General features: G+C 72.8%; 52 protein-coding genes (1 of these 52 cut by a window edge). 24 read left to right on the plus strand and 28 right to left on the minus strand.

Translation table 11 applies throughout. The features are described 5' to 3' along the window. Together ABZ621_RS20995 and ABZ621_RS21000 are read left to right on the plus strand one after the other, a co-directional pair. Window positions 1-1,224: tachylectin-related carbohydrate-binding protein (locus tag ABZ621_RS20995; RefSeq protein ID WP_360606628.1), on the plus strand; the 1,224-nt coding region annotated here is incomplete at its 5' end. Window positions 1,225-1,288: 64 nt separating this feature from the next. Then, entirely contained in the window at window positions 1,289-1,618 is a 330-nt protein-coding gene (locus ABZ621_RS21000; protein ID WP_360606630.1) for a hypothetical protein, read from the plus strand. A gap of 978 nt (window positions 1,619-2,596) precedes the next feature. Here the strand turns inward: ABZ621_RS21000 and ABZ621_RS21005 are convergent. The 4 genes from ABZ621_RS21005 to ABZ621_RS21020 form a co-directional block, all read right to left on the minus strand. Next, window positions 2,597-2,773, minus strand: coding sequence for a hypothetical protein (locus tag ABZ621_RS21005; protein WP_360606632.1), 177 nt, complete (start codon window positions 2,771-2,773; stop codon window positions 2,597-2,599). Between the two features lie 328 nt (window positions 2,774-3,101). Then, window positions 3,102-4,007, minus strand: a complete 906-nt coding sequence (locus ABZ621_RS21010) for a ribosome-inactivating family protein (protein WP_360606634.1) — start codon at window positions 4,005-4,007, stop codon at window positions 3,102-3,104. Window positions 4,008-4,015: 8 nt separating this feature from the next. After that, the gene (locus ABZ621_RS21015; protein WP_360606636.1) at window positions 4,016-5,086 is read right to left on the minus strand and encodes an RICIN domain-containing protein; all 1,071 of its coding nucleotides are present in this window, start codon (window positions 5,084-5,086) and stop codon (window positions 4,016-4,018) included. A gap of 387 nt (window positions 5,087-5,473) precedes the next feature. Then, window positions 5,474-5,896 carry a secondary thiamine-phosphate synthase enzyme YjbQ gene (locus ABZ621_RS21020; protein ID WP_360606638.1) on the minus strand — a complete coding sequence of 141 codons (423 nt, stop codon included), beginning with the start codon at window positions 5,894-5,896 and terminating at the stop codon, window positions 5,474-5,476. Window positions 5,897-5,995: 99 nt separating this feature from the next. Between ABZ621_RS21020 and ABZ621_RS21025 the strand changes: the two genes are divergently transcribed. Then, window positions 5,996-7,087 carry an NAD(P)-binding domain-containing protein gene (locus tag ABZ621_RS21025; protein WP_360606640.1) on the plus strand — a complete coding sequence of 364 codons (1,092 nt, stop codon included), beginning with the start codon at window positions 5,996-5,998 and terminating at the stop codon, window positions 7,085-7,087. Here the strand turns inward: ABZ621_RS21025 and ABZ621_RS21030 are convergent. The 3 genes from ABZ621_RS21030 to ABZ621_RS21040 all read right to left on the minus strand — a co-directional run bounded on the left by ABZ621_RS21030 (window position 7,077) and on the right by ABZ621_RS21040 (window position 10,465). Then, window positions 7,077-7,355, minus strand: a complete 279-nt coding sequence (locus ABZ621_RS21030) for a hypothetical protein (RefSeq protein WP_360606642.1) — start codon at window positions 7,353-7,355, stop codon at window positions 7,077-7,079. The genes ABZ621_RS21025 and ABZ621_RS21030 overlap by 11 nt on opposite strands. A 73-nt stretch (window positions 7,356-7,428) precedes the next feature. Continuing rightward, window positions 7,429-8,340: an endolytic transglycosylase MltG gene (gene mltG, locus ABZ621_RS21035; protein ID WP_360606644.1), complete on the minus strand. Its 912-nt coding sequence runs from the start codon at window positions 8,338-8,340 to the stop codon at window positions 7,429-7,431. 289 nt (window positions 8,341-8,629) lie between these two features. Then, the gene (locus ABZ621_RS21040) at window positions 8,630-10,465 is read right to left on the minus strand and encodes an ABC transporter ATP-binding protein (RefSeq protein ID WP_360606646.1); all 1,836 of its coding nucleotides are present in this window, start codon (window positions 10,463-10,465) and stop codon (window positions 8,630-8,632) included. Between the two features lie 126 nt (window positions 10,466-10,591). On the opposite strand from ABZ621_RS21040, the gene ABZ621_RS21045 reads away from it, so the two are divergent. The 5 genes from ABZ621_RS21045 to ABZ621_RS21065 all read left to right on the plus strand — a co-directional run bounded on the left by ABZ621_RS21045 (window position 10,592) and on the right by ABZ621_RS21065 (window position 19,450). Next, window positions 10,592-11,053 carry a MarR family transcriptional regulator gene (locus ABZ621_RS21045; RefSeq protein WP_360606648.1) on the plus strand — a complete coding sequence of 154 codons (462 nt, stop codon included), beginning with the start codon at window positions 10,592-10,594 and terminating at the stop codon, window positions 11,051-11,053. A gap of 34 nt (window positions 11,054-11,087) precedes the next feature. Next, the gene (locus tag ABZ621_RS21050; RefSeq protein ID WP_360606650.1) at window positions 11,088-14,012 is read left to right on the plus strand and encodes an FAD-binding and (Fe-S)-binding domain-containing protein; all 2,925 of its coding nucleotides are present in this window, start codon (window positions 11,088-11,090) and stop codon (window positions 14,010-14,012) included. Window positions 14,013-14,244: 232 nt separating this feature from the next. Continuing rightward, window positions 14,245-15,672, plus strand: coding sequence for a Gfo/Idh/MocA family oxidoreductase (locus ABZ621_RS21055; protein ID WP_360606652.1), 1,428 nt, complete (start codon window positions 14,245-14,247; stop codon window positions 15,670-15,672). A 140-nt stretch (window positions 15,673-15,812) separates the two neighbouring features. Further along, window positions 15,813-17,672 (plus strand): ABC transporter ATP-binding protein, encoded by a 1,860-nt coding sequence (locus ABZ621_RS21060; RefSeq protein WP_360606654.1) that lies wholly within the window; start codon window positions 15,813-15,815, stop codon window positions 17,670-17,672. Beyond that, window positions 17,669-19,450: an ABC transporter ATP-binding protein gene (locus ABZ621_RS21065; RefSeq protein ID WP_360606656.1), complete on the plus strand. Its 1,782-nt coding sequence runs from the start codon at window positions 17,669-17,671 to the stop codon at window positions 19,448-19,450. Before ABZ621_RS21060 ends, ABZ621_RS21065 begins: the two co-directional genes overlap by 4 nt. Window positions 19,451-19,467: 17 nt before the next feature. Here ABZ621_RS21065 and ABZ621_RS21070 read toward each other — a convergent pair whose 3' ends face one another. Then, window positions 19,468-20,397: a zinc-binding dehydrogenase gene (locus ABZ621_RS21070; protein WP_360606658.1), complete on the minus strand. Its 930-nt coding sequence runs from the start codon at window positions 20,395-20,397 to the stop codon at window positions 19,468-19,470. 89 nt (window positions 20,398-20,486) lie between these two features. On the opposite strand from ABZ621_RS21070, the gene ABZ621_RS21075 reads away from it, so the two are divergent. After that, the gene (locus ABZ621_RS21075) at window positions 20,487-21,140 is read left to right on the plus strand and encodes a TetR family transcriptional regulator (RefSeq protein ID WP_360606660.1); all 654 of its coding nucleotides are present in this window, start codon (window positions 20,487-20,489) and stop codon (window positions 21,138-21,140) included. A gap of 67 nt (window positions 21,141-21,207) precedes the next feature. Here ABZ621_RS21075 and ABZ621_RS21080 read toward each other — a convergent pair whose 3' ends face one another. Beyond that, on the minus strand, window positions 21,208-21,999 hold the full coding sequence (locus tag ABZ621_RS21080) for a metal-dependent hydrolase (protein ID WP_360606662.1): 792 nt from the start codon (window positions 21,997-21,999) through the stop codon (window positions 21,208-21,210). A gap of 132 nt (window positions 22,000-22,131) precedes the next feature. Here ABZ621_RS21080 and ABZ621_RS21085 point away from each other — a divergent pair, with 132 nt between their 5' ends. Together ABZ621_RS21085 and ABZ621_RS21090 are read left to right on the plus strand one after the other, a co-directional pair. Further along, entirely contained in the window at window positions 22,132-24,645 is a 2,514-nt protein-coding gene (locus tag ABZ621_RS21085; RefSeq protein ID WP_360606664.1) for a DUF3516 domain-containing protein, read from the plus strand. 12 nt (window positions 24,646-24,657) lie between these two features. Then, window positions 24,658-25,524, plus strand: coding sequence for an acyl-CoA thioesterase II (locus ABZ621_RS21090; RefSeq protein WP_360606666.1), 867 nt, complete (start codon window positions 24,658-24,660; stop codon window positions 25,522-25,524). 12 nt (window positions 25,525-25,536) lie between these two features. Here ABZ621_RS21090 and ABZ621_RS21095 read toward each other — a convergent pair whose 3' ends face one another. Beyond that, entirely contained in the window at window positions 25,537-26,607 is a 1,071-nt protein-coding gene (locus ABZ621_RS21095) for an RNA ligase (ATP) (protein WP_360606668.1), read from the minus strand. 154 nt (window positions 26,608-26,761) lie between these two features. Here ABZ621_RS21095 and ABZ621_RS21100 point away from each other — a divergent pair, with 154 nt between their 5' ends. Then, a complete protein-coding gene (locus ABZ621_RS21100) occupies window positions 26,762-27,490 on the plus strand; it encodes a hypothetical protein (RefSeq protein ID WP_360606670.1) in 729 nt (242 codons plus the stop codon). On the opposite strand, the gene ABZ621_RS21105 is transcribed toward ABZ621_RS21100, so the two are convergent. Continuing rightward, window positions 27,487-27,705, minus strand: a complete 219-nt coding sequence (locus ABZ621_RS21105; RefSeq protein ID WP_360606672.1) for a DUF6011 domain-containing protein — start codon at window positions 27,703-27,705, stop codon at window positions 27,487-27,489. The genes ABZ621_RS21100 and ABZ621_RS21105 overlap by 4 nt on opposite strands. 38 nt (window positions 27,706-27,743) lie before the next feature. Here ABZ621_RS21105 and ABZ621_RS21110 point away from each other — a divergent pair, with 38 nt between their 5' ends. Further along, a complete protein-coding gene (locus tag ABZ621_RS21110; RefSeq protein ID WP_360606674.1) occupies window positions 27,744-28,226 on the plus strand; it encodes a glutathione peroxidase in 483 nt (160 codons plus the stop codon). Between the two features lie 197 nt (window positions 28,227-28,423). Next, complete coding sequence (locus ABZ621_RS21115; protein ID WP_360606676.1) at window positions 28,424-29,215, plus strand: putative protein N(5)-glutamine methyltransferase; 792 nt, start codon at window positions 28,424-28,426, stop codon at window positions 29,213-29,215. A 5-nt stretch (window positions 29,216-29,220) separates the two neighbouring features. Here ABZ621_RS21115 and ABZ621_RS21120 read toward each other — a convergent pair whose 3' ends face one another. The 13 genes from ABZ621_RS21120 to ABZ621_RS21180 are packed head-to-tail and all read right to left on the minus strand — an operon-like array spanning window position 29,221 to window position 41,067. Further along, a complete protein-coding gene (locus tag ABZ621_RS21120) occupies window positions 29,221-29,946 on the minus strand; it encodes a hypothetical protein (RefSeq protein WP_360606678.1) in 726 nt (241 codons plus the stop codon). A 39-nt stretch (window positions 29,947-29,985) separates the two neighbouring features. Further along, entirely contained in the window at window positions 29,986-30,528 is a 543-nt protein-coding gene (locus ABZ621_RS21125) for a hypothetical protein (protein WP_360606680.1), read from the minus strand. 26 nt (window positions 30,529-30,554) lie between these two features. Then, window positions 30,555-31,124 (minus strand): hypothetical protein, encoded by a 570-nt coding sequence (locus ABZ621_RS21130; RefSeq protein ID WP_360606682.1) that lies wholly within the window; start codon window positions 31,122-31,124, stop codon window positions 30,555-30,557. Further along, on the minus strand, window positions 31,121-31,633 hold the full coding sequence (locus tag ABZ621_RS21135) for a hypothetical protein (protein ID WP_360606684.1): 513 nt from the start codon (window positions 31,631-31,633) through the stop codon (window positions 31,121-31,123). The genes ABZ621_RS21130 and ABZ621_RS21135 overlap by 4 nt, the downstream gene beginning before the upstream one ends. Then, entirely contained in the window at window positions 31,630-32,904 is a 1,275-nt protein-coding gene (locus tag ABZ621_RS21140) for an MlaD family protein (RefSeq protein ID WP_360606688.1), read from the minus strand. The genes ABZ621_RS21135 and ABZ621_RS21140 overlap by 4 nt, the downstream gene beginning before the upstream one ends. Next, window positions 32,901-34,097, minus strand: coding sequence for an MCE family protein (locus tag ABZ621_RS21145; protein ID WP_360606690.1), 1,197 nt, complete (start codon window positions 34,095-34,097; stop codon window positions 32,901-32,903). The genes ABZ621_RS21140 and ABZ621_RS21145 overlap by 4 nt, the downstream gene beginning before the upstream one ends. Next, window positions 34,094-35,134, minus strand: coding sequence for an MCE family protein (locus ABZ621_RS21150; protein ID WP_360606692.1), 1,041 nt, complete (start codon window positions 35,132-35,134; stop codon window positions 34,094-34,096). Before ABZ621_RS21150 ends, ABZ621_RS21145 begins: the two co-directional genes overlap by 4 nt. Continuing rightward, window positions 35,131-36,180, minus strand: coding sequence for an MCE family protein (locus tag ABZ621_RS21155; RefSeq protein ID WP_360606694.1), 1,050 nt, complete (start codon window positions 36,178-36,180; stop codon window positions 35,131-35,133). The genes ABZ621_RS21150 and ABZ621_RS21155 overlap by 4 nt, the downstream gene beginning before the upstream one ends. Continuing rightward, entirely contained in the window at window positions 36,177-37,235 is a 1,059-nt protein-coding gene (locus tag ABZ621_RS21160) for an MlaD family protein (RefSeq protein ID WP_360606695.1), read from the minus strand. The genes ABZ621_RS21155 and ABZ621_RS21160 overlap by 4 nt, the downstream gene beginning before the upstream one ends. Then, window positions 37,232-38,485, minus strand: a complete 1,254-nt coding sequence (locus ABZ621_RS21165; protein WP_360606697.1) for an MCE family protein — start codon at window positions 38,483-38,485, stop codon at window positions 37,232-37,234. Before ABZ621_RS21165 ends, ABZ621_RS21160 begins: the two co-directional genes overlap by 4 nt. Before the next feature lies 1 nt (window position 38,486). Then, window positions 38,487-39,293, minus strand: coding sequence for an ABC transporter permease (locus ABZ621_RS21170; RefSeq protein ID WP_360606699.1), 807 nt, complete (start codon window positions 39,291-39,293; stop codon window positions 38,487-38,489). Window positions 39,294-39,295: 2 nt separating this feature from the next. Next, window positions 39,296-40,060, minus strand: coding sequence for an ABC transporter permease (locus ABZ621_RS21175; protein WP_360606701.1), 765 nt, complete (start codon window positions 40,058-40,060; stop codon window positions 39,296-39,298). After that, window positions 40,057-41,067: an ATP-binding cassette domain-containing protein gene (locus tag ABZ621_RS21180; protein WP_360606703.1), complete on the minus strand. Its 1,011-nt coding sequence runs from the start codon at window positions 41,065-41,067 to the stop codon at window positions 40,057-40,059. Before ABZ621_RS21180 ends, ABZ621_RS21175 begins: the two co-directional genes overlap by 4 nt. Before the next feature lie 615 nt (window positions 41,068-41,682). On the opposite strand from ABZ621_RS21180, the gene ABZ621_RS21185 reads away from it, so the two are divergent. The 5 genes from ABZ621_RS21185 to ABZ621_RS21205 all read left to right on the plus strand — a co-directional run bounded on the left by ABZ621_RS21185 (window position 41,683) and on the right by ABZ621_RS21205 (window position 47,089). Next, entirely contained in the window at window positions 41,683-42,312 is a 630-nt protein-coding gene (locus ABZ621_RS21185) for a hypothetical protein (protein ID WP_360606705.1), read from the plus strand. A gap of 86 nt (window positions 42,313-42,398) precedes the next feature. Beyond that, entirely contained in the window at window positions 42,399-43,019 is a 621-nt protein-coding gene (locus ABZ621_RS21190) for a hypothetical protein (RefSeq protein WP_360606707.1), read from the plus strand. A gap of 65 nt (window positions 43,020-43,084) precedes the next feature. Beyond that, on the plus strand, window positions 43,085-44,680 hold the full coding sequence (locus tag ABZ621_RS21195; RefSeq protein ID WP_360606710.1) for a DUF6801 domain-containing protein: 1,596 nt from the start codon (window positions 43,085-43,087) through the stop codon (window positions 44,678-44,680). 35 nt (window positions 44,681-44,715) lie between these two features. Then, complete coding sequence (locus ABZ621_RS21200; protein ID WP_360606712.1) at window positions 44,716-45,660, plus strand: hypothetical protein; 945 nt, start codon at window positions 44,716-44,718, stop codon at window positions 45,658-45,660. A gap of 217 nt (window positions 45,661-45,877) precedes the next feature. Next, the gene (locus tag ABZ621_RS21205; protein ID WP_360606714.1) at window positions 45,878-47,089 is read left to right on the plus strand and encodes a helix-turn-helix domain-containing protein; all 1,212 of its coding nucleotides are present in this window, start codon (window positions 45,878-45,880) and stop codon (window positions 47,087-47,089) included. Window positions 47,090-47,095: 6 nt separating this feature from the next. Here ABZ621_RS21205 and ABZ621_RS21210 read toward each other — a convergent pair whose 3' ends face one another. Further along, window positions 47,096-48,469, minus strand: coding sequence for a cytochrome P450 (locus ABZ621_RS21210; protein WP_360606716.1), 1,374 nt, complete (start codon window positions 48,467-48,469; stop codon window positions 47,096-47,098). 98 nt (window positions 48,470-48,567) lie between these two features. On the opposite strand from ABZ621_RS21210, the gene ABZ621_RS21215 reads away from it, so the two are divergent. Beyond that, window positions 48,568-49,065, plus strand: coding sequence for a VOC family protein (locus ABZ621_RS21215; protein WP_360606718.1), 498 nt, complete (start codon window positions 48,568-48,570; stop codon window positions 49,063-49,065). An 8-nt stretch (window positions 49,066-49,073) separates the two neighbouring features. Here the strand turns inward: ABZ621_RS21215 and ABZ621_RS21220 are convergent, their stop codons facing one another. Beyond that, window positions 49,074-50,393: a phytase gene (locus tag ABZ621_RS21220; RefSeq protein WP_360606720.1), complete on the minus strand. Its 1,320-nt coding sequence runs from the start codon at window positions 50,391-50,393 to the stop codon at window positions 49,074-49,076. Between the two features lie 118 nt (window positions 50,394-50,511). Between ABZ621_RS21220 and ABZ621_RS21225 the strand changes: the two genes are divergently transcribed. Continuing rightward, window positions 50,512-51,108 (plus strand): hypothetical protein, encoded by a 597-nt coding sequence (locus ABZ621_RS21225; RefSeq protein ID WP_360606722.1) that lies wholly within the window; start codon window positions 50,512-50,514, stop codon window positions 51,106-51,108. A gap of 11 nt (window positions 51,109-51,119) precedes the next feature. Here the strand turns inward: ABZ621_RS21225 and ABZ621_RS21230 are convergent, their stop codons facing one another. After that, entirely contained in the window at window positions 51,120-52,337 is a 1,218-nt protein-coding gene (locus ABZ621_RS21230) for an acyl-CoA dehydrogenase family protein (protein ID WP_360606724.1), read from the minus strand. A 175-nt stretch (window positions 52,338-52,512) separates the two neighbouring features. On the opposite strand from ABZ621_RS21230, the gene ABZ621_RS21235 reads away from it, so the two are divergent. Continuing rightward, window positions 52,513-53,160 carry a TetR family transcriptional regulator gene (locus ABZ621_RS21235; RefSeq protein ID WP_360606726.1) on the plus strand — a complete coding sequence of 216 codons (648 nt, stop codon included), beginning with the start codon at window positions 52,513-52,515 and terminating at the stop codon, window positions 53,158-53,160. A 122-nt stretch (window positions 53,161-53,282) separates the two neighbouring features. Here the strand turns inward: ABZ621_RS21235 and def are convergent, their stop codons facing one another. Further along, a complete protein-coding gene (gene def / locus ABZ621_RS21240; RefSeq protein WP_360606728.1) occupies window positions 53,283-53,843 on the minus strand; it encodes a peptide deformylase in 561 nt (186 codons plus the stop codon). A gap of 125 nt (window positions 53,844-53,968) precedes the next feature. Here def and ABZ621_RS21245 point away from each other — a divergent pair, with 125 nt between their 5' ends. Both ABZ621_RS21245 and ABZ621_RS21250 read left to right on the plus strand, forming a co-directional pair. Continuing rightward, entirely contained in the window at window positions 53,969-55,216 is a 1,248-nt protein-coding gene (locus ABZ621_RS21245; RefSeq protein WP_169093798.1) for a MurT ligase domain-containing protein, read from the plus strand. Window positions 55,217-55,247: 31 nt separating this feature from the next. After that, window positions 55,248-55,508, plus strand: the beginning of a protein-coding gene (locus ABZ621_RS21250; RefSeq protein WP_360606730.1) for a glutamine amidotransferase. The gene runs 468 nt beyond the window's last position; only the first 261 of its 729 coding nucleotides appear in the window; the start codon lies at window positions 55,248-55,250; its stop codon lies off the right edge, out of view.

The following is a 55,508-nucleotide window of genomic DNA, read 5'->3' on the forward strand; positions in this document are numbered from 1 at the left end:
TGGAGAGACGGCACCAACCGATGGACCGCCGGAGCCGGCGGAAACAACATCGGCGGCGGCTGGAACATCTACAACACCGTATTCAGCGGCGACGACGGCGTGATCTACGGCATCACACCCGACGGCCTGCTGCAGTGGTACCGCCACGACGGATGGAGAGACGGCACCAACCGATGGACCGCCGGAGCCGGCGGAAACAACATCGGCGGCGGCTGGAACATCTACAACACCGTATTCAGCGGCGACGATGCAGGTCGGCTGGTGCTGCCGGTCAATGCGATAAGACGGATCGACAGAATCGGCTCCCCGGGTCGGACAGTGCTGATCGACGCCATGATCAGGAAACTCGGCCGCATACGTCTGCCGCAGAAGTCGGGCGGAGTGATTCATTATCGACGCGTCGTCTGCGACGCGGCGGGAGTCCTGAGAGCCTACGAAGGGGAGGTACCGGTCAGAGCCAATGAGCCGCTGCCAGTCGGTCCCCTGGATTTTATCGGAGAGAGCTTCTCCTATAAACACAGCTTCGTCGACGAGTCCGGATCCCTGAGAGTAACCGCGGGCGAAGTAACGGCTACGGCTCAAGGACGTGTGCAAGTCGGAACGGTAAAACTCGGAGGCTCGATCGACGGAAAAACTCTCACCGCTCAGGGCGCTGCAGAATTCGTCACGGCCAGGATAGAGGGGTCGGCCTCAGTTGACGTTCCGGGTGCCGCGGCGGGGGGCGGTGGACACCTGGAGGGGCCTGCCGCCCGTGGCTCTGTCGGGATTGGCCTGGACGGAGGGGGTGCCGTAGTCGGAGTATCAGCGGGCTCGATCGGTGGGCATGTAGGTGTCACGATCGGAGGCAAGTCCTTCGGCGTCGGAGGCGAGATCGGACTCAAGGCAGAGCTGGGTCTGCAGTGGGGGCCCACAAGCACTATCAAGCTGCCGCTCATAACGATCAGTGGCCCAAACCCGTTGGCTGGTGTGACCTCGTTCGCCGCAGGCGCCGTAAGCGACCTCGTTCGAGACCCGTTCAGGACCACGGAAAAGGCAGTCACCGACATCCTCGGTGTGGGCGAGGACGCCGTCGAGGCCGCCGGCCAGATAGTCGAAGGCGTCTTCGACGCGGTAGATGATCTCTTCGGGGACGACGAACCCAACAACATCTTCACCACCGACCAGCAACAAGGCCCGCGCCCGGACCTGCGGAATGCGCCACCCGGCACAGTCATCATTGACTGACCCGCTCGGCGCGGTCTGGACACGCCACAAGGCACACCAAGAGAGGAGAAGGACCTTGTCTGAAATGTTCGAGCTGGCACCGGGAGGCATCGGCGTGATGCCCGACCCCCAGGATAATCCCGACAACCACACGGTTCCCCACCACGACTCTGGAACGCAAATCAGCTTCGAACTCGCCAATGTGGGAGACGCCGGCGGGATCGCGCGGGTCGGAGTCGAACTCGATGGGAATTTTGTCGTCGAATGGAGCTCGGAGTCCCTCAATCCGGGAGAAACAGCCGTGGGTTACGTCAGCCTCGGCCGACTCGACCAGGGTTCACACAAAGTGCTCATCTATATCAATCCGGGATCAGGCACGGCAGATCACCAGGAGAATACATTCGAGGTGAATTGAGCCTCGCCGCCAGTAGGCCGCCCCGAGCGGCCAGCTGTGACCGTGTCACCTCCCCTGCTGCGCCGACGTGAAGACCGGAGTAGGAGGTACCGCAGATGTCAGACACTGAACCCAACGATGGTGGGCTGCTGCCAGGCGGTGTTCCGGAGCAGCAAACCTGCGGCCTCGGGCCATGCCCGGCGTGCAGTGAGGATCGGCAGATGTCGTCCCCCTGCGTTTACGCGTCGGGGCACAGCGGCGACCACCAATGTGCCCACGGCGACGTCTGGGAACAAGCGGGCCCTGACGTGACGCCGCAACGCAAGTACTGCGGCTCCGCTTGCCCCACGTCAGGCTGCGGCAAGACGTGCACAAGGCAGTTCATCCATGAGCATCCGCACATGTGCCCTCTCGGCCATACCTGGTAGTGCATGGGTGTCGACGTACGCCGGCAGTCCGGCGCCTGTGGTCAGGGTGGTTCGTCGCGGGCGTCCTCGAAGACCGCCTCGAAGCCGGCCAGGTGGTCCGCTACGTCCTCGCCCGGCCCGGACGGCCGAGGTGACCGCCGCGATCACCCCGGCCTTCCGCCCCCGAGCGGCCAGGAGCCGGAGGGCGGCGGCGGCCTTCGGGTAGGTACACCGGCGCTCCGTCCGTCGAGACGCGGATCACCGCGGCCTGCGCGGCGAGCTCGCGCAGCATCTCGGCCACGTGGTCGCGGCAAGCTCGACTGCGAGGCCGCGGCCCGGGAAGATCTCGGCGAGCCGACCCACCTGCCCGGCGTCGATCCGTGCTCGTCGCAGGATCACGGAGGCGGCGGCTTCGCCGTCCTCGACGTCCAGACGGCGGTACAACTCTTCGATCGGGCCGTACCGGTGGGGCGTGCTGCGCGTCGAACCTCCTTCCGCCGGACGGATCTCGTGCCGCGCCCGGGCGCGGCACGGCCGCGCAGAGGGGCGTGGGAGCTCAGCACGGCCGGCCTTCGGGATGTGACCAGAGCGGTCAGCGCCTGCACGACCGAGCAGTCACCACCGGCGGCAGTACGGCGGCCACACCCCAGACCTCCAGTAGCTCCACACCCGTCACCGGGATTCTCTCCCGAAGGAGGGCCTCCTTCAGCGGGTTGTGCGTGGCGCGGTTCCACAGCCAGAGCCGGCCGGCCGCCGGCTTGCGGTACATGACCGCAAGGTGGTCTGGATGCGGCTCGGCACGCTCGACCCGGCCGTCGGGCACGGTGCGCCGGCACGGGAAGCCGTAGGAGGGCTTGCTCTGGGGACGGCCGGCGGCGCGCATCTTCTCCCGTTTCGCCGGAGCGTGAGGAACCCCCTCCCCCAGCGGGGCTCAAGTGCTCGGATCGCCGCGCCGAACACCCAGGCCCTCCTCGACCCGGCCCCAGTCGGTACCCGGAGCCTGTCGCCGGCGGCGTCGGTCGGGTGGGCGGGCCGTGCGGGGTGGCGAGCCCGGCTCTCGGCGAGTCCGGACCCGGGTCCGGACTCGCCGGGAGCCGCTATCGCTTGATCAGGGAGACGAACCCGAGGAGGAACGTGGCGCTGTAGCCCCGGAACTGCCCTCCGTGCTGGCCGTCGAGGAGGTAGCTGCCGCGCGTGGTGCCCCAGTCGCCGTCGGTCAGAGCACCCCGGATGTCGCCGCCCATGTGGTCCCAGCTGGTGATGGCGTTGGCGTGGGCCTGGACCTGCCAGGAGCCGCCCCGGCGCAGCGCGTTGTAGACCTCCTGGCCCACGCGCCGGTTGCGGGCCGTCTCGGCGAACGTGACCGCCATGAGCTCGATCGCGCTCTGCAGCGGACTGCCCGTGTTGATGTCCGTGTTGTACATCAGGTTGTTGACAGCCCCGGTGATGTTCTCCTGGCTGACGGTGATGTCGGGCAGGTTGGTGTAGTTCTCCGGGAAGTTGAGCTGGATCCGGAACGCACCGGGCATGAACGAGTCGGGAATCCCGCTGCCCCTGAAGTGGTACAGCCTGTTACTCGACCGCCGGTAGAACCCCCGGACGTACAGGTCGGCCGGGTCGATGACGAGCTCGACCTCCCCGGGGTCCTCGTAGGCGAGATGACCGACCCGGACCGTGGCCCCGTTCTCCGCTCCGGAGCTGCCCCGGCCGAGGAGCCGGTGGGTGAACCCGCGCGGGCCGACCGGCATCGGCTCGGCGAAGTCGTGCCGCATCCGGTAGACCAGCCGCTGGACCGCGAGAGCGAAGTCATCCGGCTGAGAGATGTCGGACGCCGTGACGCCCGCCGCCCGCGGCGCCGTCGACACAGGGGGCGTGGGCGACGCGGTCACCGGAGCGGACAGATCAGGAGCCGCCGAGACGGGGTTGGCGCAGAGCAGGGTGGACGCAAGGGCCACGGTGGTGACGCCGGCCAAGCCGCGCGTCAGAAGACGAAGGCTTCTCATCACGGTCCTCACGAGACGAATTCGGCGGTGGCGCGGAGCGTGCCGTAGCTGACCACGCCGCCGTTGGACCAGTACTTGATCGTGTACACCTTGGTGCTCGGCAGATCACCGGTGTTGATGAAGGTCGCCCCGTCGGCACCGTCGCAGTGGTTGGACTTCTTGGGGCACACCCAGTCCCAGGTCACCCGGGAGCCGCCGCTGTCAAGGACCTCGATCCAGTCCCATTCCTGGTACGGGTTGCGGTGGTCGGGGCCGATCCAGTGCACGCTCACGCCGGTCCGGCCGGTCGCCTGGGCCTTTGCCACGTCGACGATCAGGTAGTCGGTGTTCACCGGCGGGCTGTCGAGGGCGCGGGCCGGGGCGGCAGGCCTGCCGGTCTCGATGGCCCGGGCGGTCTCGCCGCGGATCCCCTTCTCGGTGGTGGGACCGCTCTTGGGCTCGGCGGACTCCAGGCACCACAGCTGGGCGAAGTCGTTGCCGCAGTTGTTGACGGTGACCTGGTCGCCCGCCTTGGCGCCGGCGGTCAGGCAGCCCTTCTCGCCGTTGTGGATCCGGAACCAGCCGCTGCCGGCCGCCTCGAAGCGCCAGTGCTGGTTGGGGCCTCCGTTGGTCCCGTGCATCTGCCACAGGTTGGCGAGGCCGTTGGTGATGTCGCCGTCGAGGACTTTCCCCTCGCCGCCGGGCACGGTGGTCTCGGCGAGGTAGCTGCCTTCTCCAGCGTCCCAGAAGCGCCAGATCTGGGCACTCGTCTCGTTCTTCTCCCAGGTCTGGACCTTGGCGCCGTCCTCGGTCTCGAGGTTGTCGAGGTCCAAGACCTCGTACCGCTGGGAGACGATCCGATATAAGCCGCCTTGCGAGACATCGGCCTCGGAGAGGACGGCGTTCTCGACGGCGGGCCTCGGAAGCCCGGCCGCCGCCGCCTCCTTCCCCGAGCCCTTTCCGGAGCCCTGCTCCGCGCTCTGCGCAGAGCCGTCTCCCGTGCTCTGCGCCGCCGAGGCCCCGAGGCCGACGGCGACGGTCGCCGCGACCGCCGTGACGACGGCCGCGCCGGTGGCTATGCGCCGGATGGTCGTTCTCATCGTGGAGTTCCCCATCATCCGTGAGTCCCGCTCGAAGGCAGGGGTGCGAGTCGCGAGCGCGCCCGAGGAGGAACGGCCTGGTCATGACCGCCTTCGCCGTGCGAACGGCGCACATCTGACCACTGGATCAGGTGAGTTCAGCGTTCCGCATCGGCAGTTGCAGACCTCAAGCCTTGCGGCTTCCCGGCGCGTCGCGGCGGGATCTCGCCGTCCCGTTGCGCGAGACACAACTCCTGTGATTGCCCAGGGCGTTACTGACCGCCTCCCGGCCCGCCCGCCGGGGCGCTCGACAACAGGCCACACACGGCTGAGGCAGCGTCGAACGGTTCGGCGTCGGGATGAGGACGACCTGGTCGACTCAGCCGTACTGTCCTGAACACGGGAGGCCTACCCCAGGAACGACAGCCGCACCTGCCGCTGCGGGTTGTCCTTGTTCGTGTCGACCAGGCAGACCGACTGCCAGGTGCCGAGGCTGAGGCGGCCCGCGATCACGGGGAGGGTGGCGTGGGGCGGGAGGAAGGCGGGGAGGACGTGGTCGCGGCCGTGGCCGGGGCTGCCGTGGCGGTGCTGCCAGCGGTCGTCGGCGGGGAGCAGGTGGTGGAGGGTGGACAGGAGGTCGCTGTCGCTGCCGGCGCCGGTCTCCAGGACGGCGAGGCCTGCGGTGGCGTGGGGGACGAAGAGGTTGAGGAGGCCGTCGCGGCCCGTGGCCGTCTCCGTCAGGAAGTCCTCGCAGGCGCGCGTCAGGTCGGTGACCGTCTCCCGGGTGCCGGTGCTGAGGCTGAGGACGCGGGTGGTGAAGGAGTGGGACATGGGGCCATCCTGCCGCCCGGGGGGCGGGGGCGCGCGGGCGGCGGACGGGGGCGCGTGGCGGTGGGGAAGATCCTGGGGGCGGCTTCAGTTAGTAGAAACGTGAACGAATCTTTGGTGGACGTGGTGGTGGTCGGGGCCGGTCAGGCGGGGCTGTCCGCCGCGTTCCATCTGCGGAGGGCGGGGCTGGAGCCGGAGCGGGACTTCGTGGTGCTCGACCACGCGCCGCGCGCGGGCGGGGCGTGGCAGTTCCGGTGGCCGTCGCTGACCTACGGGAAGGTGCACGGGATGCACGCGCTGCCGGGGATGGAGCTGGTCGGCGCCGATGCCTCCCGCCCCTCGTCCGAGGTGATCGCGGGGTACTTCGACGCGTACGAGCGGCGCTTCGGGCTGCGGGTGCACCGGCCGGTGCAGGTGACCGCCGTCCGGGAGGGCGAGGGCGGACTGCTGCGGGTGGAGACTTCGGAGGGGACGTACGCGACCCGGACCCTGATCAACGCCACCGGGACGTGGGACCGGCCCTTCTGGCCCCGGTATCCCGGGCAGGAGACTTTTCTCGGCCGTCAGCTGCACACGGCGCGGTATCCGGGCCCCGAGGCGTTCGCCGGGCTGCGGGTGATCGTGGTGGGGGGCGGCGCTTCGGCGACGCAGCATCTGCTGGAGATCGCGGAGTACGCCGCCGCGACGACCTGGGTGACGCGGCGCGAGCCGGTCTTCCGGGAGGGGTCGTTCGGCGAGGCCGAGGGGCGGGCCGCCGTGGCCCTCGTCGAGGAGCGGGTGCGGCAGGGGCTGCCGCCGCGGAGCGTGGTGTCGGTGACCGGGCTGCCGCTCAACGACGCCGTCCGGGCCGGCCTGGCGAGCGGCGTGCTCGACCGGCAGCCCATGTTCGAGCGGATCACGCCGACCGGGGCCGTCTGGGCGGACGGCCGTACGGTCGACGCGGACGTGATCCTGTGGGCGACCGGCTTCCGGCCGGCGATCGACCATCTGGCACCGCTGCGGCTGCGGGGTCCGGGCGGGGGCATCCGGCTGGAGGGGACCCGCGCCGTCCTCGACGAGCGCGTCCACCTCGTCGGTTACGGCCCCTCGGCCTCGACGATCGGCGCCAACCGGGCCGGCCGTGCCGCGGTGGCCGAGATCCGCCGCCTGCTGGCGCGCGGGCCGGAGCCCGCGCGGGAACCCGTCACGGTCTGAGCGAGCCGTCGCGCGGGAGCCGCCACTCCCGCTCCGGCGCGTACCCGGGGCCCTCCTCCAGGAAGACGGCGCTCCGGCTGAGGAGGACCTGGGTGAGGACGTCGTGGGCGAGGGCGAAATGACGCTCGTCCGGATGGGTGGTCAGCCGGATCTCCACCCAGGCGTCGTCGAAGTCCACCCCGCTGACCCGGGCCACCCGCCTCGCCTGCCAGGAGGTGATGGGAGACCAGATCCAGCGACGCCGCCTGAGTCGTCTGAGCTGCTTCATGCGCTGCCCAACGAGCCGGCCGCCCTCTCGATGCGATGGAAATCGGACGATATCGGGGCGATTCAACCCCTGGTCAGGTGCCGCCCTCCTGCCGTCGCCGCTCGTTGAACTCGGCGACGTTCGCCTGGTGGGCGGCGTAGTCGGCGGTGAACCGGGTGTCGCCGGGGGCGACGGTGACGAAGTAGAGCCAGTCGCCGGCCGGCGGGCGGAGCGCGGCGGCCATGGCCTGCTCGCCGGGATTGCCGATGGGGGCGGGCGGGAGGCCCTGGTGGGCGTAGGTGTTGTAGGGGCTGGTGTGGCGGGTGTCCTCGACGGTGGTGTCGACCGTGCTGCGGCCCAGGGCGTAGTTGAGGGTCGAGTCCATCTGGAGGGGCATGCCGCGGGCGAGGCGGTTGTGGACGACGCGGGCGACCTTGGCCATGTCGTCGGGGGTGTCCGCCTCGGCCTGGGCGATGCTCGCGACGATCAGCGCCTGGTGGGCGGTGAGGCCCTGGGCGCGGGCGGCCTCGGCGGTCGCCCGGGTGCCGAAGCGGCGCCCCGCGGTGGCCACCATGTAGCGGAGCAGGCCCTCGGCGGTGGTGCCTTCGGGGAGCGGGTACGTGGCGGGGAAGAGGTAGCCCTCGGGGTTTCCGGCCGCCTCGGGCGGGAGTCCGAGGGCCGCCGCGGGGGCGGTGGCGACCTTGCGGGCGGTGCCGTCGGGGAGGGCGAGGGCGCGGTCGACGGCCTCGTACACCTGGGTCGAGCGCCAGCCCTCGGGGACGAGCAGGGTGGGCGGCGCGGGCGGCACGCGCGGGGTGGCGGGCTCGTCGCGCGGGAGGAGCAGCAGGAGGGGGACGGCGGTCGCGACGGCGAGCGCGAGGAGCGCCCCCGCGAGGACGGCCAGCCGGCCGCGCCGGGTGAGCCGGGGGCGGACGGCGAGCCGGGAACGGCGGGTGAGCCGGGGGCGGCGGCGGGGTGCGTACGGGGAGGACGGCCGGTACGGCATGGGCGCACCGTAACCCGGCGGCCCGGGGATTCCGGGGAGCCCGCGCACACACGGCGGCGCCGCCGGTCCCCTGGGACGGGGGACCGACGGCGCCGGGAACTGCGTGCGTCAGACGAGCCAGCCCAGGAAGTGGAAGACGCCGGCGAGCAGATCGGTGATGACGTTCATGGTGGTGCTTCTCCTCGTACAGGTGTTTCGTGGGACAGCGCAGTCGCGGTCTGCAGCCCGTCGCTTGCGCACCGTAATCATCCGACGGCGCCCGGGAGTTGGGCAACGAATCCCGGAACGATCACACGTTCGCGGGAACAACCGATCGCACGTTCGCCTGTTCGTCGCGGCGGACCAGGGCGGCGTATCTGCCGTCCTTCGCCATCAGCTCCTCATGGGTGCCGCTCTCCGCGATCCGGCCGGCCTCCAGGACGACGATCCGGTCCGCGTCGCGCACGGTGGAGAGGCGGTGGGCGATGGTGATCGTGGTGCGGCCCGCGGAGAGGGAGTCGATGGCCTGCTGGACCGCGTGCTCGGTACGGGTGTCGAGGGCGCTGGTCGCCTCGTCGAGGATGAGCACCGGCGGGTCGCGCAGAATCGTGCGGGCGATCGCCAGGCGCTGCTTCTCGCCGCCGGAGAAGCGGTAGCCGCGCTCGCCGACCAGGGTGTCGTACCCGTCGGGCAGCGAGGCGATGTGGTCGTGGATCTGGGCGGCGCGGGCGGCGGCCTCGATCTCCTCGTCGGTGGCGTCGGGCTTGGCGAAGCGCAGGTTGTCGGCGACGGAGGCGTGGAAGAGGTACGTCTCCTGGGAGACGACGCCGATCGCGCCGGCGAGGGTGTCGAAGCCGAGGTCGCGGACGTCGACGCCGTCCAGGGTGACCCGGCCCTCGGTGACGTCGTAGAGCCGGGGCACGAGGTAGCTGAGGGTGGACTTGCCGGAGCCGGTGGGGCCGACGACGGCGAGACTGCCGCCGGCCGGCACGGTGAGGTCGATGCCGTCCAGGGTGGGACGGCCCTCGCCCTCGGGGTCGTAGTGGAAGCGGACCCCCTCGAAGCCGATCTCGCCCCGGACGGTGTCGGGACGGACGGGCTCCTCGGGCTCGGTGATGTCCACCGGGAGGTCGAGGTACTCGAAGATGCGCTGGAAGAGCGCGAGCGAGGTCTGGATCTGGACGCCGGTGGAGAGCAGGCTCACGGTGGGCCGGAAGAGGCCCTGCTGGAGCGAGACGAAGGCGACCAGGGTGCCGAGCGATATCGCGGCGCCGCCCGCCTGCACGGCGAAGCCCGCCGCCCAGTAGAGCAGGGCGGGCATGGCGGCCATGACGATGCCGATGACGGACATCCGCCAGCGCCCGGCCATGGAGGAGCGCACTTCGAGGTCGACGAGGCGCTCGGACTCCCGGGAGAAGGACTCGGTCAGCGAGTCGGCACGGCCCATGGTGCGGCCCAGCAGGATGCCGCTGACGGAGAGCGACTCGGTGACGGTCGCGGCCATGGCGGCCATCTGCTTCTGGCGCTGGGTGGTGATCCGCTTCCGCTCGTCGCCGACCCGTCGGCTGATCCAGACGAAGACGGGGAGCAGGAGCAGGGAGAAGAGGGTGAGCCGCCAGTCGAGCGCGAGCATGGCGACGACCGTGGCGACCACGGCGGTGAGGTTGGAGACCAGGGAGGTGGCCGTGGAGGTCACGGTGGCCTGCATGCCGCCGATGTCGTTGGCGATCCGGGACTGGACCTCGCCGGTCCTGGTCCGGGTGAAGAAGGCCAGCGGCATCCGCTGGAGCCGGCCGTAGACGGCGGTGCGCAGGTCGTGCATGACGCGCTGGCCCACCGTGGTGGAGATCAGGGTCTGGAGCACGCCGAAGACGCCGGTGAGCACGGCGGTGACGATCATGCCGAGGACGAGCAGGCTGAGCAGCCCGGTGCGCCCCTGGGGGATCGCGGTGTCGAGGATCTCCTTGAGGAGGAACGGTGAGGCGACCGAGACCAGCGAGGCGGCGGCGACCAGGAGGCCGACGAGCGCGAGGCGGGCACGGTAGGGACGGAAGAGGCCGAGGATGCGCCGCAGCTGGGCGGGCTCCTTCGGCTGCGCGGGATCGCGCGGCGGTGGCGTCCAGGTGGACTCGTCGTGGGGGCGCATGGGCTCCTTCGTGGGTTCGAGACACGAGCTTCGAGACCTCAGGGTTCAAGACATGAGGGTACGGTTCGGACTATAGCTCACTCTTACCTATACTCACAATGAACCAGGTCCTGATAGTGTTCCCCCATGAACACCCCCGTCCCGAGCGCCCCCGACCCCGACGGGCTCCTCGCCGAGCAGCTGCTCCGGCTCACCCGCAGGCTGCACCGCATCCAGAAGCGCCATCTGGAGCCGGTCGGCATCACCCCGGCGCAGTCCCGGCTGCTGCGCACGGTCGCGCACTACGGGGACGCCCCGCCGCGGATGGCCGACCTCGCCGCCCGCCTCGAAGTGGTCCCCCGCGCCGTGACCAGCCTCGTCGACGGTCTGGAGGCGGCCGGGCGGGTGCGCCGGGTGCCCGATCCGAGCAACCGCCGGGTGATCCGGATCGAGCTCACCGACGAGGGGCGCGCCACGCTGCGGGAGCTGCGCAGCGCGCGCCGGGCGGCCGCAGAGGACATCCTGGCTCCATTGACCGTCGAACAGCGCGAGGTGCTCGGAGGTCTGCTGACCGCCCTGGCCGGGCCCGTCCCGGAGAGCGGCTGCTGACGCCGCAGGCGCCCGCGCCGAGGGGAGCCGTGCCATGCCGCTGCTGGAACCGAACCCGCAGGCCCTCAGCCCGGGCCGGAAGCGGACCCCGGCTCCCGACCGGGTCCCGGACCTCCAGGCGCGGGGCACACCGCGGCGGCTGCGGGAGGAGCTGGCGGCGCTCCTCGGCCCCGAGAAGGTCCTGTCCGGCGTCTCCGACCTGGTGCGGTACGCCTCCGACGCCAGCCCGTACCGGTTCCTGCCGCAGGTGGTCGTGGTCGCCGAGGACGTCGACGACGTCTCGGCCGTGCTGTCCTACGCGCACGGCAAGGGCCGCGAGGTGGTCTTCCGGGCCGCCGGGACCAGTCTCAACGGGCAGGCGCAGGGCGAGGACATCCTCGTCGACGTCCGCCGCCACTGGGTCGGCGTGGAGGTCCTGGACGGCGGCGCCCGCGCCCGGATCCGCCCCGGCACCACCGTCGTCCGCGCCAACGCGGCCCTCGCGCCGTACGGCAGGGTCCTCGGCCCCGACCCGGCGAGCGCGGTCGCCTGCACGATCGGCGGGGTCGTCGCCAACAACGCCTCCGGGATGACCGCCGGCACCACCCGGAACTCCTACCGGACGGTCGCCTCGCTCACCTTCGTGCTGCCGGGCGGCACGATCGTCGACACGGCCGACCCGGCCGCCGACGAGGCGCTGGCCCGGGCCGAGCCCCGGCTGTGCGCGGGACTGCTCGCCCTGAAGGCCGAGATCGAGGCCGACGCGGAGCTGACGGACCGGATCCGCGCCAAGTACCAGATCAAGAACACCAACGGCTACCGCCTCGACGCCTTCCTGGACGGCACCACGCCGGTGGAGATCCTGCGCGGCCTGATGGTCGGTTCGGAGGGCACCTTCGGTTTCCTCTCCGAGGTCGTCTTCGACACCCTGCCGCTCGACCGGCTGGTCTCCACCGCCCTGCTCTTCTTCCCCTCCCTGCCCGCCGCCGCGGCGGCCGTGCCGCGCTTCAACGAGGCCGGGGCGCTCGCCGTCGAGCTGATGGACGGCAACACCCTGCGGGCCTCGGTGAGCGTGCCCGGCGTCCCCGCCGACTGGGCGGAGCTACCGAAGGACACCACGGCGCTGCTCGTCGAGTTCCGGGCGCCGGACGAGGCGGCGCTCGGCGCGTACGAGGAGGCGGCGGGCGAGGTCCTGGCCGGGCTCGACCTGGTCGCCCCGGTGGCCTCCGCCGTCAACGCCTTCACCCGGGACGCGGGCACGATCGGCCGCTACTGGAAGGCCCGGAAGGCCTTCGTGACGGCCGTCGGCGGCTCCCGTCCCTCCGGTACGACCCTGATCACCGAGGACTTCGCGGTGCCCCCGGCCCGGCTCGCCGAGGCCTGCGCCGAGCTGCTCGACCTTCAGGCCCGGCACGGCTTCGACGCCGCCGTCGCCGGTCACGCCGCCCACGGCAACCTCCACTTCCTGCTCGCCTTCGACGCCGCGGACCCCGCGGACGTCGAGCGGTACGCCTCCTTCATGGACGACTTCTGCAAGCTCACCGTCGAGCGGTTCGACGGCTCGCTGAAGGCCGAGCACGCCACCGGCCGGAACATCGCCCCCTTCCTGGAGCTGGAGTGGGGCCCGAAGGCGACCGAGCTGATGTGGCGGACCAAGGAACTCATCGACCCCGACGGCGTCCTCGCCCCCCGGATCGTCCTCGACCGCGACCCGCAGGCCCATCTGCGCGGCCTGAAGACCATCCCGTCCGTGGAGCGGATCGCCGACCCGTGCATCGAGTGCGGCTTCTGCGAACCGACGTGCCCCAGCCACGACCTGACGACCACGCCGCGCCAGCGGATCGTGCTGCGCCGGGAGATGCTGCGGCAGGCCGACGGCTCCCCCGTCGAGCAACGGCTCCTGGAGGCGTACGGCTACGACGCCGTCGACACCTGCGCCGGCGACTCCACCTGCAAGCTGGCCTGCCCGGTCGGCATCGACACCGGCGCGCTGATGAAGGAGTTCCGCCGCGAGCGGCACTCCCCGCGCGAGGAGCGGATCGCCGCCCTCGCCGCCCGGCGCTTCCGGGCCGTGGAGGCCTCCGCGCGGCTCGCGGTGGGCGCCGCCGACCGGATCGGCGACGGCCTCCTGGAGCGGGTGACCGGCCTCGCCCGCAAGGCCGTCCGGCCCGACCTCGTACCGGAGTGGCTGCCGGAGATCCCCGGCGCGGCGCCCCGCCGGCTGCCCCGCACCCACCGCCCGGCCGCCGTCGCCGTCTACTACCCGGCCTGCGTCAACCGCATCTTCGGCAATCCGGACGGCGTCCCCGGCCCCTCCCTCCCCGAGGCCGTCGTCGCCGTCTCGGCCCGGGCCGGGAAGCCCGTGTGGATCCCCGACGACGTGGCCGGCACCTGCTGCGCCACGATCTGGCACTCCAAGGGGTACGAGCGGGGCAACGAGGTGATGGCCAACCGGATCGTCGAAGCCGCCTGGGGCTGGACCGCCGGCGGCCGGCTCCCGCTGGTCGTGGACGCCTCCTCCTGCACCCTCGGCATCGCCCACGAGGTCGTCCCGTACCTCACCGAGGACAACCGCGCCCTGCACGCCGAACTGACCGTGGTGGACTCCCTGGTGTGGGCCGCCGAGGAGCTCCTCCCCCGCCTGGAGGCCCGCCGGACCGTGGGCTCCGCGGTCGTCCACCCCACCTGCTCCATGGCACACCTCGGGGACGCCGACCGGCTCACCGCCCTCGCGGAGTTCTGCGCCGAGGAGGTCGTCGTGCCGGTCGACGCGGGCTGCTGCGCCTTCGCCGGCGACCGGGGCATGCTCCATCCGGAGCTGACGGCCTCGGCGACGGCCCGGGAGGCCGCGGAGGTCACCGCTCGCCCCTTCGACGCCCACCTCTCGGCCAACCGCATGTGCGAGATCGGCATGGACCGGGCCACCGGGCGCCGATACCGCTCGGCGCTGCTCGCCCTGGAGGAGGCTACCCGCCCCTGAGACCGCGCGGTCACCGACGAGAACAGGACCCCTCGCCCCTGCCGGCGAGGGGTCCTTCCCATGCCGGACCACCGGCATCCGACGCGGCGCACCACCGGCGGATCCGGAACAGCAAAGTCCAACTGCCCGCCACAGGAGTCCAAACAGGCCTCCTTGCGCGTCAGGGGTCACAGGGGCCAGGGTCCTGAGCGGGATTCATGAACCAACCGCCCGGACGACCTCTGGAGGTTCCATGAACGAGCAGTCACCCCACGACCCGAGCCGCCGATCCGTCCTCAGGACCACCGCGGGAGCCGCCGGCGCGAGCCTCGGCCTCGGTGCCTTCGCCGCCGGCACCGCCCACGCCGCCTCACCGTCGGACACCGCCCCCGACACGGCCGCCGCGCCCGAGACCGCCGCCGCGCCGGCCCGCCAGGGCGCCACCATGGCCGGAGTCCCCTTCGAGGGCCGCTCCACCGTCCGGGTCGGCATCATCGGCCTGGGCAACCGCGGCAGCAGCATGATCGACAACTTCCTCGTCGTCCCGGGCGTCCGGGTGGTCGCCGTCTGCGACCCGGTGCGTGCCAAGGCCGAACGGGCCGCCGCCAAGGTCACCGCCGCCGGGCAGCCCACCCCCGCCGTCTACACCCACGGCGAGAACGACTACGAGAAGCTGTGCGCCCGCGCCGACCTCGACTTCGTCTACGTGGCCACGCCCTGGGAGCTGCACTTCCCGATGGCCAAGGCGGCGATGCTGAACGGCAAGCACGTCGGCGTCGAGTGTCCCGTCGCCATGGAGCTCCAGGAGCTGTGGGAGCTGGTGGACCTCTCCGAGCGGACCCGGCGCCACTGCATGCAGCTGGAGAACTGCTGCTACGGACGGAACGAGCTGCGGGTCCTGCGGATGGCGCACGCCGGGAAGTTCGGGCAGCTGCTGCACGGCGCCGGGGCGTACAACCACGACCTGCGCGGCCTGATGTTCTCGCCGACGTACTACGAGGGGCCGTGGCGGCGCCTGTGGCACACCCGGCTGCGCGGCGACCTCTACCCCAACCACGGCTTCGGCCCGGTCGCCAACTACATGGACGTCAACCGGGGCGACCGCGTGGTCAGCATCAGCAGCTTCGGCACCCCGGCGCTGGGGCTCGCCGAGTACCGCGCCGCCCACATGCCGGCCGGCGACCCGAGCTGGAAGGAGTCGTACATCGGGGCCGACCGGACCATCAGCGTGGTGCGGACCGCCAAGGGCCGGGTCATCCGGCTCGAACACGACGTGTCCACCCCGCATCCGTACAGCAGGATCAACAGCCTGGGCGGCACGAAGGGCGTCTTCGAGGACTACCCGGCCCGGATCTACATCGAGCCGGACCACACGGACGACCGCTGGGCCGACTTCTCCGCCTACGCCGACGAGTTCGACCACTGGCTGTGGAAGGAGCACGCCAACCCGCCGGGCGGGCACGGCGGCATGGACTACATCATGGTCTTCCGGCTGATGCAGTGCATGCGGCTGGGGCTCGTGCCCGATTTCGACGTGTACGACGCCGCGACGTGGACGGCCCCGGTGCCGCTGAGCCACGCCTCCGTCCGGGCGAACGGCGCACCGCAGCAGATCCCCGACTTCACGCGCGGCGAATGGCGCAAGGCCCGCTCGGGGATGGACTCGCCCCGGCCCGCCTGAGCCGCCGGGCCGCGTGGCCGCCGGGCGGGAAAATCGATTGCCCCGCTCCGGCGGAGGGGGCCAGGCTGGAACGGTTTCCCCGGCGGCGCCGTCCACACCGGCGGCCCGCCCCCAGCCACCCCCGGAGACCGTGGGACGCCATGCAGATCCAAGACCTTCCCTACGCCGACCCGGGGGTGCCCGACGTCCGTTCGGGCACCCGCTTCCTGATCTGGCTGGGGCGCATGCAGCTCGGCGGGCAGGTGCGGTCCCTGCTGTGGGGACTGCTGCTCCAGCTGTCGATCGCCGGGCTGCCGGTCGGTGTCGGCATCGCCGTGCAGGCCGTCGTCGACGGCGACGGCGGACGGCTCGCGGTCGGCTGCGGGGTGGTCGCGGCGCTCGGCGCCGGGATCGCCCTGGGCGACACCATGCTGCACCGCACCGCCGTCACCAACTGGATCACCGCCGCCGCGCGGGTCCAGCAGCTCCTCGCCCGCAGGACCGCCGAACTCGGCTCGCTGCTGACCCGGCGGGTCGCGGCCGGCGAAGTCGTCTCGGTATCGACGAGTGACGTCGAGAAGATCGGCTGGTTCGTCGAGGCGTTCTCCCGGTTCGCCGCCGCCGTCCTCACCCTCCTCGCCGTCTGCGTCGGGCTGATCGTCTACGAGCCGGCCCTCGGCCTCGTCGTCGCGGTGGGCGTCCCGGCGCTCGCCCTCGCCGCGCTGCCGCTGCTGCCGCGCGCCACCCGGCGGGCGGACGAGCAGCGCGAGAAGGCCGGCAAGGCCACCGAACTCGCCTCCGACACGGTCGCCGGACTGCGGGTGCTGCGCGGCATCGGCGGCGAGGAGCTGTTCCTCGGCCGCTACCGGGCCGCCTCGCAGGAGGTCCGCCGCGCTGCCGTGCGCAGCGCCCGGATGTGGGCGCTGATCGCCGCCGTCCAGGTGCTCCTTCCGGGACTGCTGCTCATCGCCGTGGTGGCGTACGGGGCGGGGCTCGCGCTCGACGGCCGGATCACGGTCGGCGCGCTGGTCACCGTCTACGGCGCGGTGGCGCTCACCCACCATCCGCTGCGGAACGTGGAGGAGATCGCGATGGCGTACGCCTTCTCCCGGCCCTCCGCGAAGCGCGCCGCGCGGGTGCTCGCGCTCGCCCGGGCGACCGAACCGGCCGGGGACTCCCGGGACCGGCGGGCGGCCGGTGACGTCTACGACCCGGTGAGCGGACTCATCGCGCCCGCCGGGCAGTTCACGGCCGTGGTGTGCGGGGACCCGGACGCGGGCGGGCGGCTCGCGGAGCGGCTCGGCGGGCATCCGGCCGAACCGGGCGACGACCACGTCTCCGTGCGGCTCGGCGGGGTGCCGCTCGACGAACTGTCGCTGGACGCGGCCCGGACGGCCGTCCTGGTCCAGGACAAGGAGCCGGTGCTGCTGTCGGGCACCCTCCACGAGCTGCTCGACGTGCCGTCGTCCGGCGCGGTCCGGCCGGAGGAGGCGCTCGCCGCGGCCCAGTGCCGGGACGTCCTCGACGCGCTCGCGCAGGCCTCGGTGGACGCCGACGGCGACCCGATGCGGACCCGGATCACCGAGCGGGGCCGCTCGCTCTCCGGTGGCCAGCGGCAGCGTCTCGCACTGGCCCGCTCGCTGGTGACCGACCCGGAGGTGCTCGTCCTGGACGAGCCGACCTCGGCGGTCGACTCGCACACCGAGGCGCGGGTCGCGGCCGGCGTGCGCAAGCTGCGCGCGGGCGGCACCACCGTGGTGCTGTCCTCCTCGCCCCTGCTCCTGGACCTGGCGGACCGGGTGGTCCTGGTCCACGAGGGCCGGGCCGTCGCCCACGGCACCCACCGCGAACTGCTCGCAGGCGAGCCGCGCTACCGGGCGGTCGTCACCCGGGAGACGGACGACGAGACGCACGACAAGACGGACGACACGACGCACGACACGACGGACGACGAGACGGATTCCGCGCTCGCCGCGACGACCGCGGCCGGACGCGAAGCCCTGGAAGGGGAGACGGCATGATCGGCCTGGCGCCGCCCGCGTACGACCCGGCGGCCCCGACGACCGCCACCACCCTGCCGGTCGCCGCCGCCGCGACCGTGCGGGCCTATGTCCGCGGGCTGCTGCGCCGGCACCGCACGGCGTTCACGGTGCTCGTGGGCGTGAACGCGGTGGCCGTGACCGCCTCCATGGTGGGGCCGTACGTGCTCGGCCAGGTGGTGGACCGGCTCGCCGAGGGCGCCCGGGAGCTCCATCTGGGGCCCGCGGTCGCGCTGTTCGCCGTCGCGCTCGCCGTGCAGGCGTTCTTCGTGCGCCTGGTCCGGCTGCGCGGGGCGATGCTCGGCGAGGAGATGCTCGCCGACCTCCGGGAGGACTTCCTGGTCCGCGCGGTCGGGCTGCCGCCGGGCGTCCTGGAGCGGGCGGGCACCGGCGATCTGCTCTCCCGGATCACCACCGACGTGGACCGGCTGGCCAACGCGATGCGCGAGGCCGTGCCGCAGCTCGTCATCGGCGTGGTCTGGGCGGGGCTGCTGATCGGCGGGCTCGCGTTCACCGCGCCGCCGCTCGCGCTGGCCGTGGTGATCGCCGCGCCACTGCTGATCACCGGCTGCCGCTGGTACTTCAAGCGGGCGCCGTCCGCGTACCGTTCGGAGGCGGCGGGGTACGCGGCGGTGGCGGCCGCGCTCGCCGAGACGGTCGACGCGGGCCGCACGGTCGAGGCGCACCGGCTCGGCGCGCGCCGGGTCGCGCTCTCGGACCGGCGGGTCCACGAGTGGACCCGATGGGAGCGGTACACGCTCTACCTGCGGGCGGTCCTGTTCCCGGTGGTCAACCTCACGCACACGCTGGTGCTGTGCGGGGTCCTCGCCGTCGGCGGCTACTGCGTCTTCCGTGGCTGGATGGACGTCGGGCAGCTGACGACGGGCGCGCTCCTCGCCCAGATGCTGGTGGACCCGATCGGGATCGTGCTGCGCTGGTACGACGAGCTGCAGGTGGCGCAGGTGTCGCTGGCCCGCCTCGTGGGCGTGCGGGACATCGAGCCGGAGCCCGGCGACGCGTCGGTGCGGCCCGAGGGGCGGGTGGTCGAGGCGGCCGACGTGCGCTTCGGGTACCGCGAGGGCGTGGACGTGCTGCACGGGGTGTCCCTGGCGGTGGCGCCGGGCACCCGGCTCGCACTGGTCGGCCCCTCGGGGGCGGGCAAGTCGACGCTGGGCCGGCTCCTCGCGGGCATCTACGGCCCGCGCGCCGGGGAGGTCACGCTCGGCGGGGCCGAGCTGGCCCGGATGCCGGCCGAGCGGGTCCGCGAGCACGTGGCGCTGGTCAATCAGGAGCACCACGTCTTCGTGGGCACGCTCCGCGACAACCTGCTGCTCGCCCGCCCGGAGGCCGGGGACCCGGAGCTGTGGTCGGCGCTCGCGGCGGTGGACGCGGAGGGCTGGGCGCGGGCGCTCGACGCGGGCCTGGACACCGAGGTCGGTTCGGGCGGCCGGGCGCTGACCCCGGCGCAGGCCCAGCAGATCGCGCTGGCCCGGCTGGTCCTCGCCGATCCGCACACGCTGGTCCTGGACGAGGCGACCTCGCTGCTCGACCCGCGCGCGGCCCGTCATCTGGAGCGCTCCCTCGGGCGGGTCCTGGACGGGCGGACGGTGGTGGCGATCGCCCACCGCCTGCACACCGCGCACGACGCCGATCTGATCGCGGTGGTCGAGGACGGCCGGATCAGCGAGCTGGGCCACCACCACGACCTGGTCGCGGCGGACGGCGCGTACGCGGCGCTGTGGCGGTCCTGGCACGGCTAGGCCGGGCCTCGCGGGGGTCAGGAGAAGGTGAGGACCGCCTTGCCGTGGAGGTCCCCGGCGCGCAGGGCGGCGACGGCGTCCGCGGCGGCGTTCCAGTCGCCGCGCCAGGCGATGCCGGGGTCGAGCTCGCCGGCCGCGACGCGGTGGGCGAGCCGGCCCAGGTCGCGGTCGAGTCCGGTGCAGCCGAGCAGGAAGAAGGTGACGAGGGAGCGGTCGTGGCGTCCCTGGTCGCCGAAGAGCGCCCCGAAGGGGAAGTCCTCGCCGCGCCCCGCGGCGTGACCGACGGCGACGAGCGTGCCGCCCTCGCGGAGCGTCCCGTACGCCTCGACGAGCCGGGCGCCGCCGACCAGGTCGAGCACGCCGTCCACCGGCCGTGCGGCCTCCTTCGGGGCGGCGACCACCTCGTGCGCGCCGAGGCGGCGCAGCAGGTCGCCGTGGGCGGCCGGGTCGCCCGTGCAGGCGACGACGTGCGCGCCGGCGGCGCGGGCGAGCTGGACGGCGTACCGGCCGACGCCGCCGGTGGCCCCGGTGACGAGGACGTCCCGTTCGAGGAGGGGGCCGAGCCGGTGGAGGGCGCGCAGGGCGCTGGTGGCGGCGACGGGGACCGTGGCCAGGGCGGCGGGGTCGGCGCCGGCGGGCGCGGTTCCGATCAGGGCGGTGTCGACGGCCCTCAGTTCGGCCCAGGCCCCGTCCCCCATGAGGGTCACGACGGGTGTCCCGGCGGCCGGTCCCGTGCCGTCGGCGGCGGCCCGTTCCACCACTCCGGCGCCGTCCCAGCCGAGGACCGTGCCCGGGGGCGCGGCGTCGAGCGCGAAGGCGATCTCGCCCGCGTTGAGGGAGGTCGCGGTGGTGCGGACGAGTGCCTGGTGGGGTGCGGGGGCGGGGTCGGGGGCGGTGCCGAGGCGGAGGCCGCCGGGGGCCGAGGGGTCGACGAGCAGCGCGCGCATGGGTGTCCTCCATCGGACGGGAGCATGAAAATGCCACTGAGTGGCATAAGCCTATAGGGGGCGTTCGCCGCTCCACTACAGTGGGCCCGATGACGGCCGAGATCCCTCTCTCGCTCCCGCTGCGGGAACGCAAGAAGCTGCGCACCCGGCAGACCCTGGTCACCACCGCGCTCGAACGCTTCGGCGCGCACGGCTTCGACGGCGTGACGCTCGACGGGCTCTGCGACGCGGCCGAGGTGTCGAAGCGGACCTTCTTCCGCTACTTCGACAGCAAGGAGGACGTGGCCATGGCTCCCACCCAGGACCTGTGGACCGCGTTCCTCGACGTCCTGGACACCGCTCCGGAGGACGGCCCGGGGGCACGGCCGCTCCTCGCCGTGCTCGCGGACCGGCTCGCCGGGGCGATCGCCCGGATGCCCGCCGACGGCTGGCCCGAGCGCGCCCTGGCGAGCCGCCGGCTCGCCGCGCACACGCCGTCGATGGACGCCCACGGCCTCGCGTTCTGCGACCGCACCACCCGCGCCGCGCTGCTCGTGCTCGACCGCCGCTACGCCCTCGACGGTCCCGGCGCCCTCCGCGCCCGGCTGGCGCTCGACATGCTCGTCTCCGCGTTCCACCAGGCGCTGGAGGCCTGGGTGGCGCAGCCGGCCGGCCACACCGCCGAGGACCTGACGCGCCGCCTGCGCGCGGTCGCGGCGGAGCTGCCGCACGCGGTCACCGCGACGGCCACCCCGCGCCCCTGAGCCGTACGGATACGGGGAGGGGCCGCACCGGATCCCTCCGGTGCGGCCCCTCCCCGTACGCGTACGGCTAGAAGAATCCGAGCGCCGAGGCTCCGCCGACGCCGCCGAGGACCATGAAGGCCGGCATGAGGACCTTCAGCTCGACCCAGCTGCCGGCGCGGAAGCGCATGCCCTTCGGAGGGCCGATCGGGTACCAGCGCTTGCGGCCGATCGGGATCGGCCACAGGATCGGGCAGCCGGAGACGGTGAGCGCGTCGCCGACGTCGTGGACGAGGGCGCCCAGGACGATCGGCAGGCCCAGCCACAGGTACTCCTGGCCCGCGCCGGTGAAGAGCCAGTCCGAGCCGTTGCCCGGCTGGTCGAGGACGCCCGCGAGGATCCAGGCGCTGGTCGCGCCGAGCAGCCACACCAGGACGTCGCTGGACATCCGGGCGGCCCGCCACAGCAGGCCCTCGACCGCGAGCACGAGGTGGACGAAGAGGATCGCGAGGACCGCCCAGCGCCCGCCGGTGACGGCCGCCACCGAGCAGCCGCCGCCGATAAGGACCGCCCACAGCCAGGTGTGGGTGAGGGTGCGGTGGCCGCCCGAGCGGCGCGGGTCCTGGGGGCTGCGGGTCGCCTTGTAGACGGCGTACGACAGCTTGTCGACGATCTCGCACAGCCCCCGGGACACGGGGCCGAAGGCGCGCGAGATGGTCGCCGACTTGTGGTCCAGGTCGGGGGCGAGGGCCGCGCCCGCGCACAGCAGCGCGCCGACGAGCAGCACCGGCCACGGCATCGGGTGGTCGAAGGCGGCCGCGGCGGCTCCCACGCCCAGCCAGGCCGCCGCGCCGGACAGCGAGTGCGCCGGTCCCATCATGGTCGGTGTCGCCCCGTTTCTCCCCTGCCGGCGCCGAGTTGACGGCCGGTCGACGGATCAGCCTATCGGGCGTGATCTTCGCGTCCGGCAGCCGGTTCCCTCATCCGAGCGGAATGCAGGCAAGATGGGAGCGTGACCCTTATCGATCAGCTGCCGCCGACCGCCGACCCCGATGCCCTCTTCGAGGCCTTCTCCGCCTGGGCCGAGGAGCGCGGCATCTCGCTCTACCCGGCGCAGGAGGAGGCGCTGATCGAGGTGGTCTCGGGGGCGAACGTCATCCTGTCGACCCCCACCGGGTCCGGGAAGTCGCTGGTGGCGGCGGGCGCCCACTTCACCGCGCTCGCCAACGACCAGGTCACCTTCTACACGGCGCCGATCAAGGCGCTGGTGTCGGAGAAGTTCTTCGACCTGTGCAAGATCTTCGGCACCGAGAACGTCGGCATGCTGACCGGCGACGCGTCCGTGAACGCGGACGCGCCCGTCATCTGCTGCACGGCCGAGGTGCTCGCCTCGATCGCGCTGCGCGACGGCAAGGACGCCGACATCGGCCAGGTCGTCATGGACGAGTTCCACTTCTACGCCGAGGCGGACCGCGGCTGGGCCTGGCAGATCCCCCTGCTCGAACTCCCCCAGGCGCAGTTCGTGCTGATGTCGGCGACGCTCGGCGACGTGTCGATGTTCGAGAAGGACCTGACCCGGCGCACGGGCCGGCCGACCTCGGTGGTCCGCTCGGCGACCCGGCCGGTGCCGCTCTCGTACGAGTACCGGCTCACGCCCATCACCGACACGCTGACCGAGCTCCTGGAGACCAAGCAGGCGCCCGTCTACATCGTGCACTTCACGCAGGCGCAGGCCGTCGAGCGGGCGCAGTCGCTGATGAGCATCAACATGTGCACGCGCGAGGAGAAGGACAAGATCGCCGAGCTGATCGGCAACTTCCGCTTCACCACCAAGTTCGGCCAGAACCTCTCCCGGTACGTCCGCCACGGCATCGGCGTGCACCACGCCGGCATGCTGCCGAAGTACCGGCGGCTCGTGGAGAAGCTGGCGCAGGCCGGTCTGCTCAAGGTGATCTGCGGGACGGACACCCTCGGCGTCGGCGTGAACGTGCCGATCCGCACGGTGCTCTTCACCGCCCTCACCAAGTACGACGGCAACCGCGTGCGCACCCTGCGCGCCCGCGAGTTCCACCAGATCGCCGGCCGGGCCGGCCGGGCCGGCTTCGACACCGCCGGCTTCGTGGTGGCGCAGGCCCCCGAGCACGTCATCGAGAACGAGAAGGCGCTGTCGAAGGCGGGCGACGACCCGAAGAAGCGCCGCAAGGTGGTCCGCAAGAAGGCCCCCGAGGGCTTCGTCGCCTGGAGCGACACCACCTTCGAGAAGCTGCAGACCGCCGAGCCGGAGCCGCTGACCTCCCGCTTCAAGGTCACCAACATCATGCTGCTCTCGGTGATCGCCCGCCCCGGTAACGCCTTCGAGGCGATGCGCAAGCTCCTGGAGGACAACCACGAGCCGCGCCGCAACCAGCTGCGGCACATCCGCCGGGCCATCGCGATCTACCGCTCGCTGCTCGACGGCGGGGTCGTGGAGCAGCTCGACACCCCGGACGCCGAGGGCCGCCACATCCGGCTCACCGTCGACCTCCAGCAGGACTTCGCGCTGAACCAGCCGCTGTCGACCTTCGCCCTCGCCGCCTTCGACCTGCTCGACCCCGAGTCGCCGTCGTACGCCCTCGACATGGTCTCGGTCGTCGAGTCGACGCTCGACGACCCGCGCCAGATCCTCGCCGCCATGCAGAACAAGGCGCGCGGCGAGGCCGTCGGACAGATGAAGGCGGACGGCGTCGAGTACGAGGAGCGGATGGAGCGGCTCCAGGACATCTCGTACCCGAAGCCGCTGGAAGAGCTGCTCTGGCACGCGTACAACGTCTACCGGAAGTCGCACCCGTGGGTCGGCGACCACCCGGTGTCCCCGAAGTCCGTCATCCGTGACATGTACGAACGGGCCATGACCTTCACGGAGTTCACCTCCCACTACGAGCTGGCGCGCACCGAGGGCATCGTGCTGCGCTACCTGGCGAGCGCGTACAAGGCTCTCGACCACACCATCCCCGACGACCTGAAGACGGACGACCTGGAGGACCTCATCGCCTGGCTGGGCGAGATGGTGCGCCAGGTGGACTCCTCGCTTCTCGACGAGTGGGAGCAGCTCGCCAACCCGGAGGTCCAGACCGCCGAGGAGGCGCAGGAGAAGGCCGACCAGGTCAAGCCGGTCACGGCGAACGCCCGCGCCTTCCGCGTCCTGGTGCGCAACGCGATGTTCCGCCGGGTGGAGCTGGCGGCGCTCGACAAGGTCGGCGAGCTGGGCGAGATGGACGCCGAATCCGGCTGGGACGCGGACGCGTGGGGCGAGGCGATGGACGCCTACTGGGACGAGTACGACGACCTGGGCACCGGACCGGACGCGCGCGGCCCGAAGCTGCTCGCCATCGAGGAGGACGCGGCGCACGGCCTGTGGCGCGTCCGCCAGACCTTCGCCGACCCGAACGGCGACCATGACTGGGGCATCGGCGCGGAGGTGGACCTGGCGGCCTCCGACGAGGAGGGCCGGGCGGTCGTCCGCGTGACGTCGGTCGGACAGCTGTAGAGGAGTTCAGTGGTGACGAATCCCGCCGAGAGGCTCGTGGACCTGCTCGACCTGGAGCAGATCGAGGTGAACATCTTCCGCGGCCGCAGCCCGCAGGAGTCGCTGCAGCGGGTCTTCGGCGGGCAGGTCGCCGGGCAGGCCCTGGTGGCGGCCGGGCGGACCGTGGACGCGGACCGGCCGGTGCACTCGCTGCACGCCTACTTCCTGCGGCCGGGCCGCCCGGGCGTGCCGATCGTCTACCAGGTGGAGCGGGTCAGGGACGGCCGCTCGTTCACCACCCGGCGCGTCACGGCGGTCCAGGAGGGGCGGACGATCTTCAACCTGACGGCCTCCTTCCACCTGCCGGAGGAGGCGGGTTTCGAGCACCAGCTGCCGCCCCGGCACCTGGTGGACCCGGAGAGCCTGCCGAGGCTCGCGGACGAGGTCCGCGACCACCTCGGAGGGCTGCCGGAGTCGATGGAGCGGATGGCGCGGCGGATGCCCTTCGACATCCGGTACGTCGACCGGCTGCGCTGGACGAAGGACGAGGTCAAGGGCGCGGATCCGCGCAGCGCCGTGTGGATGCGGGCGGTCGGCCCGCTGGGCGACGACCCGCTGGTGCACACCTGCGCGGTGACGTACGCCTCCGACATGACCCTGCTCGACGCCGTGCGGATCCCGGTCGAACCGCTCTGGGGCCCGCGAGGCTTCGACATGGCGTCCCTGGACCACGCGATGTGGTTCCACCGTCCGTTCCGGGCCGACGAGTGGTTCCTGTACGAGCAGGAGTCCCCGGTCGCGACCGGCGGCCGGGGACTGGCCCGGGGCCGGATCTACGACCGGGAGGGCCGGATGCTCGTCTCGGTGGTCCAGGAGGGCCTGTTCCGCGCCCTGGGCTGACCCCGGGCCGGGTCACTCGTACTCGGTGCCGCCCTTGCGGGTCAGGTAGGCCGGGCTGACCGCCTTGGCGACGGCCCGGCCGCCCGTGACCGGGCTGTACCGCTCCACGGCCGGCCGGACGACGACGCCCTCCCGCAGGTGGGCGGCGCGCCCGGAGACCGTCTCGGTGCCGCTCGCGTGGGCGAGGACGGTGTCCAGGTCGTACGGACCCTCGTACAGGCGCGGGACGAGCGGGACCTCGCCCGGCTCCAGGACCTCGGCCGGGTCGAGCCAGCGGACCTGGCCGTCGATCTCGGCGGAGACGTCGAACAGCGCGTAGCCGATCGCCTCGCGGCGGGCGTCGGCGCCGTACGCCAGGTCCTGGACGCCGGAGCCGTACACCTCCCCGAAGAAGCCGACCCGGGTCGCCCCGAGGCGGGCGGCGAGCCGCTCGGCGACGGCGGGCAGGCCGTGCGCGTGGACGGCCCGCCAGTACAGGTTGCGCGGGTCCTCCTGGAGGGCGAGCCCCTTGGCGCCGAAGCCCTTGGAGGACACGTACGCCCGGCCCTCCCCCACGACGTGCGTGAGCAGACAGGCCGTGCCGTGGATCTTCTCGGTGAGGACGACCGCCTCGCCGGGCTCGAAGATGCCGGGATAGCGGTGCAGGTTCTCGATGTCGACCCACGGCAGCAGCTCGGGCGCCGCCTCCACGTCGCCGCTCATGGTCGGCGGGACCGGCGGCACCCACTTGGTGATCCCGAGCGCCTCCGCGAAGTCGGTGCCGTCGGCGGCGGCCCGGTCCAGGTCGACCCCGGCGAGCGCGCCCGGCCGGCAGACGATCCCCTGCGACAGCTCCCCGCGCAGCCGTACCGCCTTCACCCGGTCCGAGGCCTTCCCGGCGAGCCGTCCGGTCAGCCCCAGCTCGTCGACGAGCGCGGCGGGCAGCACGGCCTGCTCCGGGATGTAGACGGCGGTGTCGCCGGTCCGGTAGGCGCCCTTGGCGACGACGGCGCGGTAGAGGCCGACCTGGGCCAGTTCGAGGGCGTCGGCGTTGGGGTGGGGATGGACGGTGAGGACTTCGGCGGTGACGCGCAGGGTGGACATGGTTCAGGACTCCGGTCGCTCGGCTGGCTCGGGTTTCGGTCTCATCGCGGCCCACCCTGACGGACCGTGAAATCCCTGCCCACCGCTTTTGCCGGCTGGTATCGTCGCGATCTTCGCCGGGCCCGCCCGGGCGGAGTCCCGTCAGGACCACACCGTGGCCTCTCCCGCGCTGACCGCCGCCCTCCGCCGCGTCGACGCCGTCTTCGGCGGCATGACCGCTCCCGCCGACGGATGCCTCCACTGCTACGGGGCCGAGGAGCTGGCGCTCCTCGCGATGCCCCGGGCACCGCTGGGCGACGACCTGGCACGCCAGTTCTTCCACAAGGAGCCCGGACACTTCGACGACCACCCGGCGGTGGTGCGGCGGGTGCTGCCGGAGTTCCTCCGCTGTCTCGCGGACGGCCGGTTCTCCGGCATGGGGTACGCCCCCACCGGTCTCGGCCGGGTGCGGTGGCAGGAGTGGCCGCCCGAGCAGGCCGGGGCCATCGCGGAGTTCCTCGACGTGTGGTGGCGGGAGACGCTCGCCGACCCCGAGCCCCCGTACGGGGTGGGGGCGGTGTGGGAGCTGTGCGTGGACATGCACGGCTCCCTCGCGCCCGTGCAGGACGTCTGGGCGGCCGCGCCGAGGGGCGGGACGGAGGACCGGCACCTCGCGGCATGGCTCGCCGACCGGATCTACGACCTGCTCAACGACGACCTCTGGATCATGCCGTGGGCGATGACGGACGACTTGCCCGAGCTCCAGGCCTGGCTCGTCGAGCACGCCCCCGCCCGGCTCGCCGGCCACCCCGATCCGCTGCTCGCCCGCAAGGTCGCGCTGCTGGCGCTCGGCGAGGAGGAGCGGTGGCCCGCCTACTCGGAGCTGGTCGCCGGGGCCGACTAGGGGTCCAGGCCCGGCAGCGGGTCCTGGTCGACCTCGTGGCGGCGGGTGCGGATGTCGGGGGCCGGCGGGTGGAGCTTGGCGTCGCAGGTGGGGCCGAGGCCGGTGCGGCGGGAGTCGGCGCCGGTCAGCGGGCGGCCGCAGAGGCGGCAGCGGACCGGGCGCCGCGACGCGCCGGTCGCGGAATCGACCGCGATTGCCAGCGGTTCTTCACTCATGTTGTCATCTCACCCTAGTCTCGACGAGGAGCTCCCCCATGAGTCTGTACGACATCCCGCTGAAGAACCTGGCCGGCGAACCGGTCTCCCTGGCCGACTACCGGGACAAGGCCGTGCTGGTCGTGAACGTGGCGTCCAAGTGCGGTCTCACCCCGCAGTACGAGGGCCTGGAGCGGCTGCAGAAGACGTACGGCGAGCGCGGCCTCACCGTCGTCGGCGTGCCCTGCAACCAGTTCCTCGGGCAGGAGCCGGGCTCGGCGGAGGAGATCCGGTCCTTCTGCTCGACGACGTACGGCGTGACCTTCCCGCTCCTGGAGAAGACCGAGGTCAACGGCGACGGCCGGCACCCGCTGTACACCGAGCTGACGCAGGTCGCCGACGGCGCCGGCGAGGCCGGTGACGTGCAGTGGAACTTCGAGAAGTTCCTGATCTCCGCCGACGGCGCCGTGACCCGTTTCCGTCCGCGCACCGAGCCGGAGGCCCCCGAGGTCGTCGCGGCCATCGAGGCGCTCCTCGTCTGAGCCCGCGCCCAGGGGCCGCGCCGGGCCGCTGCCCGGCGCGGCCCCTGGGGTATGATCATCGGGCTCTGCACACGGCAACCGGAGGAGGTGGGTTCGATCCGCACCACGCAGGCAGGAAGCTCCCCCTCGGCGGCCGTACCACCGGCTCGGTCGTAGCGGCCGCGGGAGCCTCCGCACGGCTTCCCGGAAGGTCTCTCATGTCGCTCGACCCCACCGTCTCCCTCGTCTCCGCCACCGTCGCCCGGCTCCGCGCCGCGGGGTGCGTCTTCGCCGAGGACGAGGCGGAACTCCTCTTCTCCGCCGCCCGTGACACCGCCGAACTCGACGTGCTCGTCGAGCGGCGTGCCCTCGGCCACCCGCTGGAACACGTCGTCGGCTGGGCCGAGTTCGGCGGGCTGCGGATCTCCGTCGCCCCCGGCGTCTTCGTGCCCCGGCGCCGCACCGAGTTCCTCGTCGAACGGGCCGTCGCGCTCGCCGCTCCCGGCGCGCTCTGCGTCGACCTGTGCTGCGGCTCCGGCGCCGCCGGCGCGGTGCTGCTCTCGGCCGTCCCCGGCGCCCGCGTGCACGCCGCGGACATCGAGCCCGCCGCCGTGCGCTGCGCCCGCGGGAACGTCGAGCCGCGCGGCGGCCGGGTCCACGAGGGCGACCTCTTCGCGCCGCTCCCGGACGAACTGCGCGGCCGGGTGGAGATCCTGGTGGCCAACGTGCCGTACGTGCCGACCGAGGAGGTCGGGCTGCTGCCGCCCGAGGCGCGCGAGCACGAGCCGCTCGTCGCGCTCGACGGCGGCGCCGACGGGCTCGACGTGCTGCGCCGGGTGGCCGCCGGGGCACCGGAATGGCTGGCGCCGGGCGGGCGGCTCTTCGTCGAGACGAGCGAGCGGCAGACCGGGGCGGCGGCCGAGGCCGTCGCCGCGCACGGTCTGACGCCCCGGTTCGAGACCTGCGAGGAGCGGTACGCGACCGTCCTCGTCGCGACCCTGGAGGACTGAGCCGCTCAGCGGCCGAAGGTGTCGATGCCCTCGACCAGCCAGCTCCCGTCGCGCAGGACGACGTCCACGGCGAACATCGCGCCCGCGTAGACGCCCTGGTCCTGGGCGGCCGGCTTCGTCTTCGTCTTCGTCTGCGGCGTTCCGGCCGTGCTGACGCTGCTCTGGTCGGCGTAGACGAGGACGCGGGCGCGGTCGCCGTCGATCCGCTCGACCGCGCTGTCGGTGACGGTCGTGGTGATCACCGACTTCCGCTCGGCGGCCTGCGCGAGCACCCCAGCGAAGAGGGTCCGGTGCTGCTCGACGGCCTTGCCGGTGAGGAAGGCCTTCGCCGCCCGGTCGAAGGCGGCCGCGTCGGTGTGGTCGTAGGAGAAGAGGGCGGCGACGGCCTCGGCCGTCCGTCCCTTGATCTCGCTGGTCCGCGCCGGGTCGGTGAGGGCGGTGTTCGCCCGGGCCGGGTCGTCGCGCAGCTCGCCCGCCCTGCCGTGCGCCCATCCGGCGAAGCCGCCGAGCAGGAGCGTCAGGGCGCAGAGGACGAGGAGGGGGACGCGGTGCCGCGGCCTGGCCTCCCGTGTCTCCTTCTCTTCTTGTACGGGCTTCGCCGCCGTTCGCCGTCGCGTCGCCGGTGCGGGCTCGGTCAGGAGGCCCACGGGGCCCTTGGGGTCGGGGCCCGGCTGGTCTGCGCGGGCCTGGCGGCGGCGCTCGCGGTTGAGGTGGTGGCGGGGCGTCGGCATGGTGCGGTGTCCTTACGTCGTAGGGGCGGGCCCGGTGGGTCAGCCGGTCGCCGTGCCGCCGACGGGGGCCTGCCCCAGACCGCTGAGCTTCCACTGCCCGTCGGTGCGGGTGAGTTCGCCCAGCATGCGGCTGTCCTTGTCGGTGCTCTTGCGGTCGGGCGTGGTGACGGTGACGCGCAGGGCGACGAGCAGCCGGGCGCGTCCGGCGCGGTCGTCGAGCTCCGTGACGGCGCCGGCGAGCACCCGGGCCGTCGTCACCGTCTTCGCCGCCTTCACCTGCCCCTCGAACTCCTCGCGCCCGTCGACGAGTTGCCGGTGGAGTTCGCCGGTCGTGGACGACTCCCAGAGGTCGAGCCCGCGGTCGGTCTGCCGGTGGTCGAGGGTGTTGAGGTTCTGCACGGCCTGCTCCCCCGCGGCGAGCGCCCGGTCGCGCTCGGCGGCGTAGGCGGCGGAGTCGTCGTGGGCGGCGGCGTACCAGGCCTGGCCGGTCCAGGCCGCGAAGCCGCCGGCGAGGAGGGTGAGGACGAGGGCCGCGGCCAGGGCGGGCCGGGCGCCGGTCCGGGTGCGGACGGCGCGTGTCATGGGGTGCTCCCGTCTCCCGCTCATCGTCAGCGGGTCCTGATGTCGGTGATGACCCAGCGGTCGTCCTGGAACCGGGCGGTGACGGTGAGCTGGGCGGCCGCGGTGGTCGCGGCGCCCTCGTCCCGCCGGGAGACCTGGTCGAGGAAGACGAGGAGGCGGGCGCCGTCCCCGTCGAGTTCGATCACGCCGGTGCGGACGGCCTGGGTGGAGAGGGTGACGCGCTGCTCGACGAGGCTCTCGCGGACCTGGACGAAGAGCTCGGTGTACTGGCGGGCGGCGCGGCCGGCGAGGACGGTGCCGGCGTTGCGTTCGGCGGCGTCGGCGCTGGTCGGCGTGTAGGAGAAGATCCGGGCGAGGCCCTCGGCGACGTCGCCGCCGACGCGGGTGGTGGCGGCGGTGTCGGTGAGGGCCTGGTTCCTGGCCGAGGGGGTGGTCCGGAGCTGGTGGGCGCCGTGGAAGAAGGCGCCGCCGCCGAGGAGGAGCGCGATCAGGGCGGTGACCAGGGCCGCCGTGCGCCACCGGGGGGCTCGGGGCTCGGGGCCGCCTTCCCCGGTGTCGGCGGGTTCCGTCTCCGGGGCCGTCTGGGTCGCTGTCATTCGGGGCCGGCCTCCTCGGTTCCGGCGACGGGCACCGCGCTGAGCGCCGACACCCGCCAGGTGGTCTCGCCGGTGCGGGTCAGGACGGCCTCCAGGCGCTTGCGGTCCGTGGTGGCGGCGCCCCCTCGGGGGGTGACCTCGACCTGTACGGTCGCGATCAGCTTCGCCGTGCCGGCGCGGGTGTCGAGTGCGGTGAGGGCGGCCTCGGTGACGGTGGCGCGGGCCGAGGGGCCCACCGCGGGCTCGGTGCGGGCGAGCTCGGTGCGGAGGGGGCCGGTGGAGGCGTCGCGCCAGGCCTCGATGCCCGCCGCGGCGCGCTCGCGGGTGGAGGCGTCGAGGGTGGTGAGGACGGTGAGGCGCTGCCGGCCCTCGGCGAGGGCGGTGTCCCGTTCCCGGCCGAAGGCGAGTTCCTGGTCGGTGCGGGCCTGGGTGTAGGTCCAGGCGCCGGTGGCGCAGAAGCCCAGGGCGACGGTGAGGGCGCCGGCGGAGAGGAGCCGGCCCCTCCTCATCGGGCGCTCCCGGGCGCGATGCCGAGGAGTCCGGCCAGGTCGGTCGGGCCGTCGCTCCGGCCCGGCAGGGCCAGCGCGCCGGGCAGGGGCCGCTCGGCGCCGGCGGTCCGGTCCGGAAGCGGGTTCAGGGAGCCGGGGGCGCGGGCCGGGGCGGGGGCGGCGTCGCCCTTGGGCGCGTGGGCGGAGCCGCGGACGTTGGTCCCGGAGCCGGCGGGGCTGGTGCAGGCGGCGCCGGTGTTGAGGGCGGGCGCGGTGCCGAGGTCCAGGCCGTTGCGGTAGCGCGTACCGCCGTATCCGGAGGTGCAGGGCAGCGGCTTGAAGAAGGTGACGGCGAGGCCGATGTTCAGGCGGCCGCCCTCGACGGCGGTGGCTCCGGCGGAGACGGCCGCCGGGTAGGTGACGAGGAGTTCCTCGATGCCGCGCTGCCGGGTGAGGGCGAGTTCGGAGGTGGTGAGGAGGTTGGCGAGGACGACGCTCAGGCTCGGGTCGAGGTCGTCGAGGAGACCGCTGACCTGGCCGGCCGCCTCGGGGGTGACGGTGAGGAGCCGGCGCAGGTCGGCGTCGGAGCCCTTGAGGGTGGCGGCGAGTTCGCGGGCGCCGGAGGCGAAGTCCCGGATGGCGCGGCTCTCGTCGGCCTGGGTGCGCAGCACGACCTCGCCGTCCCGGATGAGGCGGGTGGTGGCCGGCAGGGAGCGGTCGGCGGCCTGGACGAAGGCGCTGCCGCTGTCGAGGAGGACCTGGAGGTCGTCGCCGTGGCCCTCGAAGGCCTTGCCGAGTTCGTCGACGACCGTGCGCAGCGAGTCCAGGGGGACGGAGCGGGTGAGCGCGTCCATGCTGGTGAGGACGGAGGTGACGGGGGCGGGGACCTGGGTGTCGGACTGTTCGATGCGGGCGCCGTCGGCGAGGAAGGGGCCGCCGTCGCTCTCGGGGCGCAGGTCGATGTACTGCTCGCCGACGGCGGAGAGCCCGGCGACGACCGCCCGGGCGTCGGCGGGGATCCGGGGTGCCGACTTCTTGATGCGGAGCTCGGCGACGACGCCGTCGGCGGTGAGGTCGAGGGCGCCGACGCGGCCGACGGAGACGCCCCGGTAGGTGACGTCGGAGTGGGTGAACAGGCCGCCGGTGCGGGCGAGATGGACCCGGACGGTGTAGTGGTCGGCGACTCCGGCGTAGTGGCCGAGGTCGGCGTAGCGGACGCCGACGAAGGCGAGGACGGTGACGGCGATGACGAGGAAGGCGAGGTTCTTCAGCCGTACGGCACGGGTGATCACCGGCGTTCGCCTCCGTCGTTCGGTTCGCTCGGCGTGAGCGCCGGCAGGGGCAGGGGGTCGGTCGGCGTGGGGGTCGGGGTGGGCGTCGGGTCGGCCTTCGGGACGAGGGGCGGGATCACCTCGGTGCCGGGGGCGGCGGCGAGGTGGAGGTAGGTGTTGAGGTAGTCGCCCTTGACGCCCTTCATGACCTCGTCGGTGAAGGGGTACGTGAGCAGGACCTGGAGCGAGTCGGGGAGGTCGGCGCCCGCGTCGGCGAGGGCCGTCAGGGTGGGGGCGAGGGCCTTGAGGTCGGCGATCATGTCCTTCTTGCTCGCCTCGACGGTGGAGACGGCGACTCCGGAGAGGGTGTCCAGGGCGCGGAGCATGGTGAGGAGGGAACCCCGCTGGTTCTCCAGGGTCTTCAGTCCGGGCGAGAGGTCGGTGAGGATCGTGTCGACGTCCTTCTTGCGGCCGGCGAGGGTGGTGGAGAGCCGGTTGAGGCCGTCGAGGGCGCGGGTGATGTCGCCGCGGTGCGCGTCGAGGGTGGTGACCAGGGTGTCGACGCGCCTGAGCATCGAGCGGACCTGGGGTTCGCGTCCGCCGAGGGCCGCGTTCAGTTCGCGGGTGATGGTCTTGAGCTGGTTGACGCCGCCGCCGTTGAGCAGGAGGGAGAGGGCGCCGAACACCTCCTCGACCTCGGTGTTGCGGCCGGTGCGGGAGAGCGGGATGACGCTGCCGTCGGCGAGCCGGGCGCCGGTCTCCCGGCGGGCGGCGGCCGGCCGCGTCCCGCCGCGTGGCGCGGCCGTGGCCGGGGCGACCAGCTGGACGTACTTCTCGCCGAGGAGGCTGGACTGTTCGACGCGGGCGCCGGCGTCGGCGGGCAGCCGGACGTCGCCGTTGATCTTCAGGGTGACGCGGGCGGTCCAGGTGCCGGGGTCCAGTTCGATGGCGGTGACGCGGCCGACGGCGACGTCGTTGACCTTGACCGCGGACTGCGGCACCAGGCTGAGGACGTCGGCGATCTCGGCGGTGACCGTGTAGGGGTGGTCGCCGAGGTCGGCGCCGCCGGGCAGCGGCAGGTCCTGGATGCCGTCGAAGCGTACGGACGGCGTGGGGAGCGCGCCGAGGGCCAGGGCCAGGCCGAGGCCGACGGCGACCGCGCCGGCGGCTCCGGCGCCCGCGGCCCTGGCCGAGGGCAGGCGGGGGCGTCTCACCGGTCCTCCTCTGCGGGGGTGGTGGGTGTGGCACCGCCGGCGGAGGCTCCGGTGACGGGCAGCGGGAGCAGCGGTCCGCCCATGCTGATCTCGTTGAGGTTGGCGCGGCCGTCGATGGTGCGGGTGGACGGGTCGTAGGCGTTGACGAGGTTGCCGGCGGCGAGCGGGGCGACGTCGAGGGCCTCGGCGAGGGAGGCGCGCTGGTCGACGAGGGTCCGGGTGAGGGGGACGAGCCGGTCGACGTTCTTCTTGAGTTCGCCGCGGTTGTCCTTGATGAAGGTCTTCACCCGGGCGAGGGCCTTGCCGAGTTCTTCGAGGGCGCCGGCGAGGTCGTCCTTGTTCTCGGCGAAGTAGCCGACGACCTCGTCGAGGCGTTCCTGGGCGGTGCGGACCTCGGTGTCCTTCTCCTTGAGCATGGTGGTGAAGGTCTGGAGCTGGCCGAGGCTCGCGAAGAGGTCGTCGCTGCTGCCGTCGAGGGTCTTGGCGGCCTTGCCGAAGCGGTCGATGGAGGTGCCGATGGCGGCGCCGTTGCCCTTGAGGTTCTTCGCGCCGGTGTCGAGGAGTTCGGTGAGGGCTCCGGCGGAGTTGGCGCCGTTCGGGCCGAGCGCCTCGCCGATGTCGGTGATCGAGGCGTACAGCTGGTCGATCTCGACGGGGACGCGGTTGCGGGAGGCGGGGAGTTCGGCGCCGTCGTCGAGGGCGGGGCCGCCGCTGTAGGCGGGGCTCAGCTGGACGTACCGGTCGGCGACGATGCTGGGGGCGACGACGAGGGCGCGGGCGCCGGCGGGGACGCGGACGCCTTCGTCGAGGCGGAGGGCGACACGGACCCGGGTGCCCTGGGGTTCGACGGACTCGACCTCGCCGACGCGGACGCCGAGGACGCGCAGGTCGGAGCCGGCGTAGATGCCGATCGCCCGGTCGAACCAGGCGGTGACGCGGATGCCGTCGTCGTCGAGGGCGCGGACGGTGACGAGGCCGCAGGCGGCGAGGACCGCGAGGGCGAGCCCGGCGACGAGGGGTTTCCTGGTGCTGCTCATCGTGTGCCGTTCCCCTTCGCCGTGGCCTGCCGCTTGGGCGGCATGCATCCGGTCGTGGGCTGCGAGCCCTCGGGCAGGTAGTTCCGGGGCACCACGCCGCACAGGTAGCTGTCGAACCAGCGGCCGTTGCCGAGGGTGTTGCCGACGAGCCGGTAATAGGGGCCGACCAGCGCGAGCGTCTTGTCGAGCTGTCCGCTGTTCCTTTCCAGGACGTCGGTGACCCGGCCGAGGGCCTTGAGGGTGGGGCCGAGCTGTCGGTCGTTGTCGCCGACGAGGCCGCCGAGTTCGGTGCCGAGGGCGCGGCTGCCCTTGAGCAGGGCGCGGATGGCGTCGCGGCGCTTCTGGAGCTCGCCGAGGAGGGAGCCGCCGTCCTCCAGGAGCACCTCGAAGCTGGACTTCTTGTCCTTGAGGGTCTGGGTGAAGGCGGCGCTGTTCTTCAGGAGGCGGGCGAGTTCGGTGTCCCGCTTGGAGACGGTCAGCGACAGGCGGGAGAGGCCGTCGGCGGCGCTGCGCACGTGCGGCGGCGAGTCCTTGAAGGTGTCGGAGATGGTGCGGAAGCTCTCGGCGAGCTTCCCGGTGTCGATGTCGTCGATGGTGCCGCTGAGGTCCTGGAACGCCTGGGTGACGTCGTACGGGGAGGTGGTGCGGGAGAGCGGGATGCGGGTCCCGGGGTCCTGGCGGGCGGAGCCGAGCGGGTCGAGGGCGAGGTACTTCTCGCCGAGGAGGGTCTTGATCGCGATGGCGGCGGTGGACCGGTCGCCGATCCAGGTGTCGCCGGCCTCGAAGGTGACCTTGACCTTGGGGCCGTCGAGGGTGACGCCGGTGACCTCGCCGACCTTGACGCCGGCGACGCGGACCTCGTCGCCGGCGTCGAGCCCGGCGGCTTCGGAGAAGTCGGCGCTGTAGGTGGTGTCGCGGCCGGCGAAGGGCAGCCGGTCGGCGTGGTAGGCGAGGGCGGCGAGGAGGCCGAGGAGGACGAGTCCGACGACGGCGACCGCGAGGGGGTTGCGTTCCTTCACCGGCTTGATCCGGCCGAAGAGGCTCATCCGCGGCACCTCGGTTCGGTGACGGCGATGCCGGTGGGCGGCTTGGCGCCGTCGGAGGTGGTGACGCCGCTCACGCGCGCCTCGCAGAGGTAGAGGTTGAACCAGGAGCCGTAGGAGGAGAGGCGGGCCAGGGCCGTCAGCTTGCCGGGGGTGCGGGCCAGGAACCGCTCGATGCTCGGGGTGTGGTCGCCGAGGGTGGTGGAGAGCCTGCCGAGTTCGCGGATGTCCTTCTTGAGCGGGGCGCGCCCGTCGTGGAGGAGTCCGGCGGTCGTGGTGGTGAGGTCGCCCATGGCCTGGACGGCCTCGCCGAGGGGTTTGCGGTCGGTGTTGAAGCCGGTGACGAGCTTCTGGAGGGTGACGACGAGGTCCTCGAAGCCGGCCTCGCGGTCGTTGAGGGTGGTGAGGACGGTGTTGAGGTGGGTGACGACCTCGCCGACGACCTTGTCCTTGGCGGCCACCGTGGTGCTGAGGGAGCCGATGTGGCGCAGCAGGCTGTCGACGGTGCCGCTCTCGCCCTGGAGGACCTGGACGAGCGAGCCGGCGAGGTCGTTGACGTCGGCGGGCGAGAGGCCCTCGAAGAGCGGCTTGAAGCCGTTGAAGAGCAGGGTGAGGTCGAGGGCGGGGGTGGTGCGGTCGAGCGGGATGGTGTCGCCGTCGGCGAGGGTGCCGGTGAGGTCGCCGCTGCCGCGGCCGAGGGAGACGTACCGCTGGCCGACCATGTCGAGGTACTTGATGCCGGCCGTGGCGGAGCGGGGCAGCGGGCGGTCCTCGCGGACCTCGAAGGTGACCTGGGCGAGGCGCCGGTCGACGACGCGGACGTCGGTGACCTCGCCGACCTTCACGCCGGCGACGCGCACCGAGTCGCCGGCGACGAGGCCGGTGACGTCGGTGAAGAGCGCCTTGTACGCGTGGGTGGCGGAGCCGACGCCGGTGTCGGCGATGCTGAAGCCGAGGACGGTGGTGGCCACCGCCGTGACCAGGACGAACGCCAGGGACTTGAGGACGGTGCCGGTGAGTCCGCGGCGGCGTGAGTATGCCGCTTCCTTCGCCTTCATCGCAGGGTCACCTCCGTTCCGCGGAAGGCCGGGCCGGCGAGCAGGCTGCTCCACTCCGGCAGGTCGCCGGGGTGCTTGCCGGCGGTGGGGGCGAGGAGTTCGGTGACGAGGTCGTTCTCCTGCGGGGAGTTGGCGGGGCCGAGGTCCTGGTCGGCGGCCGCGGAGGCGCGGGCGGCGGGGGCGACGGGGACGCCGAGGTAGGGCACGGGGTGGCAGCGGGGGCCGCCGCCGGAGTCGTAGCGGGGGGTGTCGCGGCCGGGGACGTACGCGCCCCGGGAGGGGACGGCGGTGACGTTCACGTGCAGTCCCGGCCTGCCGGTGCCCTTGCCGAGCGCCTTGTCCATGGCGGGGACGAACCGGGCGAGGGTGCCCAGGGTGCAGGGGAAGGACGAGGCGTACTCGGAGAGCAGCTCCAGGGTGGGCCGGCTCTTCGCGCTGAGCCGGATGACGGTGTCCTTGTTCTTCCGCAGGAAGGCGGTGAGGTCCTGGGCGGTGCGGGTGGTGGCGCCGAGGGTGCCGGAGAGCGCGGCCTCCTGCTCGGCGAGGGTGCCGCTGGTGGTGGTGAAGTCGGTGAGCGCGGTGAGGATGTCCGGGGCGGCGTCCGCGTAGAGGTGGCTGACCTTCACGAGTTCCTTGAGGTCCCGGGTGAGGGCGGGCAGCTGGGGGTTGAACTTCTTCAGGTGGGCGTCGAGCCGGGCGAGGGTGTCGCCGAGCTTCTCGCCGCGGCCTTCGAGCGCCTGGGAGACGGCCGACAGGGTGGCGGAGAGCTTCTGTGGCTGGACGGCGGTGAGCAGGGGCAGCAGGTCGTCGAGGACCTGCTGGAGTTCGATGGCGTTGCCGGAGCGGTCCTCGGGGATGACGTCGCCGGGGCCGAGGGGCTCCGGCGAGGGGTTCGCGGGCGGAACGAGGGCGACGAACCGCTCGCCGAAGAGGGTGGTCGGCAGCATCTGGGCGCGGACGTCGGAGGGGACGTGGCCGAGGGCGCCGGGGCGCATGGCGAGGGTGAGCCGGGCGCCGGTGTCGGTGGCGTCGATGGCGCGGACCTCGCCGACGACGACGCCGCGGAGCTTCACCTCGGCGCCGAGGTGCATCTCGTTGCCGACGCTGCCGGTCTCGACGGTGACCGGGTCGGAGTCGGTGAACTTCTTGTCGTAGACGGCGACCGCCAGCCACGCGAGCAGGGCGGGGACCAGCAGGAAGACGACGCCGGCGGAGCGGCGGCGCAGGGTCTGGCCTCGTGGAGCGTTCATCTCACCCCGCCACCTTCACGGTCGTGGTCGCGCCCCAGAGGGCCAGCGACAGGAAGAAGTCGGTGACGCTGATCAGCACGATGGCGTTGCGCACGGAGCGGCCGACGGCGATGCCGACGCCGGCGGGGCCGCCGGAGGCGCGGAAGCCGTAGTAGCAGTGGGCGAGGATCACCATCACGCTGAAGATCAGCACTTTGAGCATGGAGAGCAGGACGTCGGTCGGGGACAGGAACAGGTTGAAGTAGTGGTCGTACGTGCCCTGGGACTGGCCGTTGAAGAGGACCGTGACGGTCCGGGAGGCCAGGTAGGAGGAGAGCAGGCCGACCGCGTACAGCGGGACGATGGCGACGACGCCCGCGATGATCCGGGTGGTGACCAGGTAGGGCATGGAGCGGACGCCCATGCCTTCGAGGGCGTCGACCTCCTCGTTGATGCGCATGGCGCCGAGCTGGGCGGTGAAGCCGGCGCCGACGGTCGCGGAGAGGGCGAGGCCGGCGACGAGCGGGGCGATCTCGCGGGTGTTGAAGTAGGCGGAGACGAAGCCGGTGAAGGCGGCGGTGCCGATCTGTTCGAGGGCGGCGTGGCCCTGGAGTCCGACGACGGTCCCGGTGAAGAGGGTCATGGCGACCATCACGCCGATGGTGCCGCCGACGACGCCGAGTCCGCCGGAGCCGAAGGCGACCTCGGCGAGCAGCCGCTGCACCTCCTTGAGGTAGCGGCGCAGGGTCCGGGGGACCCAGAGCAGGGCCCTGGCGTAGAAGAGGAGCTGGTCGCCTGAGCGGTCGAGCCAGCCGAGCGGGGCGGCCACCGTCAGCCTCCCTTCGGCGGGACGATCTGGAGGTAGATGCCCGTCAGCACCATGTTCACGAAGAACAGCAGCAGGAAGGTGATGACGACGGCCTGGTTGACGGCGTCGCCGACGCCCTTGGGGCCGCCGCGCGGGTTGAGTCCCCGGTAGGCGGCGACGATGCCGGCGATGAACCCGAAGATCAGCGCCTTGAGTTCGCTGATGTACAGGTCGGGCAGCTGGGCGAGGGCGGAGAAGCTGGCGAGGTACGCGCCGGGGGTGCCGCCCTGGAGGACGATGTTGAAGAAGTAGCCGCCGAGGGTGCCGACGACGGAGACCATGCCGTTGAGGAGGACGGCGACGGCCATGGTGGCGAGGACGCGCGGGACGACGAGCCGCTGGACCGGCGAGACGCCCATGACCTCCATCGCGTCGAGCTCCTCGCGGATCTTCCGGGAGCCGAGGTCGGCGCAGATCGCGGAGCCCGCCGCGCCGGCGATGAGGAGGGCGACGATGAGCGGGCTGGCCTGCTGGATGACGGCGAGGACGGAGGCGCCGCCGGTGAAGGACTGGGCGCCCAGCTGCTGGGTGAGCGAGCCGACCTGAAGGGCGATCACGGCGCCGAACGGGATGGAGACGAGCGCGGCCGGCAGGATCGTGACGCTCGCCACGAACCAGAACTGCTCGATGAACTCCCGGAACTGGAAGGGCCTGCGGAAGACGGCGCGGGTCACCTCGGCGGCGAGCGCGAAGAGGCGGCCGGTCTGCCGCAGCGCCCCGCCGATCACGCGCCGCCCCCGGGGGACGGCGCCGGCACGGCCCGCTCGGCGGCCTGTCGGGCGTAGGTGTCCTCGATGGCGGCGCGGGCGGCGGGCGGCAGGGTGTCCAGCATGCCGAGGACGCGCTCGCGGCGGCGTACGACGGCGGCGCGCGGGGGCAGTCCCGGCGAGGGCTCCAGCTGCGGGACGATGACGCGGGGCCCGTCGGGGCGTGCCGCGGCGCTGTCGGCCTCGGCGGCGAGGGCGGCGGCGTCCTTCTCCTCGGACATGCCGATGGGGCCCTCGCGGCGGCCGGCGAGGAACTGGGTGACGACCGGTTCGTCGCTGGTGAGGAGGACTTCGCGCGGTCCGAAGGTGACCAGGTTCCGCCGGAAGAACATCCCCATGTTGTCGGGGACGGTGGCGGCGATGTCGAGGTTGTGGGTGACGATCAGCATCGTGGCGTCGATGCGCGCGTTGAGGTCGATCAGGAGCTGGGAGAGGTACGCGGTGCGCACCGGGTCCAGGCCGGAGTCGGGTTCGTCGCAGAGCACGATCTGGGGGTCGAGGACGAGCGCGCGGGCGAGGCCGGCGCGCTTGCGCATGCCGCCGCTGATCTCGCCCGGCAGTTTGCCCTCGGCGCCGAGCAGGCCCACGAGTTCGATCCGTTCCATGACGATGCGCCGGATCTCGGACTCCCGCTTGCGGGTGTGCTCGCGCAGCGGGAAGGCGATGTTGTCGAAGAGCGTCATGGAGCCGAAGAGGGCGCCGTCCTGGAACATGAGGCCGAAGAGCTTGCGGGTCTCGTAGATGTCCCGTTCCCGGCCGCCGACCATGTCGACGCCGTTGATGAGGACCCGGCCCCGCTGGGGTTTGAGCAGTCCGATGAGCGATTTCAGGAAGACCGTCTTCCCGGTTCCGGAAGGGCCGAGCATGACGCTGACCTCTCCGGCCGGCAACGTCAGCGAAACGTCCTGCCAGATGTTCTGCTTGCCGAAGGACATGGTGAGCCCCTCAACGGCTACTTCGATTCCCATCCCACCTCCAGCAGGCGTGCGTGACGCGTGCGCCGCGGGCGCACGGTAGGCCGTTCCGGATCACCCGGACAATAGCTGTGGCGCAAACTCATTGATCCGCTTCCGCGTTTGTCACCACGAAGACAAACAAGCCTGTCTTTCTTGTCTCCTGGGCGACAGATGGGGGCGCCGACCTGCGACTGGGCGTCGGCTCCCGGGAACGCTACGGCCGAGTAACCTCACGGGGCAATACCGGATCCGGAGTTTTCGCGGAACAGGCCGCCACGGGGGCCGTTTTATCAGGCGGGAGACAATTCGGGGCGCCTCTTTGTCACCGGCCGGAGGAATGTGCGCGACGAACCCCCAAGAAGCACTTCCGACCTCGCATGATCGATCAGAATTGTCGACATTGCGCACTCCGGAACCAAGCATATTCCCGCCATCGCTCACCCTCTTGACAGGCAATACAACAAGTTCAAAGAATCATGGTTCGCGCCATTGTTCGGCTAAGTTTCCCGCAAGTAACGTCTCGTTTCGCGGCAGGGAAAGCGTCGGGCCGCCGGCCTCTCTGCACCCACCGCAGCACCCCCACGAAGCACCCTCTGCCGGTCAATCCCCAAGGAGAGTCCCAGAGTCATGAAGAAGTCGATCAGAAACATCGCCGTGGTCGCGGGAGCCGCGTCGGCCGCGTTCGCCCTCGCCGTCAGCCCCGCCACCGCGGTGCCCTCGACGGTCTGGACCGTCAGCCCCAACCCGGCCAGCATCACCGCCGTCAACAGCGGGAACATCGTCCTCAGCGTCAACGGCATCGCCATGACGTGTACGAAGTCGAACGGCGCGGGCACGGGCGCCAGCACCACCGGCAACCCTGCCACCGTCGGCCAGATCACCTCCATCGCCTTCGGCGCCACCGGCGCGCCCTGCACCAGCGTCCTGGGCCCGGTGACCACGGTCCCGACCACCCCCTGGACGATCGTCGCGCAGGACTACACCGCCGCGACCGGCGTCACCAAGGGCTACGTCGGCAACGTCGACGCCAAGGTGACCGTCGGCGCCTGCGTCTTCCGCGTCACGGGCAAGGCGTCCAGCACGTACACCAACTCGACGGGCGCCCTCGCCGTCAACAGCCTCGCGGGCGAGCTCACCGTCGTCTCGTCGACCGGCTGCGGCGCGGCCGTCCCGGTCGGCGCGAAGCCGACCTTCAAGGGCACGTACCTCTTCAAGGCGGGTACGGCGATCCCGACGATCGTCGGCTCCAACCCGTAAGGCACCGGGACTCCGCGTCCGTCCGGCCGGCCCCCGGCCGGGCGGACGCGGGCCTGTCCGCACCCCGCCCCGAGGAGACCCACACCATGAAGAAGCCGCCCGGAAGAGCCGCCGCGGTCGCGACGGCCGCGGCAGCGTGTGTCCTCGCCGTGCCGCCGGCCACTGCGGCGCCGTCGACCGTCTGGACGGTGACCCCGTCCGGCGACTTCACCGCGCACAGCGGGAACGTCGTCCTCGGCGTCAACGGCCTCGCCCTGCCGTGCAGTCGGTCCACCGCCTCCGGCCGGGTGCAGAACGCCACCGGCAACCCCGCGCCCGTCGCCGTCATCAGCACCCTGGCCTTCGGCGCCCCCGGCGCGCCCTGCACCACCCCCCTGGGGCCCATGACCGTCACCCCGGTCACCCCGCTGCCCGTGCTGGCCCAGGACCACAGCGCCGGCGTCACCCGGGGGTACGCCGGCGGCGTCGACCTCAAGGTGACCGTGGGGGCCTGCGTCTTCCGCGTCACCGGCAAGGCGTCGAGCACGTACACCAACGCGACGAGCGGCTTCGCCGTCGACAGCCTCGCCGACGAACTCACCGTCGTCTCGGCGGCCGGCTGCGGCATGTTCGTCCCCGTCGGCTCCCGGCCGACCTTCAAGGGGACCTACCTGGTCACGATGGCCGGGACCACCACCGGCCCGGCGATCGTCGGCACCCACCCCTGAGCCCCCTCCGAGCGGAGCACCAGATGCCAGGCCCCCGGCCCACCCCCCGATCCTCCCGCGCGCGGATGCGCGGTGCGACGATCGCCGCGTTCGTGGCGCTCGCCCCGCTGCTGCCCGCGGCCGCCGTCGCCGTCGGGACGGTGGAGGTCGACGCCGCGCTGCCGTACGTCTGCACCCTGCCCTCGGGGCCGCAGCGGGCGACGGTGCGGATCACGGCGGCCTTCCCCGAACGGGCCTCCGTGGGCGAGGAGATCCGGCCCGCCGACGTCACCACGACCGTCGAACTCCCGGCCGCGGCCGTCGCCGGCCTGACGACTCCCCGGGCCGCCGCCGTACGGGCGGAGACGCGCCTCGCGGTCGGCGTGGCGCAGCACGAGCAGCGTGCGGAGACCACCTGGAGCGGCACGGCCCAGCCCGTCGCCGTGCCCGCCGAGGGGCCCCTCGTCCTCGCCACGAGCGGCGACGTGCCGTCCCTGACCACGGGCGCCGAGGGGGAGCTCGTCCTCACCGCCGGGGCGCTCGCCGTGGACCTCGCGCCGAGCGCGGCCGACGGCGCGGCCACCACTCCCCCGTCCCTGTCCGTGGCCTGCGCACCCGCCCCGGACGCGGAGGGCCGTACGGTGCTCGCCCGGGTCCCGGTCGGTGCCGGCGCCTCCGGCGGTACGCCGTCGGCTCCGCCGCCCTCGACTCCGCCCCCCTCGGACACGGCGCCCTCCTCGCCGGCCCCGTCGCTCCCCACGGACCGCCCGGTCCCGCCGCCGAGCGCGCCGGGAGCCACGCGCGGGACATCGGCCGTGCCGAAGACGCCCGGAGCGGGGCCGCGGCCGGAGGGCAGGGGGCTCGCCCCGGCGGAGGAGGAGACACCGGGCACGCCGGCGCCCCGGCCGGACGCGCCGCCCTGCATCACCGAGAAGCCCACGCCGATGTCGCTGTCGGCGTACATCACCGGCTACTCCAACGTGCGGAAGCTGAACGGCGCCAACGTCATCCCGGTGTCCTGCACCCTGATCGAACAGGGCCTGCCCGAGATCGAGTTCCGGGAGGACGGGATCCACCTGATCACCAAGTCGGTGGCCAGGTTCTCCTACGAGGGGCGGGCACAGACCCCGCCCTTCCGGGCGACCTTCCTCACCTTCGGCTTCACACCGACCACGGCGACCCTGGTCCTGGAGCAGACCGGACCGATGACCGTCGACTCGGACGTCCTCCTGATCTTCCCCGACAACCTCTCCGAGACGTACGTCAGGGCCCCGCTCGTCCTGCGCGTCCTCGACGCCCAGGTCAACGGCACCCCCCTGGACGTCGGGCCCGACTGCCGCACCGAGAAGCCGCTGACCTCGCCGGAGCCCGACCCCGTGAAGTACCCCGGAGACCACCTCGTCCTCCTGGGCAAGGGTCAGCTCATCAACGGAACCGACGCCGAGGGCTACGTCCTCACCGGCGGCGGCCCCCTCACCGGCACCGTCACCATCCCGCCCTTCAAGGACTGCGGCGCGGGCGGCGAGGACCTCGACCGGCTGCTGACCGCCGCCATCTCGGGGCCGGACAACTACGTCAAGCAGATCCAGGGCCAGACCTGCTCCGTGGGCGTCGAGGTGCCGCCCCCGGACCAGTGCACCGAGGACCGCCAGCCCCTCGTCGTCCCCAAGCCCGAGCGCTGACCACCGGGCACCGCCCCCGACCGAAAGGCCCCGCCATGCCCCTCGTCTCCGCCCGCACCAAGCTCGCCACCGTCTCCGCGCTCACCGCGCTCGGCGCCTTCGCCTCCATGGGCACGGCGACGGCCGCCGCCCCGGTGCTCAACGGCGGCTGGGCGCCGTCCACCCGGTGTCCCGTCGACGCCACCGCCATGGTCTCCACGGACGGTCTCGACACCTCGCCGCAGTGCGTCGTGTCGTACTCCCTCAGCGGCTCCATCAAGCTCGGCAACACCACGGTGCCCACCGGGAAGACCAACCTCCAGATCGGCGTCGTGCAGAACGCCGACGGCACCAACTCGGTCGTCGCGCCCGCCGGAGGCGCGCTCATCGCCGACTCCGCCACCGTCCCCGGCGGTCTGATGGGGCTGATGTGCCCGAGCGACATCCCGTTCGTCACGGACATCTGCCGGAAGCTGACGGACGCGAATCTCAACAAGATCACCGCCACCATGGAGTCGGTCGGCACGCCCTCCGAGTTCGACCAGATCGCGGGCGTCCTCACCGACCAGCCGATCGTGACCATCCCGGTCCGCATCCGGCTGCAGAACCCGTTCCTCGGCGACAACTGCTACATCGGGTCCAAGAGCAACCCGATCCTGCTCCGCCCGAAGAACCTCACGGCGCCCGGCTTCGGCGTCACGCGCTTCGACGGCGACGGCACCGCGAACGAGGAGGGCGAGATGAGCCGGCTCGACCTCCTGGGCGCCACCCAGTACGACGACGGCTTCGCCGTCCCGGGCGCCGCCGGCTGCGGCCTCGGCTGGTTCGGGATCATCGACGCGGCGGTCAACCTGAAGACGGGGCTGCCCGCCGGCGCCGGGAAGAACAAGCTCTTGCTCAACGACACCCAGACCTACCTGACGGGCCTGTTCGCCCCCGGTGTCCTCGCCCCCGACGCCGGCAAGGTCTTCTCGCGCAACTGGCACTCGGCCGTCAACTAACGGCCACTCAGGAGTCATAACCGGCCGACTCGGCCGCGTACGCCCTCATCGCGTACATGACTCTTGCTCAAGTTGTGTACAGCACACAGTAGTTGTCCTAGCTTTCAGCGAATCCACATCGGTACGTACCTGATGGCTCCTGCGGCGCCCGCCAACCCGGCCGGGCGCCGCAGCGCCGCTCCCCCACCGGTCACGTAGCAGAGCAAGGGATCGGTCCATGCCCTCCACCGCACAGTCACCGGAGCTCGGTGAGCCGCTCGATCCGCTGCCGCGAGAGTTCGCCGCCCTGATGCGACCGGAGATCCCGGGTCTCGTCAAGGAGATCGGCTTCGAGATCGAGCGTGCCTACCCCGTGTACACCCACCTCTTCAACGGCCCCCACTGCGACGCCATCCGCCAGGGCGTCGAGCAGGCCCTGGCGGCCTTCGTGGACCGGGTCGACACCCCCGGGACGAGCTCCACCCTCCGCGACGAGCTGCTCCGCCAGTTCGGCCGGGTGGAGGCGTACGAGGGGCGGGCCCTGGACTCCTTACTGGGCGCCTACCGGCTCGGCGCCCGCGTGGCCCTGCGGCGCGCCAAGAGCATCGGGCGCACCTACAACCTCTCCCCCACCCTGATCCTCGCCTTCGCGGACGCCCTCTTCGCGTACGTGGACGAGCTGGAGTCCCTCTCCCGCGAGGGGTACGTCTCCGTCCGGACCCGGGCGGTCTCCGACGTGGCGGCGCTGCGCAGGAAGCTGCTCCACCTCGTCGTCGCCGGGCCGCCGCTGCCCCGGGCCGCCGTCGCCGAGCTGTGCCGGGAGGCGTCCTGGCAGCTCCCCGCCGAGTGCACCCTGGTCGTCCTGCGGCCGCCGGCCACCCGGGTGGTGCCCGACCGGCTCGACCGGGACGTCCTCGCCGACCTGAGCCTGCCGCACCCCCATCTGCTGGTGCCGGGGCCGCTGACCGCAGAGCGCCGGGAGATGCTCGACGCGGCCCTGGCCGGCACCCCGGCGGTCCTCGGGCTCACCGTGCCGCCGGCGCAGGCCGCCCACTCGCTGCGCTGGGCGCGGCGGGTCCTCCAGCTCGTCGACGACGGCGTCGTCGCGGACGCGCCCGTGGTGGCGTGCGAGGACCATCTGACGACCCTGTGGCTGCTCTCCGACCCGGCGCTGACGGCCCAGCTGGCCCAGCGCGAACTGGCCCCGCTGGACGGCCTGTCGGGCACCCGGCGCGAGCGGCTGATCGAGACGCTGCGGGTGCACGTCTCCACCCGGGCCCCGGCCGAGCAGGTCGGCGAGCTGCTCGGTGTGCACGCCCAGACGGTCCGCTACCGGCTGCGGAACCTCGACAACCACTTCGGTGACCGGCTCCTCGACCCCGAGCGCCGCTTCGCCCTGGAGGCGGCGCTGCGCTCGCTCCACCTCCACGGCCGCGGTTCGGCGGACTAGCGCGGGTCACACCTTCCGGGGGACGAGCCGGCAGCGGGCCGGTCCGGCGGCCTGGAGGGTGATCGCGGGGGCGACCGGCACCTCGGTGTCCACGGCCTCGAAGCCGTGGCGCCGGAGGATGGTCGCGAGCGCGATCACCGACTCCAGCATCGAGAAGTGCTGGCCGATGCAGGCCCGGGGGCCGCCGCCGAAGGGGAACCAGGCGTAGCGGGGGCGGGCGGCCTCCGCCTCGGGGGTGAAGCGGTCCGGGTCGAAGCGCTCGGCGTCCTCCCAGTAGGCGGGGTGCCGGTGGGTGACCCAGGGGGCGACGATGACGTCGGCGCCGGCCGGGATGGCGGCGCCGCCGATCGTGGTGGCGGCGACGGCCCGGCGGCCGATGACGGGCGCGGCGGGGAAGAGCCGCATGGCCTCCTTCAGGACCCGGGTGACGTACGGCAGGCGGTCGAGGTCGGCCGCGCCGGGGGCGCGGTCGCCGAGGACCCGGTCGACCTCCTCGTGGGCGCGCCGCTGGGCCTCGGGGTGGCGGGCGAGGAGGTGGAGGGCGAAGCCGATGGAGGTGGCGGTCGTCTCGTGGCCGGCGAGCAGGAAGACGAGGACCTGCTCGCGGAGTTCGGTGGCGTCGAAGGCGCCGTCCTCGGCGGACTCGGCGCGGACGAGCAGGGACAGCAGGTCGTCGCCGTCCTCGTCGGCCCGGCCGCCGGCCTTGCGCTCGGCGATGATCCGGTCGCACTCCTCGTAGAGCGCCTGGTGGAGGGCGGCGGCGCGGCGGTTGCCGGGGGTGGGCCAGTCGCGGGGGACCTTGACCGGGGCGTAGCCGCGGCTGAGCACGTAGGAGCCGACGCCGGGGAAGCAGCGCTCGACGACCTCGACGGCGGAGTCGACGTCGGTGCCGAAGAGGATGCGGGCGACGGCGCGCAGGGCGAGCCGGGTCGACTCGTGGAGGACGTCGACGGTGGTGGCGCCGGTCTTCTCCCAGTCGGCGGTGAGGGTGGCGACCTCGGTGGCGATGGCGTCGGCGTAGCCGTCCACGCGGCGCTTGGTGAAGAGCGGCTGGACGAGCCGGCGCTGGCGCAGGTAGTCCTCGTCCTGGCTGGTGAGCAGGCCGTTGCCGAAGGACTCGCGGATCTCCTGGTAGAAGGCGTTGTCCTTGCGGAAGTTGGCGGACTCGGCGGCGAGGACCTGCTGGGCGCCCTCGGCGGAGAAGACGGCGTAGACGTTGGCCCGGGCGCCGGGCGGGCCGGCCGTGATGCGGACGACGTCACCGTGTTCGCGCCGGGCGCGCAGGAAGGTGCCGAGCGAGTCGTTCCTGAGGTCGAACATCGAGCCGAGGACGGGCAGTCCGGTGAGGACGGGTGCTTCGGTGCGGGCTTCGGTTGCCATGTGGCTTCCCCCTTGGTCGCGGCGCCGTGGGGATTGTCCCGCACGAAGTGACCGATGGGTAGCTTCTGTTGTCGGTGGTGTCTGGGAGGCTCGTCCCCATGGATGAGAGCAACACCGGGAGCGGCGCGGGCGCGCGCCCCGCACTGACCCTCCAGCTGACGATCGACTGCGCGGATCCGGCCCGTCTGATGCCGTTCTGGGCGGAGGCGCTGCGGTACGTGCCGGAGCCGCCGCCGGAGGGGTACGCGAGCTGGCGGGCGTACTGGCTGGCGGCCGGCGTCCCCGAGGAGGAGCTGGGCGACCCGTCCGACGATCTGGCGGAGTCCCTGGTCGACCCGGAGGGGGTCGGGCCGAGGGTCTGGTTCCAGCAGGTCCCGGAGCCGAAGACGGGGAAGAACCGCGTCCACCTGGACCTGAAGGTCGGCGGTGGACGCGGGGTGCCCCTCGCGGTGCGCCGGGCGCGGGTCGATGGGGAGGCGGCCCGGCTGACCGCGCTCGGCGCGACCGTGCTGCGCACGATGGACGAGCCGCACGGGACGGGGTACTACGCGGTGGTCCTTCAGGACCCGGAGGGCAACGAGTTCTGCGTGGTGTGACCGGTCGGTCAGTCGGTGTCGCGCGGGTCGAAGGAGTCGGTGTCGACGGTCAGCGGCTCGGGGAAGGCCCCGGCGACGTCGTCCCAGCGGGTGAACTTGAAGTTCGTCCCCTCGCGGTCGCCGTCCGCCGGGGTGGCCTCGCCGTCGTGGGTGACGAGCAGGCCCTTGGGGAAGGCGTCACCGACGGGCACGTTCACCACGGTGGCGCCGTCGGAGTGCTGCACGCCGTCGGTGGCGGGCCCGTCGGTGACGGCGAAGGAGCCGAGGTAGGCGTTGGCGCCCTCGCGGGCGTAGACGGCGAAGGTGTCGTCGCCCTGGCTGGAGGCGAGGACGTAGCCGGTGCCGTCGTCGCCGTGGTAGACGGTGACGCCCTCGGCGTCGGCGCTCAGGTGCTCGCCGCCGAAGCCGGGGTCGTTCGCGGTGTCGAGGACGCACTCCTCCTCGGCCTCGTCGTACGTCCACGGGGTGCCGTACTCACGCACGCGGTCGAGGAGTTCGGGCCGCTCGAACTCCTCGTCGTCGATCTCGACGCGCCAGAGGCCGACGGCCTCCTGCGCGGCGTAGAGGACGTGCTCCTCCTGGTCGACGGCCATGCCCTCGACCTGCGGCAGCTCGCCGGGGTCGGCGCAGGGCCGCCAGGCGGTGCCGTCCGGCAGGGTGAAGGAGCGGGGCAGGTCGAGGGTGTCCTCGGTGCGGTAGCCGACCCGGCCGCCGCGGTCCTCCAGTTCGAGCAGGCGCAGCCGGCTGCGCTCGCGCTGCGAGACGACGACGTAGGCGTCGTCGCCGTCGCGGTAGGCGGAGAGGCCGTAGGCGGTGGTCTGGTCGTCGACCTCGGCCTCGCTCGCGGCGAAGACGGGGGTGACGTCGGCGGCGGTGACGTCCCTGAGCGGGGCGCGGCCGGCGGCGAGGGCGGCCGGGTCGATGGCGTAGGCGCGGATCCGGTCGCGGCCGCGGTCGCTGACGACGGCCAGGTCGGTCGGGCGGCCGTTCAGCTCGAAGCCGTGGACGAGGTCGACGTTGTTGAACCGCCCGGGGGCGGCGTCCTCGCCGGGGGCGGGCGGGGCGGCGATGTGCTGGACGCGACGGCCGTCGAGTCCGTACACGTCGAGGCCGCCCTCCTTGAGGGTGCCGATGACGAGGCTGCGGCCGGGCCGCGTCGGGTCGACCCAGACGGCGGGGTCGTCCGCGTCGGCGTTGCCGCCGGCCTCGTCGTCGTACACGACGGGCGTCTCGACGCGGGCGGTGACGGTGACGGGCTGGGGGGTGGCGGGGGCCGCGGCCACGACGCTGATTGCGGCGGCCAGGGCGGTCAGGGCGGAGGCGCTCACGGTACTCCTCGGTAGCGGTCTCGGACGGGCCGAGACGCTACGGAGGCGGGATGGAGCGGCCCTTGCGGACCCGTGAATTCCGAGCGGCCGTACGGAAGGCGGGGCTAGCCTCCCGCCCATGGGAAGCGACATCGAGGGTGCGATCGAGGTGCGGGGGCCGGACGGGCGCTGGGCGGTCCGCGACTGGCTGCCGGAGTGCGCGGCGGTGCGCGACCGGGACGCGCGGGAGATCCTGTGGGGGTACGGCGGCGGGCTCCAGGTGGACCGTCCGCTGTTCGACGCGCGGGGCGTCCCCGAGGGGGCCTCCGAGGACATCCCCGACGACGAGATCAACCACAGCCACTCGTACGCCACCTGGGCCGAGGTGGCGGCCGTCGACTGGGACGCGCCGCTGAACGACCGCGCCGACGGCAACCACCTCGCGGTGTGGGTGCCCGGCCCGGACGGGAAGCTCGTCTTCGACCACGTGAGGTGGTCCCCCATCGAGGTCCTCGACGCCTCGGAGGAGCTCTTCGGCGAGGACCTGTGGCCGTGGGAGTGGCCGCCCGGCGGAGAGGTCCCCTGGGAGGGGGCGGTCTACCGTCCGGTCCTGTACACGCCCCGGATGTTCGTCCCGCCGGACGGCGACCGCTGGGGTCCGGTCTGGGCGGTCATGGGCGACCTGGCGGCCGTCCACGGTGACGGGAACGTCCGCCTGGTCGTCTGGTTCGGCTGAGGGGCGCCGGGCTACCTGCCGACGGCGCGGCTGATGACCATGCGCTGGATCTCGCTGGTCCCTTCGAAGATGGTGTAGATCGCCGCGTCGCGGTGCATGCGCTCCACCGGGTACTCGCGGGTGTAGCCGTTGCCGCCGAGGATCTGGATCGCCTGGGCGGTGACGCTCTTGGCGACCTCGCTGGCGTACAGCTTGGACATGGAGCCCTCGGCCTTCGTGAAGGGCTTGCCGGCGGTGGCCATCCAGGAGGCGCGCCAGACGAGCAGCCGGGCCGCGTCGATCTGGGTGGCCATGTCGGCGAGCTGGAAGGCGACGCCCTGGTTCTCGATGATCGGGCGGCCGAACTGCACGCGGGTCTTCGCGTAGTCGAGGGCGACCTCGTACGCGGCGCGGGCGGTGCCGACGGCCATGGCGCCGACCGCGGGGCGGGACGCCTCGAAGGTGGCCATGGCAGCGTTCTTCACGCGCTCGCCGCCGCCCGACTTCGCCTTCTCGCGGGCGCGGGCGAGGCGCTCGTCGAGCTTCTCCTTGCCGCCGAGCAGGCAGGAGCCGGGGACGCGCACGTCCTCCAGGACGACCTCGGCGGTGTGCGAGGCGCGGATGCCGTGCTTCTGAAACTTCTGGCCCTGGGAGAGGCCGGGGGTGTTCGGCGGCACGATGAAGGAGGCGTGGCCCTTGGAGCCGAGCTCCGGGTCGACGACGGCGACGACGACGTGGACGTTGGCGATGCCGCCGTTGGTCGCCCAGGTCTTGGTGCCGCTGAGCACCCATTCGTCCTTGGCCTCGTCGTAGACGGCCCGGGTGCGCATGGCAGCGACGTCGGAGCCGGCGTCGGGCTCGGAGGAGCAGAAGGCGGCGACCTTGACGTCGTTCGCGTCGCCGTACATCTGCGGCACCCACGTGCCGATCTGCTCCTCGGTGCCGTTGGCGAGGACGCCGACGGCGGCGAGACCGGTGCCGACGATGGAGAGGGCGATGCCGGCGTCGCCCCAGAAGAGCTCCTCCATGGTCATCGGGACGCCGAGGCCGGTCGGGTCGAAGAACTGCTGGGCGTAGAAGTCGAGGGAGTAGATTCCGAGCTTGGCCGCCTCCTGGATGATCGGCCAGGGGGTCTCCTCACGCTCGTCCCACTCCGCGGCGGCCGGCCGCATGACGTCCGCGGCGAAGCCGTGGAGCCAGTCACGGACTTCCTTCTGGTCGTCGTTGAGCTCGAACGTGAACTCGGCCATGTTCCCTCCCAGCAGTACGTTACTTGCGGTAACACCCAGTCTGTTACCGGCGGGTACGGCTGTCAACCTGCGGGTCCTCCCGAGCGAAGGGCCCTCGGGCGGTTCGGCACAGCATGCCGGTCGGGTGTTACGTTGCGACAGCCTCAGGTCATCGCACGGGCGGGGAGACACGCTTATGGACATCGCACACCGGACCACCGACCAGCAGAAGAGCGCCGAGCAGCGGCGGCGCGAACTGCTGGAGGCGGCGGACCGGGTGGTGCTCCGCGACGGCCCCAAGGCATCCATGAACGCGATCGCGGCCGAGGCGGGCATCACCAAGCCGATCCTCTACCGCCACTTCGGCGACAAGGGCGGCCTGTACCGCGCCCTCGCCACCCGCCACACCGACGCCCTCCTCGCCTCGCTGCGGGCCGCGCTCGACGCCCCCGCCGACCGGCGCCGCCGGGTCGAGTCCACCCTCGACACCTACCTCGCGTCCATCGAGGCGATGCCGCAGGTCTACCGCTTCCTCATGCACCCGGCCGAGGAGTCCCACCAGGCCGAGCAGGGCTTCGACGTCGGCCGCCACTCGGCGCCGCTGCTGCGCCGCATGGGCGAGGAGCTCGGCCAAGTCATCGCCGAGCGCGTCGACCTCGGCCCGGCCGCCGAGGCACAGGCCCGGATCTGGGGCCACGGCATCGTCGGCATGATGCACGCCGCCGGCGACTGGTGGCTCGGCGAACGCCCCTGCTCCCGCGCCGAACTCGTCCAGGCCCTCGCGGACCTCCTCTGGGGCCGCCTCGCCGACGCCGACGACCGCGCCGACGGCCCGGGCTTCTAGGCGTACGCCCCGAGACCGGCCGGGGCCGGCGGCGGGGGCGGGCCCGGAGGGGCCCCGGGCACCGGGGCGCGGGAGCCCCCGACTCCGGGCGGCCGCCTTCGGAGCCGTACCGGAGGGGTCCGTCAGGCCTCCAGGACGGAGGCGCCCCCGCCCCAGGGCTGCTTGCGGATCGCGCGGAGCAGGCGTGATCTGCGCCACCCCGTGACGTGCTCCGCGTAGACGTGGCCGTCCAGGTGGTCCATCTCGTGGAGGAGGCAGCGGGCGAAGAAACCCGTGCCCTCGATCCGGACCGGGGTGCCGTCGGTGCGGACGCCCTCGACCACCGCGCGGTCGAAGCGGGCCACCGGCGCCTCCAGACCCGGCAGCGAGAGGCAGCCCTCCGGGCCGCGGTACACGTCGCCGTCCGCCTCGACCAGGCGCGGGTTCACCACGTGCCCCAGGTGACGGACCTCCTCGTCGTCCGGGCAGTCGTAGACGAAGACCCGCAGCCCCACGCCCACCTGGTTCGCGGCGAGACCGACGCCGTGCGCCGCGTACATCGTGGCGAACATGGACTCCACCAGCCGGTCGAGTTCGGGGCCGAACTCGGTGACGGGCGCGCAGGGCGCGTGCAGCACGGGATCGCCGAGCAGGGTCATCGTCCGGACGATGCCGGAGCTGCCGGGGATGGGGCGGTTTCGCATGGCGGTAAGCGTACGGTCCGCCGTGACCTCCTCATTTCATACGGTCGGCACGGGTGCCGCGGTTCGGGCTCCTGGCCGGTTCTCGATAGGCTGAGCCCCGACCGACGCAAGGAGGATCAAGGACGATGTCAGGACACCCCGGTAATCCAGAGCCGCTGTCGCCGCGTGCCAAGCTGGCCGTGACCGCGGGCAAGGCAGCCGCCGCGGTGTCGCGGGCGGCCGGACGCGGCAGTGGATCGGTGATCGGCGGCCGGGTGGCGCTCAAGCTCGACCCCGACCTGCTGGGGCGGCTCGCGCAGCACCTGGACGTCGTCCTCGTGTCCGCCACCAACGGCAAGACCACCACGACCCGGCTCATCGCCGAGGCGCTCCGGGCCAGCGGCCCGGTGGTCTCCAACGCCCTCGGCGCCAACATGCCCGCGGGCATCACCTCCGCCCTCGCCGGCGGCAGTGACGCCAAGTACGGCGTGATCGAGGTCGACGAGAAGTACCTCGCCGGCGTCGCCCGCGACACCACCCCCAAGGCGATCGCGCTGCTCAACCTCTCCCGCGACCAGCTCGACCGCGCCGCCGAGACGCGGATGCTCGCCGAGAAGTGGCGCGAGGGCCTCAACGGCTCCAAGGCCGTCGTCATCGCCAACGCCGACGACCCGCTGATCGTGTGGGCCGCCTCCTCCTCCCCCAACGTGGTGTGGGTCGCGGTCGGCCAGGAGTGGAAGGACGACGCCTGGTCGTGCCCCTCCTGCGGCGGTGTGCTGCAGCGCCCCGGCGACGACTGGTTCTGCGGCGAGTGCGGCTTCCGCCGCCCCGCCCCGAGCTGGGCGCTCAGCGGCGACCACGTGCTCGACCCGCACGGCTCGGCCTGGCCGATCCGGCTGCAGCTGCCCGGCCGCGCCAACAAGGCGAACGCCGCCACCTCGGCCGCCGTCGCCGCCGTCTTCGGCGTGCCGCCGCAGGTCGCCCTGGAGCGCATGTACCAGGTCCAGGCCGTCGCCGGCCGCTACGACGTGGTCACCTTCCAGGACCGTCAGCTGCGGCTGCTGCTCGCCAAGAACCCGGCCGGCTGGCTGGAGACCTTCTCGCTGATCGACCGGCCGCCGACGCCGGTGATCCTCTCGGTCAACGCGCGCGGTGCCGACGGCACCGACACCTCCTGGCTGTGGGACGTGGACTACGGGCGGCTCGCCGGCCACCCGATCATGGTCATCGGCGACCGCCGGCTCGACCTGGCGGTCCGTCTGGAGGTCGCGGGTGTCGACTTCCGCGTCTGCGAGACGCTCGACGAGGCCGTCGCCATGGCCCCGCCCGGGCAGATCGAGCTGATCGCGAACTACACCGCGTTCCAGGACGTCCGCCGCCGCGTGGGCAACTGACCCCGCCCCGACTCGCAGAAGGACTTGCAGCATGAGTGACAGCAGCCTGCGTGTGGTCTGGGTCTACCCGGACCTGCTCAGCACCTACGGCGACCAGGGCAACGTCCTCGTCGTCGAGCGCCGCGCCCGCCAGCGCGGCCTGGCCGTCGAGCGCGTCGACGTCCGCAGCGACCAGCCCATCCCCACCTCCGGCGACATCTACCTGATCGGCGGCGGCGAGGACCGGCCGCAGCGGCTCGCGGCCGAGCGGCTGCGCCGGGACGGCGGCCTCCCCCGGGCGGCCTCCAACGGC

Origin of the sequence: Streptomyces sp. NPDC007863 (assembly GCF_040633895.1) — a bacterium.
In the GTDB taxonomy this organism is placed as follows: domain Bacteria; phylum Actinomycetota; class Actinomycetes; order Streptomycetales; family Streptomycetaceae; genus Streptomyces.

Coding starts and splice junctions, on each gene's coding strand:
- ABZ621_RS21000 (WP_360606630.1), top strand. CDS start 1,289: ATGTTCGAGCTGGCACCGGGAGGCATCGGCGTGATGCCCGACCCCCAG.
- ABZ621_RS21005 (WP_360606632.1), bottom strand. CDS start 2,773: ATGTACCGCAAGCCGGCGGCCGGCCGGCTCTGGCTGTGGAACCGCGCC.
- ABZ621_RS21010 (WP_360606634.1), bottom strand. CDS start 4,007: ATGAGAAGCCTTCGTCTTCTGACGCGCGGCTTGGCCGGCGTCACCACC.
- ABZ621_RS21015 (WP_360606636.1), bottom strand. CDS start 5,086: ATGAGAACGACCATCCGGCGCATAGCCACCGGCGCGGCCGTCGTCACG.
- ABZ621_RS21020 (WP_360606638.1), bottom strand. CDS start 5,896: ATGTCCCACTCCTTCACCACCCGCGTCCTCAGCCTCAGCACCGGCACC.
- ABZ621_RS21030 (WP_360606642.1), bottom strand. CDS start 7,355: ATGAAGCAGCTCAGACGACTCAGGCGGCGTCGCTGGATCTGGTCTCCC.
- mltG (WP_360606644.1), bottom strand. CDS start 8,340: ATGCCGTACCGGCCGTCCTCCCCGTACGCACCCCGCCGCCGCCCCCGG.
- ABZ621_RS21040 (WP_360606646.1), bottom strand. CDS start 10,465: ATGCGCCCCCACGACGAGTCCACCTGGACGCCACCGCCGCGCGATCCC.
- ABZ621_RS21045 (WP_360606648.1), top strand. CDS start 10,592: ATGAACACCCCCGTCCCGAGCGCCCCCGACCCCGACGGGCTCCTCGCC.
- ABZ621_RS21050 (WP_360606650.1), top strand. CDS start 11,088: ATGCCGCTGCTGGAACCGAACCCGCAGGCCCTCAGCCCGGGCCGGAAG.
- ABZ621_RS21055 (WP_360606652.1), top strand. CDS start 14,245: ATGAACGAGCAGTCACCCCACGACCCGAGCCGCCGATCCGTCCTCAGG.
- ABZ621_RS21060 (WP_360606654.1), top strand. CDS start 15,813: ATGCAGATCCAAGACCTTCCCTACGCCGACCCGGGGGTGCCCGACGTC.
- ABZ621_RS21065 (WP_360606656.1), top strand. CDS start 17,669: ATGATCGGCCTGGCGCCGCCCGCGTACGACCCGGCGGCCCCGACGACC.
- ABZ621_RS21070 (WP_360606658.1), bottom strand. CDS start 20,397: ATGCGCGCGCTGCTCGTCGACCCCTCGGCCCCCGGCGGCCTCCGCCTC.
- ABZ621_RS21075 (WP_360606660.1), top strand. CDS start 20,487: ATGACGGCCGAGATCCCTCTCTCGCTCCCGCTGCGGGAACGCAAGAAG.
- ABZ621_RS21080 (WP_360606662.1), bottom strand. CDS start 21,999: ATGATGGGACCGGCGCACTCGCTGTCCGGCGCGGCGGCCTGGCTGGGC.
- ABZ621_RS21095 (WP_360606668.1), bottom strand. CDS start 26,607: ATGTCCACCCTGCGCGTCACCGCCGAAGTCCTCACCGTCCATCCCCAC.
- ABZ621_RS21105 (WP_360606672.1), bottom strand. CDS start 27,705: ATGAGTGAAGAACCGCTGGCAATCGCGGTCGATTCCGCGACCGGCGCG.
- ABZ621_RS21110 (WP_360606674.1), top strand. CDS start 27,744: ATGAGTCTGTACGACATCCCGCTGAAGAACCTGGCCGGCGAACCGGTC.
- ABZ621_RS21115 (WP_360606676.1), top strand. CDS start 28,424: ATGTCGCTCGACCCCACCGTCTCCCTCGTCTCCGCCACCGTCGCCCGG.
- ABZ621_RS21120 (WP_360606678.1), bottom strand. CDS start 29,946: ATGCCGACGCCCCGCCACCACCTCAACCGCGAGCGCCGCCGCCAGGCC.
- ABZ621_RS21125 (WP_360606680.1), bottom strand. CDS start 30,528: ATGACACGCGCCGTCCGCACCCGGACCGGCGCCCGGCCCGCCCTGGCC.
- ABZ621_RS21130 (WP_360606682.1), bottom strand. CDS start 31,124: ATGACAGCGACCCAGACGGCCCCGGAGACGGAACCCGCCGACACCGGG.
- ABZ621_RS21135 (WP_360606684.1), bottom strand. CDS start 31,633: ATGAGGAGGGGCCGGCTCCTCTCCGCCGGCGCCCTCACCGTCGCCCTG.
- ABZ621_RS21150 (WP_360606692.1), bottom strand. CDS start 35,134: ATGAGCAGCACCAGGAAACCCCTCGTCGCCGGGCTCGCCCTCGCGGTC.
- ABZ621_RS21155 (WP_360606694.1), bottom strand. CDS start 36,180: ATGAGCCTCTTCGGCCGGATCAAGCCGGTGAAGGAACGCAACCCCCTC.
- ABZ621_RS21160 (WP_360606695.1), bottom strand. CDS start 37,235: ATGAAGGCGAAGGAAGCGGCATACTCACGCCGCCGCGGACTCACCGGC.
- ABZ621_RS21165 (WP_360606697.1), bottom strand. CDS start 38,485: ATGAACGCTCCACGAGGCCAGACCCTGCGCCGCCGCTCCGCCGGCGTC.
- ABZ621_RS21180 (WP_360606703.1), bottom strand. CDS start 41,067: ATGGGAATCGAAGTAGCCGTTGAGGGGCTCACCATGTCCTTCGGCAAG.
- ABZ621_RS21185 (WP_360606705.1), top strand. CDS start 41,683: ATGAAGAAGTCGATCAGAAACATCGCCGTGGTCGCGGGAGCCGCGTCG.
- ABZ621_RS21190 (WP_360606707.1), top strand. CDS start 42,399: ATGAAGAAGCCGCCCGGAAGAGCCGCCGCGGTCGCGACGGCCGCGGCA.
- ABZ621_RS21195 (WP_360606710.1), top strand. CDS start 43,085: ATGCGCGGTGCGACGATCGCCGCGTTCGTGGCGCTCGCCCCGCTGCTG.
- ABZ621_RS21200 (WP_360606712.1), top strand. CDS start 44,716: ATGCCCCTCGTCTCCGCCCGCACCAAGCTCGCCACCGTCTCCGCGCTC.
- ABZ621_RS21205 (WP_360606714.1), top strand. CDS start 45,878: ATGCCCTCCACCGCACAGTCACCGGAGCTCGGTGAGCCGCTCGATCCG.
- ABZ621_RS21210 (WP_360606716.1), bottom strand. CDS start 48,469: ATGGCAACCGAAGCCCGCACCGAAGCACCCGTCCTCACCGGACTGCCC.
- ABZ621_RS21215 (WP_360606718.1), top strand. CDS start 48,568: ATGGATGAGAGCAACACCGGGAGCGGCGCGGGCGCGCGCCCCGCACTG.
- ABZ621_RS21225 (WP_360606722.1), top strand. CDS start 50,512: ATGGGAAGCGACATCGAGGGTGCGATCGAGGTGCGGGGGCCGGACGGG.
- ABZ621_RS21230 (WP_360606724.1), bottom strand. CDS start 52,337: ATGGCCGAGTTCACGTTCGAGCTCAACGACGACCAGAAGGAAGTCCGT.
- ABZ621_RS21235 (WP_360606726.1), top strand. CDS start 52,513: ATGGACATCGCACACCGGACCACCGACCAGCAGAAGAGCGCCGAGCAG.
- def (WP_360606728.1), bottom strand. CDS start 53,843: ATGCGAAACCGCCCCATCCCCGGCAGCTCCGGCATCGTCCGGACGATG.
- ABZ621_RS21245 (WP_169093798.1), top strand. CDS start 53,969: ATGTCAGGACACCCCGGTAATCCAGAGCCGCTGTCGCCGCGTGCCAAG.